We start from the raw sequence: 55360 nt of genomic DNA, 5'->3' as shown, positions 1-55360 counted from the left end.
GGGAGTCCTCCACGCCCGGCCGGATGATGCCGGGCGTCCAGTCGTCGTGACCGGCGATGGCGTGGCCGCACTTGCTCGACAGCACGAACTCGTCGCGGCGGTGGCTGATGTGGCGGCCGATGCGCTCCTCGCTGTCGCCGTAGCAGTGGGCGGTGTCGATGAGCGTGATGCCCAGGTCGAGGGCGTGGCTGAGGACGCGGCCGGCCGCGTCGTCGTCCATGCCGCCGTAGCCGATCTGGCCCGCGCCCAACCCGAGGGGGGACACCATGAGGCCGGTGGAACCGAAGGAGTGCGTCTGCATGCCTCCATCTCACCAGATCACACGAGGTGCAGGGCAGGGTCGTCCGCCGAGAGCGTACGAACCGGGCCCGGGCCTGTCTCGCGGGTCTCGAAGCGGACGGTCACCCGCCCCAGGCCGGCGCCCCACACCCAGCCGGCACCGTGCTCGTCGTGGACGACGTCGGCGCCCGGGGTGAACGACGGCACCCAGCGGGGGCGGACGGCCTCGGGCGCCGGAGCGTCCGGAAGCGGCAGATCGGCGTCGGTGTGGGTCACCACCGCGCCCTCGGCGTCCGGCTCGAAGAGTTCCTCCTGGGCGGCAGGGGTGAAGCCGGCGACGCCGACGCCGAGCAGGCGGAACCCGTCCTCGACGGCCACGTCGTCGAGCAGCCGTCGCGCGATGCGAGCGATGGTGGATGCCCGATCCGTGGCCCCGTTGAGGGTCAGCGATCGGGAGAGGATGGTGAAATCGGGACGCTTCACCTTGAGCGTGATCGTGCGGGCGAACAGGCCCTGCTGGGCCACACGCTCGGCCACGATGCGGGCATCGCGTTCGATGACGGCGTCCAGCTCGTCGCGGTCGCGGACGTCGGTCGAGAACGTGTCCTCCACCGAGATGGACTTCGCTTCCCGGTCGGGGCTCACGGGGCGATCGTCCCGGGCGAAGGCCAAGTGGTGCACCCATTCGCCGTTGGCCTTGCCGAGCTCGCGGACAACCTCGCCGTGGCTGAGCGCGCGAATGTCGGCCACGGTACGCACGCCCAGGCGGCTGAGTCGCTCCATGGTGGCGGGGCCCACACCGGGGATGGCCCTCGCCGGCAGGTCAGCGATGGTGTCCAGCTCCGTCCCGGGCTCGATCACACGCAACCCGTCCGGCTTGGCCAGCTCACTGCCGACCTTGGCGATGAATTTACTCGTGCCCACCCCCACGGACGCCGTGAGGCCGTGGGTGTCCGCCTGGACGCGGGCGCGCAGGTCCTCGGCGAGCTTGGTGACCGCCGCGGGGCTCACGTCGGGGTGCGCCCCACCCGTGAGATCGACGAACGCCTCGTCGAGGCTGAGGGGTTCGACGAGAGGGCTGAGCTCGCGCAGCAGACCCATCACGATCTGGGAACTCTCGCGGTAGGCGCGGAAACGTCCGGACAGGAACGCCGCGTGCGGGCACAGCCGGCGCGCTTCGTGCATGGGCATCGCCGAGTGGACGCCGAACACGCGCGCCTCGTAGGAGGCCGTCGACACCACTCCGCGGGAGCCCACTCCCCCGACGATCACCGGCTTCCCGCGCAGCGACGGCTTGTCGCGTTGCTCGACGGCGGCGAAGAAGGCGTCCAGGTCGAGGTGCAGGATCGAGGCGGCGAGCCTCACGCGGTGACCACCTGCCATCAGCTCCGACGGTCGGCGGACTTCCGGAACTTCGGCTTGTCGCCGTACTCGCGCCTCGACGAATCGCCCCTGCCGGAATGCCGGCCGTTGTCCCGTTCGAGCTCGATGAGCTTGCCGGAGATCCGGGTCGAGCGCAGCGCGTCCCACACCTCCTGGGGCATCTGGGCCGGCAGGTCGACCAGCGTGTGATCCGCCCGGATGTCGATGCGTCCGAAATCACCACGGCCGAGGCCGCCCTCGTTGGCCAGAGCCCCCACGATCATGCGAGGGGCCACGCGCTGGCGGCGCCCGACAGCGATGCGGTAGGTGACGAGCGGGCCGCCTGAGCCTTCCCGGGTGCGCCTTGGGCGATCTTCCCGGTCACCGGCCGCGCCGCGCCCGCGGCGTCCGCCGTCGTCGTCGGAGAAGGAGCGGACGGCGGCCGGGGGCTCGGGATCCATGAGCATGGGCTCGTCACCCTGCTGCACTGCGGCGAGGGCGGCGGCCACGTCCACCTCGGGAACATCGTGCTCGCGCACGTAGTGAGCCACGACATCGCGGAAGAAGTCGATCTTGGCGCGCTCGCCCAGCGCCGCGGTGATGGCCTCGTCGAAGCGGGACAACCGGGTGGCGTTGATGTCATCGGCGGTGGGTAGCGCCATGGCCGTGAGCTCCTGGCCGGTGGCGCGCTCGATCGCCTTGAGCAGCCGGCGTTCGCGAGGGGTGACGAACGAGATGGCGTCCCCGGAGCGCCCGGCGCGGCCGGTGCGGCCGATGCGGTGGACGTAGCTCTCGGTGTCGGTCGGGATGTCGAAATTCACCACGTGGCTCACCCGCTCGACGTCCAGGCCGCGGGCGGCGACGTCGGTGGCGACCAGGATGTCGAGCTTGCCGCTCTTCAGCTGGTTGACCGTCCGCTCCCGCTGCGCCTGGGCCAGATCGCCGTTGATGGCCGCGGCGGCGAAGCCACGGGCGCGCAGCTTCTCGGCGACCGTCTCGGTGTCGTTCTTGGTGCGGACGAACACGATCATGCCGTCGAAGTTCTCCACCTCGAGGATGCGCGTGAGGGCGTCCACCTTCTGCGGGTAGGAGACGATCAGATAGCGGTGCTTGATGTTCGGCGCGGTGCGCGTCTGGCCCTCGACCCGCACCTCGAGCGGGTCGGTGAGGTAGGTCGCGGCGAGCGTCCGGATGGCCTTCGGCATCGTCGCGGAGAAGAGCGCGACCTGCTTGTCGGTCGGGGTGTCGGCGAGAATTTGCTCGACGTCCTCGGCGAAGCCCATGTTGAGCATCTCGTCGGCCTCGTCGAGCACGAGGAAGCGCAGCTGGGTGAGGTCGAGCGTGCCGCGCTCCAGGTGGTCGATGATGCGACCCGGCGTGCCCACCACCACGTGGACGCCGCGCGCGAGCGCGCTCAGCTGGATGCCGTAACCCTGGCCGCCGTAGACGGGCAGGACGTGGACGCCCTTGTGATGGGAGGCGTAGCTCTCGAACGCCTCGCACACCTGGAGGGCCAGCTCGCGGGTGGGCGCCAGCACGAGGGCCTGCGGTGCCTTCTGCTTGAGGTCGAGGCCGTTCAGGATGGGCAGAGCGAAGGCGGCCGTCTTTCCCGTGCCCGTTTGGGCCAGGCCCATGACGTTGCGGCCGGCCAGCAACGCCGGGATCGTCTCGGCCTGGATGGGGCTGGGCCGCTCATAACCCAACTCGCGGATCGCCTTGAGCAGGCGATCGTCAATGCCGAGATCGGCAAACGTGGTGGTGGGGGCCTCAGCCTCGGTTTCGCTCACCCCACGACCGTAGTGGGTCCGGAGGCCTCCGCGCGCGTTCTGGTTGTCTGGTTCGGCCAGTTGTCCGCTGCGGCTCAGAATCCGTGCCTATAGGCGACCAGAGACGCCACCCGCCGCATTCCCAGGGCTTCATAGAGGGCACACGCCGGTGTGCGGCTCTCCTGGACCGTGAGGTTGAGATCATGCTGGGGTGCCGCGACCGCGATGCGCCGTCCCGCCGCAGCGACGAGGGCGCGTCCCAGGCCGAGCCCGCGGGCTGCGTCCGTGACGGCCACGTAGTCGAGATAGCCGGAGCCGTCGGCCTGCACGCGGCCGGCGGCGTAGCCCGCGAAGGCCCCCCGGTTCTCGGCGACGACCACGATGAAGCCACGCTCGGGGTCGAGCAACTGGCTGACGGAGTAATAGGTGTCGGGGAATTCGGCCTGGTGCAGGGATTCGATGGCTGCTGCGTCGGAGGTGCGGGCGGTGCGGACGCGGGCGCCCTCGTCCGGCCACGCGGAGGCGTCCGAGGTGACGTAGAGGTGGTTCGCCTCCGTGGCCGCCCAGCCGCGCCCCGCTGCGAGCGCGGCCATGGCGGTGTGGGCGACATCGGCGGAGATCTCGTGACGGGTGACGCCGGGCGGCAGCGCATGGAGCGCTGCGTCCAGCAGGGGGCGGGCGTCGCGAAGCCACTCACCCGCAACCCACGGACCGTGGATCCAGCTGCGGCCCAGCGACTCGTCTGAGTCGGCGATGACGACGCCGGTGAGGTGACCGTCATGATCGGACACCCAGGTGAATGCCGTCCAGTCGCCGAGATCATCCAACTCGGACGCCACCCCGTCGCGCTCGGTGCCGGCGTAGGTGCACGCTCGGGCGGGGTCGCTCTGCTGCCCGACGATCAGATCCAGGACGGCGTCCCGCTCAGAGTCCCGCATGGGGCGGACCGTGACCATGGGCACTCCGTTCTACGAGACCGACGTCGGTGCAGGCTGATGGCGTTCGCTCACCCGACGATCACGGCCTGGAGCTCACCCACCGGCAACTCCCGCGACGCCGACACCACCACCGGCACCGTACCGCTGTACCCCAACGCCGACCACGCCACCGACCAATGACTCGACGCCGTCACCGTGTAGGAGCCCTCCGGCAACGACGCCCCCTCATAGACATACCCACAATCAGGCGACGGCGTCCCCGGCTTCGTACCGGAGGGCAGCGGCGACATCGACGAACACGTGACCGACTTGCCATCACCCATCGCAAACACCACCCGCTCCCGAACCGCCGACATCGAAATCGTGATCCCGTACTGCGTGGTCGACGACTGCAACGCAGCCGGGGTCTCCGTCCACAACCACAACGGATACCCCACCACCGCCATGTCCCACTCATTCACACTCGGATCCGGACCCACCATCACCTCCGGATGCGGCAAAGTCATCGACAACACCACCTCACGCGCCAACGACCGAACCACCGCCTCCGACGGCACCACCGGACCCGGCTGACCAGCCGCCTCAGCCACAGCAGGATCAGCCACCGCAAGCTGACACTCCGCGCTATAACGCAACAACCCCTCACACTCAGGAATCCGAGAAATGAACATCTTCCACTGCTCCTGCTCCAAAGCGGGAGAGCGAGCGCTATCTGTCGCAGCGATATCCTTGCCGGCGCCGCTGGGCGAGCGCCTATTACCAGCTGACGATTCGCGTCCGACACCTTCGTGAACCGCGGCTACAGCCCTTTCCGGTGCTGTAGCAATCACCTGAATTCGACCCACCCCATCCTTTTTCACCACGGGTTTAGGTGTAGGTGCAGGCGTAGGCGTCGGGGGCGGCGGCGGAGGGGGCTGCCTGCGGCCAGCAGCTCCTGCCTCCATGGCAGACGACCCAGAGAAGATGCACGCGACGACAACGAGTCCAACCCAGAGACGCCTCAGCATTCCTCCACCTCCGCCCCCTTGATGCTGGAGAGCTTGATTCCACCGTCCGTTTTCGTAAAGAACACATCTTCAAGTACGTAGCTAGCAATTGCAGTCGTCTCGCCATTTGCAGTGAAACTCTGCGTTCCAGGCGAGCTGCAAATCTCAAGAGCGAGATCAGATCCCCGATCAGCGATATTCGTAGGTCGAACCCACTCAATCTCCATCTCTCCACTATATGCCACATCGGATCTACTGGCCTCAAGAAGCGTCTTCTCCAAGTCTTCCTGTGCCGCACCTACGGTGAGGTCTCGCAGGCCATCGCTCATGGCTTCTTTCGCGATCAAGAGGTCGTTGGCAGTCTCCATGGCGCGCCGGTACACACGCTCCGCCTCCGCGTACTGCTCATCCCGCGCCACCATGCGCTCGTGCTCAGCCTCATCGCACGCGTATGCCTCACCACCCGCCTCCGGTGTGCACTGGAACGTCGGCTCCGGAGTCGGCTCAGGCGAGGGCGTCGACCCTCCGGCGGGCGTGCACCCCACCAACAGCACGCCCCAGCACACCACGGCACCGGCAACAGTCATCGGCTTCACCACGCGAATCCCCCTACGTCAACGACGACCAACCCAGCATGACACAGCACCAAAGACCCACCCCACCCCTTCCAAGAGTTGTCCACAGCCACGGCGAACAACCGCGTCTGCGGGCACCCGGCACACTGGAGCCCATGACCGCGCGATCCGACAACACCTACGCCCGCCGTCCCGCAACCCCGCCGTGGGGGCCCGGTTGGGCGCGACTGCTCGCGGGGATGGCCACGCTGTTTCCCCTGGGTCTGGCCGGCACCGGCATCATCACCATGACCGCCGCCGTCGGGTCGGCGTCCCTGCAGTGGATCGGCATCGGCCTCGCCACCGTGCTTCTCGGCGCCGCCATCGCCGCCCCGCTGGGGGTGTTCCTCGCCAGGGGTGGCAAGCCGTGGTTCGTCGCCGGCATCACCCTGGTCCTCGTGCTCGCCGCCACGCTGCTCGTGTTCGCCTTCCTCTGAGCGCGGCGTCCCAGGCCTCCCAACCCTCACACCATCGGCGCAGCAGTTCCGCGTCGCTCGTACCCGACGAAGTCGAACCCCTCGCGTGGTTCCCGGCGAACCTCGGACCACTCAGCCGGGTCGAGCTCCGGAAACGTCACGGACCCCTCGGCCGCCACGGGCACCTCGGTCAGATCCAGTTCGGTGAGCCACGGCCACGCCTGCCGGTAGATCTCCCCGCCCCCGGCCACGTACACCACGTCATCCAGACCGGCAGCGACGGCCAACGCCTCCTCCACCGAGGTGGCCACCAACCCCACCGCGGTCGAGCCCGCGGGCGGCAACGACACGGCCGACGGCGTCCGCGTCACGACGATGGTCGTCCGCCCCGGCAGCCAGCGACCGATAGCATCGTGCGTCGCGCGGCCCATCACCATCGGGTGGCCCAGGGTCACCCGCTTGTAGCGCGCCCAGTCCTCGGCGAACGAGAACGGCTGCTTCTCCCCGTCCCCGAGCACCCCGTTGGACGCAACAATCGCGATCGCGATCACCTTCGTCGCCATCTCAGCTCCCCTCCGCCAGCCGCGCCACCTCGGCGGCCAGCACGCGATGAACACCGGGATCGACCACCGGCCGGAAATGCCCGTTGACGCCGAGGGTGATCGTACGGCTCCCCGGCGGCCCGGCTCCCCCGGCCACCGCCGGGATGAACTCGTCCCAGGCCGGCTGGATCGACGTGATCCGCGCGTCAGCCTGGGTCAGCGCGGCCAACCAGCCCAGCTCCGCCCCACCCGGCGCGAAGACCCCCAGGGCCGTCCGCCGCAGCGCCCGCCCCCGAAGGCCGCCCATCCGCGCTGATCCCACCCACGGCGTGCACACCGCCACCAACCCCGCCACCCGGTCAGCGATACCCGCCTCCAGCAGCAGCGCCTTGCCGATCAGCCCACCCTTCGAATGTCCCACCAGGACGCCGCCCCGTACGTCGGCCGCCACCACGGCGGACGCCGCCACCGCCACAGCTCGCTCGAACGCCAGCCGCTGGTACCCCAACTCCGGCACCACCACCACCGGATGCCCCCGCTCGTGCAACGCCCGCGCCCACGGCAGCAAATAGCGCCACGGCTCGTAGACGCCGGGCAGCAACACCACCGGCGCCCGCCACCCGGAAGCGAAGGCGTCCGGCGGCGTCCGATCCACCGTGATCCGAGCCCGGTGCGGCACCACGTGCACCGCCTCCCAGGCGAGCGTGCGCACCGTGGATCCCCACCCGTTCACGCCCATCGGTGCACCTCGGCGTGCACCTTCCACCACACCCGCTCGTCCATCAACGGCAGGAAGTGCCCGGACGCCGCCAGCGGCACATTGCGCGCCCCCTCCAGCGTCGACCCCTCCGGAATCATCTCGTCCCACGCCGGCACCAGCGATGACACCCGGCGCTGCGCCACGTCCAGCGCCGCGATCGTCGTGATGCCGGACGCCGTGGGTGCGAATTCGCGCAGATGACTGAGCGCCGCCAGACGCAGCCCCCGCGAGGAACCCCGGAAGGGCGACGCCACCGCCACCACCCCGGCGATGCGCGCGTCGAGACCCGGCCGGGTCATCGTCAGCAGCCCGATCAGCCCACCCTTCGAGTGCGCCACCACGACGCACCGTTCGAGCCCCCGATCCGCCACGAACGCCTCCACCACGTCCGCCGCGGCTTCCAGGGAACTCACATTCCAGCCGAGCTGGTCGACGACGTGGACGGGGTGGCCAGCGTCCCGCAGGAACTCACCCAGGGGTTTGAGGTAGCGCCACGGCTCGTAGACGCCCGGCAGCAACAGCACGGGGATGCGCCCCTCGGGGCAGGGGCGCGGCACCGCCAACAGCCGCCGCGCCGGCGTCCGATCGAGCAGCGCAGCCACCTGACGGCCCGCCACGTGCAGCCAGTCCCGCACCACGATGCCGACCTTCTCGCGCACGTTCATGAGGCGGCGCGCTCGGCCAGCTCGAGCAGCTCCCTCGCCACCACGCCCGCGTGCCCCACCACGAGCTGGTGCGAGGCGCCCGCCACCACGACCAGCCGCACGGACGCCGCCGCACCCGCGGCCGCGCCCAGCTCCTCGATCCACGACTGCGGTGTCACCGCGTCCCGTGACCCCCGCAGCAGCACGAGGTGCTGGGTCAGGGAAGGCATCCGCTCCTCGACGCGGTACTCCAGCATGGCGGGCAGCACCTCCAGCGGCCACACCAGGCCGGCCCGCAGGTACCCCTGCACCGACAGCAGCGCCTCGGAGAACCGCTCCCGGGCCGACGACTTCAGGAACGCCCACGTCTGTTTCCGCACCGAGCGTGCCCCGTGCGTCACCACGGGGGACGCCAGCGCCACGGCGCGCGCCACCCCCGGGTGGTGAGCGACGGCGTCCACGACGATCTGTGCGCCCATCGAGTGCCCGAGCCACACCGCATCCGCCACCTTCAGCCGCTCGGCCGCCTCCGCGACCACGGACGCGAACGCCTCGATTCCGAACGGGCGTTCCGGGTCGGGCGTCCCCCCGAAACCGGGCAGGTCGAACAGCACCACGCGTCCCCGTTCGGCCAGCTCCGCCGCCAGCGGGCCCAAGTAGGTCGAGGAGACCCCCAGCCCGTGCACGAGTACGAAGGCCGGCCCCTCCTGCTGCGGGGTGGTCCACACGTGCACCGTCACACCCCCGATGTCGAGGTCGCACTGCTCGAGGTGGTCGGGGGGGTCCAGACGATCGAGACGATCCAGGTGCTCGAGGTGGTCGAGGTCGTCCAGCATCAGACGGCGATCGGGGCCTTGATCACGGGGTGCGGGTCATACCCGCGCACCTCGATGTCGCGCAACTCGAACGCGTCGATGGCCGACACGGCCGGGTTCAGGTGCAGCGTCGGCAGCGTGCGTGGCGTGCGCCCGAGCTGCTCGCGCGCCTGCTCGAGGTGGTTGAGGTAGAGGTGCGCGTCGCCGAAGGTGTGGACGAAGTCACCCACCTCCAGCCCCGTGACCTGCGCCACCATGTGCGTCAGCAGGGCGTAGCTCGCGATGTTGAAGGGCACCCCCAGGAACACGTCGGCCGAGCGCTGGTACATCTGGCAGCTCAACCGCCCGTCAGCCACGTAGAACTGGAACATCATGTGGCAGGGCGGCAGCGCCATGGCGTCCACCATCGCGGGGTTCCACGCCACGACGACGTGACGCCGCGAGTCCGGTTGGGTGCGGATCTGCGCGATGACGTCGGCGAGCTGGTCGACGTGGGCGCCCTCCGGCGTCGGCCAGCTGCGCCATTGGTAGCCGTAGATCGGGCCCAGATCGCCCTGCTCGTCGGCCCACTCGTCCCAGATCGTGATGCCGTTCTCGTGCAGCCACGCGATGTTGGTGTCGCCGCGCAGGAACCACAGCAGTTCGCCGAAAATGCTGCGGGTGTGCAACTTCTTGGTCGTGAGCAGCGGAAAGCCCTGCGCCAGGTCGAACCGCAGCTGGTGGCCGAACACGCTGAGCGTGCCGGTGCCCGTCCGGTCGGTCTTCTCGGCCCCCTCGGCCAGAATCCGCCGCACCAGGCCCAGGTAGGCCGCGTCCGCGTCGTTGGTCACTGCTCCTCCTCGGCGCCCAGCAGCCGCAGGCGCTCCACCATCGCACGCACCGCTCGGCCCCGGTGGCTGAGCGCGTCCTTCTCCTCCGCCGACAGCTCCGCGTTCGTGACTGTCTGACCCTCGGCGACGAAGATCGGGTCGTACCCGAAACCCTGGTCACCCGACTCCTCGTGGGCGATCCGGCCCGGCCAGTCGGCGCGCACCACCTCCTCGGTGCCGTCGGGCAGCACCAGCGCCAGACAGCACACGAACCGGGCTCCGCGCGCGTCGTCGGGCACGTCGTCGATCTGCGCGAGCACGAGGCGGCGGTTCTCCTCATCGGACGCCTTCGCCCCCGCCCAGCGCGCCGTGCGCACCCCCGGCATGCCGTTGAGGACGTCCACCTCCAGGCCGGAGTCATCGGCCAACGCCGGCAGCCCCGTGACCGCCACCGCCGCCCGCGCCTTGATCAGCGCGTTGCCCTCGAAGGTGGGTTCCGTCTCGGCCGGTTCGGGGTAGGACGCCACGTCGTCCAGCCCCAGCACCGCGACCTCCAGGCCGGACGCCGCCACGATCCGTCGCAGCTCCGCCAACTTCTTGGGGTTGTGGGTGGCCAACACCACCGAGGACACGGGTGCGGTCGGCGACATGAGGGTCACCCTACCCGGGGCCTCGGGTGGGGCTCCTCTGGTGCCACGCGGTACCGATGGGGGGTCGACCCCTCGAGGAGACCGGACTGGTGCTCGGCGTGCGAGAGAGCCTCCCCCAGCAAACGCCGCACGTGGGCGTCCGAGGCCGAGTAGAAGACGAACGCGCCCTCCCGGCGGCTGGTCACCAACCCGGCCAGCCGCAGCTTGGACAGGTGCTGGCTCACCGCCGGTGCCGTCGACTGCACCATCTCCACCAGGGCACCCACGCTGGATTCGCCCTGCAGCAGCGCCCACAACAGCTTCACCCGGGTGGGATCGGCCAGCATCCGGAACATCGCGCTCGCCAGCCGAGCATGCTCGTCGTCGGGGACGTCCAGCAGCGGCGACTCGTGCACCCGCCCAGCCTAGCCATGGTTGCTTGTTTGAGCAGTTGCGCAAATACTTGAGCCCATGAATCCCCGTCGGGACGCCCACCCGCAGCGCCAGGCACACCAGCACCAGGAGCAGGAGCACGAGCACGAGCACGAGCACGACAAACACCAGCACGAGCACGACGAACACCAGCACCACCACCACGGCGCGCACGACCACGACCACCACCACGGCGACGACTGGTGGGCGCGCGTGCGGCACGCGATCACCCCCCACTCCCACGACCACGCCGAGGCCATGCCGACCGCGGAGGAGGCCAGCAAGGAGGGCATTCGGACGGCGTGGATCAGCTTGGCCGGCATGGCCGCCACCGCCGCGCTCCAACTGGTGATCGTCGCCGTGAGCGGCTCGATCGGGCTGCTGGCCGACACCCTGCACAACCTCGGCCACCTGGTCACGACCATCCCGCTCATCATCGCGTTCCGGCTCGGACGCCGCGCCCCGACCCGGCGCTACCCCTTCGGCCTGCGGCGCGCGGAGGATCTCGTCGGCCTCCTGATCGGCCTGGTCATCGCGATCTCGGCCGCGCTGATCATCGCCGAATCCGTTCGCGCCCTGGTGGACCCGAGGCCCATGACCAACCCCGCCTGGGTGCTGGCCGCTGCCCTGATCGGAGCCGCCGGCAACGAGATCGTGGCCATCTACCGCATCCGCACCGGCCGGCGCATCGGCTCGGCCGCGCTGATCGCCGAGGGCCAGCACGCGCGCACCGACGCCCTCACCTCGCTGGCCGTGATCGGCGGAGTCGGGGGGACGTGGGCCGGGTTCCCCCAGGTGGACGCCCTCGTGGGGCTCCTCATGGGGGCCGTCATCGTGGGCGTCCTCATCAGCACCGTGAGGGTCACCGTGCGGCGCCTCATGGACGGTGTCGAGGACGGCACGCTCGACCAGATCGAGCGCACCGCCGCCGACGTGCCCGGGGTCCGCCGCGTCGAGCGTTCCCGCGCCCGATGGAGCGGCCACCGCATGGAGGCCGATCTCGACATCGCCGTCGATCCGGGGCTCACGGTCGCGGCCGCACACACCATCGCGGTCGAGGTGCACAGCACCCTCCTGCGCGCCGTCCGCCACCTCGATCGCGTCAGCGTCCACGTCGAGCCCGACGGGGTCGCCTGCGGGCCGAGCCTCAGCCTGCCAGCGCCTCCGCCTGCAGCCGCGTGAGCTCGGCGCACCCGGCCTGGGCCAGATCCAGCAGCTGGTCGAGCAGGGCCCGGTCGAACGGCTCCCCCTCGGCGGTGCCCTGCACCTCGACGAGCCGGCCGTCGCCGGTGCAGACCACGTTCATGTCGACCTCCGCCGCGGAATCCTCCACGTACGGCAGGTCGAGCACCGGCGTCCCGTTGACCACGCCCACGCTGATGGCCGCCACCGATCCGCGCAGCGGCTCGCCCGCCAACGCGCCCCGGGCGCGGAGCCAGGCGACGGCGTCCGCGAGCGCCACGTAGGCGCCCGTGATGGCGGCCGTGCGGGTGCCGCCGTCGGCCTGCAGCACGTCGCAGTCGATGACGATGGTGTTCTCACCGAGCGCCTGGTAGTCGATCACGCCGCGCAGTGCCCGGCCGATCAGGCGGGAGATCTCGTGCGTCCGGCCACCCACCCGCCCCTTGCGCGATTCGCGGTCCGACCGCGTGTGCGTGGCGCGCGGCAACATCTCGTACTCCGCCGTCACCCAGCCGAGCCCGCTGCCCCTGCGCCAGCGGGGGACGCCCTCGGTGACGGACGCCGCCACAAGCACGCGGGTGCCGCCGAACTCGACGAGCACCGACCCCTCGGCGTGGTCGAGCCAGTTGCGGGTGAGGGAGACGGGGCGGAGCTGGTCGGCCGCGCGGCCGTCGGCACGGGTGGTGGTCATCCGCCCACCCTAACCGGCTGCTCAGACACCCAGGGACACCAGCTGCTCGACGGCGTCCAGGTCGGAGCCGATGAGGCGGCGTCCGATGCCGGAGAACCGCTCGGGATTGCCCGTCGTCTCGAACAGACGCCGGCCCACGTGGCCCGCGCGTGCCAGCCCGAGATCGGTCAGGGACGCGTAGACCTGCTTGGCGCACTCCTCGGAGCTGCTCACGAGCGTCACCGCATCACCCAGCACGTAGCTGAGCACGCCGGCCAACAGGGGGTAGTGCGTGCACCCGAGGATCAGGGTGTCCACGCCGGCCTCCTGCAGGGGCGCCAGGTACCCCCGGGCCAACGCCAGCAACTCCTCGCCGCCGGTGACGCCGCGCTCGACGTAGTCCACGAACTGCGGGCACGGAGCGGTGTGCAGCCGCACCCCCGGCACCGCGGCCAGCGCGTCGTCATAGCTCTGCGACGTGGCGGTCGCCACCGTGCAGATGACGCCGATGTGGCCGTTCTTCGTGACCTTCACCGCCCGCCGCGCCGCCGGCAGGATCACCTCGATCACCGGCACGTCGTAGCGCTCCCGGGCATCGCGCAGCACGGCCGACGAGGCCGAATTGCAGGCGATGACCAGGGCCTTCACGCCGCGCCCCACCAGGTGGTCGAGGCACTCCAGGGCGTACTCGCGCACCTGCGAGATCGGCAGTGGCCCGTAGGGCGCCCGGGCCGTGTCGCCGAGATAGATCGTGTCCTCCGCGGGCAGCTGGTCCCACACCGCGCGGGCCACGGTGAGCCCGCCGAACCCCGAGTCGAAGATGCCGACCGGCGCGTCGACGACGCTCACACCACCCCGCCTCATTCGGGCCTGGGCGAGCCCGGGCCCGGCACCGTCGCCCGCTCCGCGGCGATGGTGGTGTCCGCACCGTGACCGGTCTTGACCACCGTCTCGTCGGGCAGGGCAAACAACACGTGGTCGATCGAGCGCAGGATCACGTCCCAGCTCGAGTAGCTGCGCCCCGTCGCGCCCGGCCCGTCCTCGAAGAGGGTGTCGCCGGTGAAGACGACCCCGAGCTCGGGGGCGTACAGGCACACCGACCCCGGGGAGTGCCCCGGCGTGTGGAGCACCGTCAGCGTCGTGCCGGCCACCTCGATGACCTGGCCGTCGGCCAACTCACCGTCCGGCTCGACGTCGTGGGTGAGCCGCCACACGACGAGGTCGTCGGGGTGCAGCCACACCGGCGCGCCCATCGCGTCCCCCAGCGCGTGGGCGTGGCGGACGTGGTCGTCGTGCGCGTGGGTGCAGACGATCGCCTTCACCGCCCGCTCGCCGACCAGCTCGGTGATGGCACCGACGTCGTGCGGGGCGTCGATGACGACGCACTCGGTGTCGTCGCCCACCACCCAGACGTTGTTGTCGACGTCGAAGGTCTCCCCGTCGAGGGTGAACGTGCCGGAGGTGACGGCGTGGTCGATGCGGGCGCTCATGCCGGCGATCCTGCCATGACGACGACGCTGCGCAGCACCTCACCGCGGTGCATCTTCGCGAACGCGTCGTCGATCTCGCCGATGCCGATCTCCTCGCTGACGAACGCATCCAACGGCAGCCGACCCCGGGTGTAGAGGTCGATCAGCATCGGGAAGTCCCGACTCGGCAGGCAGTCGCCGTACCAGCTGGACTTCAGCGAGCCGCCGCGTCCGAAGACGTCCAGCAGCGGCACGGTCAGCTCCATCTCGGGCGTGGGGACGCCGACGAGCACCACGGTGCCCGCCAGGTCGCGCGCGTAGAACGCCTGTCGCCAGGTTTCCGGACGCCCCACCGCGTCGATCACCACGTCGGCCCCGAAGCCGCCGGTGAGCGCACGGATCGCCTCGACCGGGTCCGCCTCCCGTGCGTTGACCGCATCGGTCGCGCCCAGCTCACGCGCTCGGTCGAGCTTGCGGGGGTCGACGTCGACGGCGATGATCCGCGCGGCACCGGCCAGGTCCGCCCCGACCACCGCGGCCATGCCCACGCCCCCGCAGCCGATCACCGCCACGGAGTCACCGCGGCCGACGTTGCCCGTGTTGAGCGCGGCACCGATGCCCGCCATGACGCCGCAGCCGAGGAGGCCCGCGGCGGCCGGCCGGGCGGCCGGATCCACCTTCGTGCACTGGCCGGCGGCCACGAGGGTCTTCTCGGCGAACGCGCCGATGCCGAGCGCCGGGGTCAACTCCGTGCCGTCCTCGAGCGTCATGCGCTGCGTCGCGTTGTGGGTGTTGAAGCAGTACCAGGGCCGGCCCCGCCGACACGCGCGGCACTCGCCACACACCGCCCGCCAGTTCAGGATCACGAAGTCGCCGGGCGCGACCTCGCTGACGCCCTCACCCACCGCCTCGACGATGCCGGACGCCTCGTGGCCCAGCAGGTAGGGATAGTCGTCCCCGATGCCACCCTGCACGTAGTGGAGGTCGGTGTGGCAGACCCCGCACGCCTGCACGCGCACCACCGCCTCGCCGGGGCCGGGATCGGGAACGGTGATGGTGACGAGTTCAACCGGGGCGTCCTTGCTCCGCGAGACGACGGCCTGTACCTGCTGCATGACCCCAGCATGGTCAATCGCGCCGTCGATGCCAACCCGCCCGCTCCGCAGCCCGCGAACGGGCCCGGTCACCTGCGGGGGGACGGCCCGGTGACGCCGCCATGGCAACCTTGGCAACCGGCTCGATGAAGAATTGACACCCTTCGGCCTGACGGTTGAAGCTTCATGGAGCAAGGAAAGTTGAACCTTCATTTAACTTACGAGGAGCACCCATGACCGCCATCACCACCGGCCTCCGCCTCACGCCCGCCCGCACGCCGGTGCGCACCGTGATCCCGGCCGCCCCCCAGGTGGCAGTCCGCTCCGCCGGCCCGGCCGCCCAGCGCGTCGCGGCACCCGAGGTCTCCGTGACGTGGACCTCGACCCCCGATGTGGATCTGACTTCGCCCATCACCCCGTACAACGGGTGGGAGTTCCCGGAGGCCCGTCGCAACCCGCTCGGCGTCGTCGCGCTCCTCCTCGCCGTCGTCGGCGGCATCCTGGCCCTCATTCAGACCGACGCGACGCCCGGATGGCTGCTCATCCCCGGCAGCTTCGGTCTGGCCCTGCTGGCCCTGCAGCTGCGCGGCCGGGACAAGAATGTCGCCTCCATGGCCGTCATGGCGGCCATCGCCGGTTCCATCGTTGCTGTGGTGAATCTCGCCTTCGGCGCCTGAGGAAATCATTGGCCGCACCACCCGCACGGGGACGTCGGCGACCCCGGTGGCGCTCGGTGCGATCAGCGGCGGAGCGTCAGCGCGACGAGGACGGGCCCGGTCCGGGCCGAGGAGGGCGACGCCGCCCCGCAGCCCGGGGAGCCGCCCGGCCCCCCGGACGCACACCCGCCGCAGCCCCCGGCGGGGCACCCCGCCGCCAACGCCTTCGCCTCGATCCGGCCCAGCCGGACCAGGTGCTCCACACTGGCCCGCACCACGTCCGCTGCCAGCCCGGTGCGCTCCCCCACCTCGGTCAGCGACGACGCACCGGCGCCGAAGGCGTCCAGCACCCGGCTCAACGGCCCGCTCATCGAAACGACCCGCTCACCAGAACAACCGGCCGATCTGGAAGACGGCCACGGCGGCCGTCCAGGCGACGGCGAGTTGCACCGCGATGCCGAACAGCGTCCACCGCAACCCGATCTCGCGGTGCTGCGCCGCCACCGTCGCGACGCAGGGGGTGTAGGCCATCAGGAAGATGAGGAACGCCCACACGGCCGGCAGGGGGTGCCCACCCGAGGACTCCTCGAAGGCACCCATGATCGCGGCGCCGAGATCCCCCGGATCCTCCCCTTCGGCTGGCTCGGTCACGGCGTAAATCTGCGCCCAGGAGCTGATCACCGCCTCCTTGGCGACGAAGCCCACCACCAGGGCCGAGGTGGTCTGCCAGGCGTCGAACCCGGCCGGCGCGAACACCGGCGCGACGGCTCGCGCCCCGGCGGCGTACACCGAGTCCTCCACCGGCACCGAGCCGAAGGATTCGCCCTGCTGGGTGGGAATCGACTGCAGCAGCCAGACCGCGCACACCGTCACCACGATGATCCCGGACGCCGTGCGCAGGAAGCCCTGCAGCCGCGTCCACGTGACGCTGGCCGTGAGCCGTAGCGTGGGCGCCTGGTAGGGCGGCAGGTCGAGCACGAGCGGCTCGGCGCCCATCGTCCGCCACAAGGTGGCGCGCAGCGCGAGGCCCACCCCCACCACGAACAGGATCGACAACAGGTACATCACGAACACCACCGTGCCGGCCGCGCGCCCGAAGAAAATGGTGCCCACCATGACGTAGACGGTCAGGCGGGCCGTGCAGGAGGTGAACGGGACGAGCAGGGCGGTCAGGATGCGCTGCCGCGCGTCGCCGAGGATTCTGGTGGCGCTGATCGCGGGCACGTTGCAGCCGAACCCCACGATGAGCGGCAGGAACGCCTTGCCCGGCAGCCCGATGCTGCGCATCAACTTGTTGCTCACCACCGCCGCGCGCGCCAAGTAGCCCGAGTCCTCCAGCAGGGCCAGCAGCACGAACATCAGCGCCATGAGCGGCACGAACGTCAGCAACATCCCCACCCCGGCGACGAGCCCGTCGACCAGCAGACCCTCCACCCAGGTGCCCCCGAGCCCGACGAGGCCCAGGCCGGCGCGCACCGCGTCCGACACCGGCCCGGTGAAGAGCCCGTCGAGCGCATCCTGCAGGGGGGCCGCGACGGTCGTGGTGATCTGGAACACCAGCCACATGACGGCCAGGAAGAGCAGCGGCCCGGCCACCGGGTGGAGGGCCACGCGGTCGACCCGGTCGGAGAAGCTCATGCGCTGCGCCCCCGATGTCGTGGTGCCGGCGTCGACCGCGGCCTCGATCCATCCGAACCGCTCGTCCTCGCGCGCGAGGTCGTCGGACGCCAGCGCCACGACCCGGGCGGTGGGTCGCGGCCGCGCCAGGGACTCCCGCACGAAGCGGGTGAGGTTGTCCAGGCCGGTGCGGCGCCGCGGATCGACCACCACCACGGGGCAGCCGACCGCCTCCGCCAGGGCATGGCTGTCGACCTCGACCCCGGCCTGCCGAGCCACGTCGGTCATCGTGAGCGCGACGACGACGCGATGCGTCGACTCACGGAGCTGGCACACGAGGTGGAGGGAGCGGGCGAGGTGTGCCGCGTCCACCACCACCACGACCGCATCGGGTCGCTCGGCCGCCGGTGCGTCCACCAGGAGCGCCCGGGTCAGCTCCTCGTCCGGGCTGATCGGGTCGAGGCTGTAGGCACCGGGCAGGTCGACCAGCGTGAACTCGCTCGGTTGGTGGGCCGCGCAGGTTCCTTCGCAGTGCGCGCAGGCGCAGACGCGGTCCCCCGCCCGGAAGCGCCACACCCCCCGGCCCACGTCGACGGTCGTCCCGGGCCAGTTGCCCGTCGTCGCGCGGAGACCCGTGAGCGCGTTGAAGAGCGTCGACTTGCCGACGTTGGGCGCCCCCGCCAGCGCCACCACGGGTGCCCCCTCGCCCGCCCCCCGGCCCGCCGGGCCGTGGCAGGCCGCCTGGATCGTGGGCAGCGCGGGTGCGACTTTGAGGCGGCGCGTGCCGGTGGCGGTCACGCGGCGCTCGCCTCCGGGGCCACCGCCACGCCGGCCAGCACGCCCGCGTCCAGCGCCAGCCGCCCCCCACCGACGGACACGACCCGGCCCCCGGCGACCAGCTTCTGCACCACCGTCAGGCGGGCCCCCCGGCGCACCCCGAAGCGGGAGAGTCGCCGGGCGACGACGGCGTCCGGATGGGTGGACCAAATGACCAGGGGCGTCCCGAGCGGGGCGCGATCGAGGGTGATCGACGCATTCACAATGGTGAGGCTAACCTAACCAACCCTACGACCGCCAGTAGTAGTCCGTTATTTCGCAAGGTGGATGTTGGCGAACTTCTCCACCGCGGCGCTGAGCCGGTCCAGCGGCTCGGACGCGAGGCGCCACCGGTGCCAGAACAGGGGCACCTCGACCGTGCCACCCACCCGCAGCTGGCACAGGTCGGCGTCCGTCCGGGCGAGCATGCCGGCCGGCACCATCCCCCACCCCAGGCCTGCCGCCACCGCGGCCAGGAAGCCCTCCGCACTGGGCACCTGGGTCACCCGGGGCGGACGCCCCACGCCCAGCTGGGCCAGTCGCGCATCCTGCAGGTCGTCGTCCGGGCCGAAGTTGACCATGGGCAGATCGGCGGGCCCCAGTCCGGACGCCACCAGGTCGGCCCGGGCCATCGCGTGGTAGCGCATCACCCCGAGCGGAACCGAGCGGCAGCCCGGCGCCGCCCGCGGACGCGACGTGACGGCCGCCATCGCCGCGCCGCGGGAGAGATGCTCGGCGGCCACCGCCTGGTCGGCCACCGTGAGGTGCAGCGCGATGTCCGCCCAGCCCGCGGCCTCGTCGAACACGGCCGGGAACCAGGTGGCGAGGGAGTCCGCGTTCACCACGACGCGCACCACGGTCACGCGGCCCCCGGCCCCACCCTCCACACCGAGCCCGCCGTCGAGTTCGCTGCGCGCCTCGGCCTGCAGGAGCAGCACCTGGCGCGCCAGCCGCAGCACGACCTCGCCGGCGGCCGTCGGTCGCACCGGCGTGGTCCGCTCCAGCAGCACTGCGCCGGCGGACGCCTCGAGGGCGCGGAGGCGCTGGCTCATCGCCGAGGGGGTGAGCGAGAGCTCACGGGCGGCGGCGTCCAGGGTGCCGAGATCGATCGCGGTGGCGAACGCTCGCAACTGCTCCAGCTGCATGAAGCAATACTGCACCAGCTGCAGATTCTTTCGCTGTACTTCACCCCGTGCGGGCCCTAACGTCGACGACGTGATGTTCTCCAGCGCCGTCTCGGGCGCCCTCGCCAGTTGGTCCCTCATCGTCGCCGTCGGCCCGCAGAACGCCTTCGTCCTGCGCCAGGGGTTGGCCCGTCAGCATGTCGGGCTGGTCATCGCGGTGTGTGCCGTGGCGGACTGCCTGCTGATCCTCGCCGGCAACCTGGGCATCGGCGCGCTGGTGACCGCGCTGCCGTGGTTGACCGACGTCCTGCGCTGGGGCGGGGCCGCCTACCTGGTCTGGTTCGCCTGCCAGTCGTTCCGCTCGGCCTGGGCCGCCGAGGGGCTGCACGCCGGTGACGGCGCGCGCGGGGCGTCCGCCGTGCTGGCCACCACGCTGACGATCACGTTGCTGAACCCCGGGGTCTACCTGGACACGGTCGCCCTGCTGGGCACATTGGCCCACCAGGCCGAGCACGCCTGGTCCTTCTCCCTCGGGGCCATGGCGGCGTCGGTCATCTGGTTCGTCGGCCTCGGCACCGGCGCCCGCGCGCTGGCCCCCCTGGCCGCGTCCCCACGCGCCTGGCGCGTGGTCGACACCGTGATCGGGGTCGTGGTGCTGGTGCTCGCCCTCCGGCTCGCCCTGGCTCACTGAGGGGTGCCCTCACGTGCGGGGCACCCGCGGTCGTCTCAGAGCGACTCGAGCAGGGATTCCAGGACGACCGCCAGCCAGTCGTAGATCGCGACCACCTGGTAGCGCGGGTCGCGCGGCGACATGCGCTCCAGACCCCGGTGGTCGGCGTCGGACTCGATGCCCAGGCGCACCGCCAGACTCAACCGCACCCCGTTCAACGTCTTGATCCACGCCTCGGCATGCGCGAGGTCCACCACCAGCGGGTGCTCGCCCCCCTGGGTGGCGTCGAGGTCGGACAGCACGTGCTGGGCGTCGTCGACGCGCCCCCGGCGCAGCGCGTCGCGCGTGTACCGCTTGTGCTCCGCGGAGGCGACCGGATCGTCGGGGTACGGGTCGGGGAACAGCCGGGCGATGACCGGGTCGGCGTCGTCCAGCGCGACCCCGTCACCGAACTCGCCCGCCCACGCGTCGAAGGGATCCTCGCTGGGGCCGGGCGCCACCCCCACCTGGCCGCCGCCCAGCAACTCGTCCACCTGCGCGACCAGCGAGGAGACGAGGGCGACCTCGACCTCCTCGAACTCGGCGACCAGCGCGTCGCCCTCGCGCCGGAAGCCGATCACTCCGACCGCTCCACGGTCGCCCACAGCCCGTAGGCGTGGAGGGCGTTGACGTGGGTCTCCATCTCCTCCCGCGTGCCCGTCGCCACCACCGACCGGCCCTCGGTGTGCACCTGCATCATCAGCCGCGTGGCCTTGGCATGGCTGAACTTGAAGTAGGTGACGAACACGTGGGTGACGTAGCTCATCAGGTTGATCGGGTCGTCCCACACGAGGGTGTTCCAGCCGGTGAGGTCGGCGGTGACCTCCGCCGGACGCTCGGCCACGGCGGTGCCGCCCGCCGGCGTCACAGGAACCTCGGGACTCGACATGCCCCCATTCTGTCATGCCCTCTCGCTAGGCTGACCGCCATGAATGCGTCCACGGCGCTGCTGACCGACCACTACGAGCTCACGATGGTGCGGGCCGCCATGGGTTCTGGCACGGCGTTCAGGCGGTCGGTGTTCGAACTGTTCCCGCGCCGCCTGCCCGAGGGGCGCCGCTACGGCGTCGTGGCGGGCACCGGACGGGTGCTGGACGCCCTCGAGAACTTCCGTTTCGGTGACGAGGACGTCTCGTTCCTGCTCGAGACCGGCGTGGTGGACGACGACCTCGCCGCGTGGCTCGCGTCCTACCGGTTCTCCGGCGACATCTGGGGGTATCCCGACGGCGAGCTGTACTTCCCGGGCTCGCCGATCCTCAGCGTCGAGGGCACCTTCGCCGAGGCCTGCATCCTCGAGACGCTGCTGCTGAGCATCTACAACTACGACTCCGCCGTCGCCTCGGCCGCCTCGCGCATGACCGCCATGGCGGGCGAGCGGCCCTGCATCGAGATGGGCTCACGCCGCACCAACGAGTGGTCGGCCGTCGTCGCCGCCCGGGCCGCCTATGTGGCGGGGTTCGCGTCCACCTCGAACCTGGCGGCCGGCCGACGCTTCGGCGTCCCCACCGCGGGGACGGCCGCGCACAGCTTCACCCTGCTGCACGACACCGAGGAGGACGCCTTCCGCGCCCAGATCGCCGCGCTCGGGGCCGACACCACCCTGCTGGTCGACACCTACGACGTGACCGAGGCCGTCACCCGGGGCGTCGAACTCACCAACGGCCGGCTCGGCGCCGTGCGGCTCGACTCCGGTGACCTGCTGACCCAGGCGGTCGACGTCCGCAAGCTGCTGGACTCCCTGGGCGCGGTGAACACCCGCATCATCGTGACCTCCGACCTCGACGAGTTCCAGATCGCCGCCCTGCGGGCCGCGCCCGTGAACGGCTACGGCGTGGGGACGCAGCTCGTCACCGGCTCGGGCCACCCCGCCTGCGGGTTCGTCTACAAGCTCGTGTCGCGCGCGGCGTCGCAGGATCCGGACGCACCGCTCGAACCGGTGGCCAAGAAGTCGACCAACAAGGGCTCGGTGGGGGGTCGGAAGTTCGCCCTGCGCCGGCTGAACGAGCACGGGATCGCCGAGGCGGAGGTCGTGGGCATCGGCGCCCCGCCCGAGGGTGACCACAACGACCGGCCGCTGCTCGTCGAACTCGTGCGCCAAGGTGAGATCGTCGGGCGCGAGCCCCTGGACGCCGCCCGCGAGCGGCACCACCGCTCCCGGGGGGAGCTGCCCAGCTCGGCGTTCAAGATGAGCCGCGGTTACCCCGCCATCGTCACGGTGATGCTCGACGCCGAGGGCGAGGCCACCTTCAACCCCTACGCACCGGAGGCCTGACGTGCGCGCGCTCATCGTCGTCGACGTCCAGAACGACTTCTGCGAGGGCGGCTCCCTCGCCGTGGCGGGTGGGGCGGCGACCGCGACCGCGATCGCCGACCTGCTCGCCGGTGACCACGGCTACGACGTCGTGGTGGCGACGCGGGACCACCACATCGATCCCGGTGCCCACTTCTCCGACCAGCCCGACCACGTGGACTCCTGGCCGCCGCACTGCGTGGCCGGAACGCCGGGGGCCGACTTCCACCCCAACCTGGGCGCACCGGGCTTCGCCGGCATCTTCGACAAGGGCGAGTACGCCGCCGCCTATTCGGGCTTCGAGGGCCGCGACCACGCGCTCGGCGTTGGGCTGGCCGACTTCCTGCGCTCCCACGCCGTGGCGAGCGTCGACGTTTGCGGTATCGCCACCGACCACTGCGTCCGGGCCACGGCCACCGACGCCCTGGCCGCCGGCTTCGACACCACCGTGCTGCTGGGGCTCACCGCCGCGGTCACCCCGGCCGCGGTTCCCGCGCTGGTCGAGGCCTGGGCCGACGCCGGCATCTGGGTCACCCCCGGCGCCCCCACGAACGCTGCCGACACGCTCGCTTGAGTCTCAAACTCCGGTTCCGGAGACGGCGTTTGAGCCCCGAACCGGAGTGTGAGCGCACGAGCCCGCACCGGCCGGTCAGCGCCGCCCGATGGCCTGGATCCGGAAGTCGTTCATCACGGCGGCCAACCGGGCCGCCCGCTCGGAGGTGAAGACGTCCTCCAGCGTCAGCGGCAACCCGTCCGGCCCGGACAGCGGCACGCGCCAGTTGGGGTACTCGTCCACCGTGCCGGGCTGGTTCTGGGTGAGCCGGTCACCCACGGCGTCGGTGAGCGCCGCGCACAGGACGCGGGCCGGCGTGTCCACGATGAACCGGTGCATCGCAAGCATCTGCTCGGCCACGTCGGTCTCCCCCGCCGCCAGCAGGCCGCGCTCGGTGAGCACCTCGCGCCACGTGGCGAACTGCTGGTCGGCCGCGGCGAGCTCCTCGTCCAGCCCCTCCGTGAGCATGCCGAGCGAGTGCTGCAGCCGGATGTGGTCGCACGCCAGGTACCCGGCGGTGGGCGGCATGTCGTGCGTCGTCACCGACGCCATGCAGTACTCGCGGTAGTCCTCCGGCGGCAGGGGGCGTCCGTCCGCCCCGGCCTCGAACCACGCCACCGAGGTGCCGAGGATGCCGCGTCCGCGCAGGTAGTCGCGCACCCATGGCTCGACCGTGCCCAGATCCTCACCCACCACCAGCGCGCCGGCGCGGTGCGCCTCCAGGCACAGGATGCCGACCATGGCCTCGTGGTCGTAGCGCACGTACGCACCCCGGGTCGGCGGCAGGCCGTCGGGAATCCACCACAGCCGGAACAACCCCATGATGTGGTCGACCCGCACCCCCCCGGAGTGCCGCAGGATGCCCGCCACCATGGCGCGGAACGGCTGGTAGCTCAGCTCCTCCAACCGGTCCGGACGCCAGGGCGCCTGATCCCAGTCCTGCCCCAGCTGGTTGTAGTGGTCGGGCGGCGCGCCGACGCTGACGCCCTGCGCGAAGGCTTCGCCCAGGATCCACGCCTCCGCGGACTCCTTCGACACCCCCACCGCCAGGTCGTTCATGACGCCGACCCGCATGCCCGCCCCGCGCGCCGCCGACTGGGCGCTGCGCAGCTGGTTGTCGGCCTGCCACTGCAGCCACACGTAGAAGTCGATCTCGCGGGCGTGCTCGGCAGCGAAGGCCGCCACCTGCGGCGAGCTGGGCCGCCGATACTCGACGGGCCAGTCGCGCCAGTTCATGCCGAACGTGTTCACCAGCGCGCACCACGTCGCGAACTGGGCCAGCGGACGCCCCTCCGCACGCACGAAGTGCTCCTTGGCCATGTGCCGCACCTCGGAGAGCCCCTCGTCGTAGACCACGCGCAGCGCCTCGATCTTGGCCTCCCAGATCGGGTCCCGCTGGATGTGGTCGGAGCCCGCCAGCGTCCGCTCCAGCCCGAGCCGCAGCTGCCGGATCCGCTCCCGCTTGTGCTCGGCCAACCCCGCATACTCGGCGATCGCCTCGGGGCGCAGGTACAACGGGTTCACGTAGCGCCGGCTGCTCGGCAGGTACGGCGACGGCTCCAGCGGCGGCATCGGCTCGGCCGCGTGCAGCGGATTGACCAGCACGTAGCCGGCGAAGTGCTGGGTGCCCGACCAGGTCGCGAGGTCGGCCAGATCCGACAGGTCGCCCATGCCCCACGAGTTCGCCGACCGCACGCTGTACAGCTGCGTGGCGTACCCCCACACGCGACGCTCGCCCATCGACGCGGGGAACCCCAGGAACGCGGGGGTGACCACCAGCGACGCCTCGGCCGTCCAGTCGGTGGTGGTGAGGTGCAGCCGGTGGTACCCCAGCGGCAGGTTCTCGGGGACGACGAAGGTCGCCTCACCCGTCAGCCGCCCGTCCACCTCGGCGTCCGGCACCTCGTTGTCCGCCTGCGACAGCGTGACGGAGCCGCCCTCCTCCAGGCGGACGACCACGTCGGCCGGATGGCCGGCCGGCACGTGCACCGCAATGCGTTCCTGACGCCCCTGCTGCACCACCGTGCAGGGCGGCAGCGCCCGCCGCCAGTGCCGCAGGCCGTGCTCGCGCAGCGCCGCGGCAGCCGCCTCGTCGCTGCCCGCATCGACGCCCATGCCGGCCAGGATGCCGATCACGGTGGCGTCGTCGACCTCGGTGTGCCGCCCCTTCCAGTCCCAGAACTCACAGGCGATGCTGAACGCCTCGGCGAGCGCGCCGAGCGTCGGGTTGGAGAGCGGCATGCGCGGCAGCCTACCGGGGTTGCCGGTGCCGGCCTATTCGGTCTCGAAGGGTTGCACGAGGCGTCTCAACAGGGCGGCCACCGCGTCCCGCTCCGCCGGGGCGAGGGCGTCCAGGATGGCCCGTTCGCGCGCCAGCAGATCGGCCAGGGCCGCGTCCACCACCGCCTGGCCGGCGGGCAACAGCCGGACGCGGACGCCGCGCCGGTCGCTCGGGTCCGGGCGGCGCTCCACCAGCTCCCGGCCGGCCAGCCGATCGATCCGGTTCGTCATCGTGCCCGAGGTCGACAGGGTCTGGGCGATGAGCTGCCCGGGCGACAACTCATAGGGCGGGCCCTCGCGCCGCAGCGCGGCGAGGACGTCGAACTCCCACACGTCGAGGGCGTGGACGGCGAACGCGTCCCGCCGCGCCAGATCGAGGTGACGCGCCAGGCGCGTGACCCGGGAGAGGACCTGCATGGGCGTGACGTCGAGCTCGGGGGCCTCACGGGCCCAGGCGGCGACGATGCGATCGACCTCGTCCACCCACGTCCTCCTCTTCACCCAGCCGTCGGCCCGGAGTCTAGTGCGAGGACGCCGCGTGCAACGACGCGGCCCTACGCCCGCGCGGAGTGGTTCTGCACATGGCCGATGCGGCTGGCGATGAGCACGGCCAGCAGCGCCGTGGCCGTGAGCAGGCCGGCAATGCTGCCGAACGTCAACTCCGTGCTCCCGCGCGGGCCCAGCGCGGCGAACAGGGTGCCCGCCGCGCCGGCGAGCAGCGCGTTGCCCACCATCTCGCCCACCTGCAGGGAGCTCGTGTTGCGCCCGAGTTCAACCACCGGGGAGAGCTGCATGACCACCAACGAGGTGGACGCGGTGGCCAGCCCCATGCCGAGGCCCGCCACGGTGAAGCCGGTCACCGGCAGCCACGCGCCGCCGGCCGCCCCACCGGCACCGAGGGTCACCACGGCCAGCCCGGCAGCCACGCAGACGGCACCCAGCACGATGATCCGGTCGCGCGACAGGAGCAGCCACGGCCGCGACTGCAGCCAGGAGCCGGCCATCCAGCCGACCGAGGCGACGGTGATGGCCGCTCCGGCCATCAGCAGCGACGCGCCGCGCTGCACGAGCATCAGGGGCAGGAACGCCTGCATGCCCATGAACGAGCCGGCGGTCACGAGGCGGGCCAGCACGGTGCTGCTCAGGCCGGCACCGGTCAGGCTGAAACCCCGGGGCATCAGTCGCCGCGCCCACACACCGAGCGCAACGAAGCCGAGCAGCGCCCAGAGCACCGACAGCGGTTCCAGACGCTGGCCGGCCACCTGGATCAGCGCGATGCCCACCGCGACGCCCAGCGCGGCGTGGACGGGCACGTGGTCGCCGTCCCCCGTTTCACCGTGGTGCGGCAGCCGGACCAGCCCCGGCAGCAGGAACGCCGCGCCGAGCGCGAGGAACGGCAGCACCGACCAGAACACCCAGTGCCACGACAGATTTTCGCTGAGCCAGGCCGCGACGACCGGGCCGAGGAACGACGGCAGCATCCAGCACGCCGAGAACCACGTCATGACCCGCGCGCGGTCGGCCGGCGCGTAGGCCCGGCCGGTCACCACCATGAGGGAGAGGTTGATGCCGCCCGCCCCCAGCCCCTGGACGACCCGGCCCACCAGCAGGACGGCCATCGTCGGTGCCAGCGCGGCGATGACGATGCCCACGGCGAACAGCACGAGCCCGGTCGAGAACGCCGGCAGCGGGCCCCGGGTGTCGCACCAGCGCCCCGCCACCGCGATCGCGACGATCTGCGGGATCATCACCGCAGTGAACGCCCACGCGTAGAGCTGGAGGTCCCCCAGATCGTCGGCCGCCGCCGGCATGGCGGTCAACACGGCCTGGGTCTCGAAGGCCACGGCCAGCACACAGAGGAGCAGGCCGGCCGTCATCAGTCGGTTCGCAGGCACGAGGGGCATTCCACCACGCGCATGTGTCTAGGATGAAACGCATGACTCAGCTCACGCCGGCTCCCGGGTCGCAGACGATCGTCGAGGAGCGCACCGATGTCCGTCTCGACGAGGGTGACCACGAACGCTTCAGTCACTTCGTGCCCAAGAACCGACTCACCGAGGCCATGGTGATGGGCACCCCCGTCGTCGCGCTCTGCGGCAAGGTGTGGGTGCCGAGCCGCAATCCCGACAAGTTCCCCGTCTGCCCCGAGTGCAAGGAGATCTGGGCGACGCTCAACCCCGGTGAGGGTGGCGGGGGGGACCAGTGACCCGCAGCCTCGTGGTGATGCGGCACGCCAAGTCGTCGTGGAAGACCAACGACACCGACCTCGACCGGCCCCTCTCAGGGCGTGGCACCCGGGATGCCGTCGTCGCGGGTCAGCGGCTGGCGGGCACGCGGTTCGACGTGGTGCTCCTCTCCCCGGCCGCCCGGACGTCCCAGACCTGGGACTGCCTGGCCATGGCGGGCGTCCACGCCGACGACGTGCGGGTGACCGACGACCTGTACCACGCCTGGACGCCCCAGGTGATCGCGGTGCTCAACGAACTCCCGGCGTCCGCCCACAAGGTGCTGCTGATCGGGCACGAGCCGACCGCCAGCGACCTCGTGCTCACGCTGGCCGGTGAGGACGCCTCCCCCGTGCGTGCGCGCATCGCGACGAAGTTCCCCACCTGCGGCGTCGCCGTCCTCACCCACGACGCCGCGTGGGAGGCCCTCGCCCCCGGCACCGCCGACCTGGTCGCGTTCGAGGTGCCCCGGGGATGACGGGCATCGACATCGTCGGGTACCTCGCCTCGGCCCTCATCGTCGCGTCACTGGCGATGCGCTCGGTGGTGCGGTTGCGGACGGTGTCGTTGATCGGCTCGATCGTGTTCGTCATCTACGGCGTGGCCATCGGGGCCATCCCGGTCATCGTGTCGAACGCCGCCATCGCCGTCATCAACGTGTGGTACCTCCGGCGGGAACTGACGCCGGCGACGCAGATGGCGGCGGTGCCCGTGGCGCACGACGAGCCGTTCCTGCGCGACTTCCTCGACGCCAACGCCATCGAGATCACGAACAGCCAGCCGGACTACCACCCCTCCCCGCGGGACTCCTTCGTGCGCCTGCTGACGCGCGACGGCCTGCCTGCCGGAGTCTTCATGGCCGAACCCGTCGGCAACGAGTTGCTCGTGAAGCTCGACTACGTGACGCCCGCCTTCCGCGACTCCCGCGTCGCGGCCTGGCTGTTCGGCGCCGGGCGGTCCACGTTCACCGAGGACGGCTACGAACGCCTCGTCGCCCACGCGCACACGACGGTGCACCGCACCTACCTCGAGATGATGGGCTTCCACCGCGAGGGCACCGCGTACGTCCTGGACCTCTGAGGGAAACGTGCCAGCCCCGTCACGGTGCCGGCGGCGACGCCGGGGCGCCGGTCAGTAGCGGTACATCTCGCTCTTGTACGGGCCGGAGACCGGCACCCCGAGGTAGTCGGCCTGCGCCTCGGTGAGCGTGGTCAAATGCACGCCGAGGGCCGGCAGGTGCAACCGGGCGACCTCCTCGTCCAGGTGCGTGGGCAGCACGTACACGCCCGTGGGGTACTCCTGGGGGCGCGTGAAGAGCTCGATCTGGGCGAGCACCTGGTTGGTGAAGCTGTTGCTCATCACAAAGCTCGGGTGGCCCGTGGCGTTGCCGAGGTTGAGCAGGCGTCCCTCGCTGAGCACCAGGATCGCGTGCCCGTCGGCGAACACCCACTGGTCCACCTGCGGTTTCACCGGGCGCCGCTCGATGCCCGGGGTGGCCTCGAGGCCGGCCATGTCGATCTCGTTGTCGAAGTGGCCGATGTTGCCCACGATCGCGTTATGCTTCATCGCGGCCATGTGGGCCGCCGTCACGACGTCCTTGCACCCCGTGGCGGTGACCACGATGTCGGCGGTGCCGATCACGTCGTCCAGCGTCGCTACCTGGTAACCGTCCATCGCCGCCTGCAGGGCGCAGATCGGGTCGATCTCGGTGACGATCACGCGCGCCCCCTGGCCCGACAGCGACTCGGCGCAGCCCTTGCCCACGTCGCCGTAGCCGCACACCACGGCGACCTTGCCGCCGATCAGCACGTCGGTGGCGCGGTTGATGCCGTCGATGAGGCTGTGGCGGCAGCCGTAACGGTTGTCGAACTTGCTCTTGGTGACGGCGTCGTTGACGTTGATCGCCGGGAACAGCAACGTCTGCGCCCCGGCCATCTCGTAGAGGCGGTGGACACCGGTCGTCGTCTCCTCGGTGACGCCCTGGATGCTCTCGGCCAGCCCGACGAAGTCCAGCCCGGACGCCCGCAGCGTCTCCAGGATCACCCGGTACTCCGCCGAATCGGACGCCGCGGGCTCCGGCACCGCGCCGGCCTTGGTGAACTCCACGCCGGAATGGACGAACAAGGTGGCGTCGCCGCCGTCGTCCAGGATCATGTTCGGGTGGCCGTCGGGCCAGCTGAGAATCTGCTCGGTGCACCACCAGTACTCCTCGAGCGTCTCCCCCTTCCACGCGAACACCGGGACGCCGGCCGGCGCCTCGGGCGTCCCGTCGGGGCCCACCACGATGGCGGCTGCCGCGTGGTCCTGGGTGGAGAAGATGTTGCACGACGCCCACCGCACCTGCGCGCCCAGGGCCACGAGGGTCTCGATGAGCACGGCCGTCTGGATCGTCATGTGCAGGCTGCCGGCGATGCGCGCGCCGGCCAGAGGCTGTGACGCCGCGTAGCGCTCCCGCATCGCCATGAGGCCGGGCATCTCGTGCTCGGCGAGGGAGATCTCGGTCCGGCCGAACGCGGCCAGGCTCAGGTCAGCCACCTTGTAGTCCACGACGCGCCAGCCTACCGGCCCTCGAAGGTCGCTTGGCAGCGGAGGCGTCCCGGCCCGCGCCAGAGCGGATATATGCCACCTTAACGACGACGTTACGCCGCCGACACGGGGGGTGGGGCCGGCGTCCCTAACGTCAGTCACGGCCCGGGCCCCCGGTGCCCATCTGATCACTGAGAGGCACTGAGATGACCGTGACCGACGCGGCTGTCACACCGGAGTTCGACACGACCCTCACCGTGTCAGGACACCCGGCCCTGACCAACGACGACCTCCTGCCGCTCCCGCGCGAGCAGCGGCGCTGGGGATCGTTCGAGATCTTCAACGTGTGGACCAACGACGTGCAGAGTCTGGCCGGCTACACGCTGGCGGCGAGCCTGTTCATCACCGCCGGCATCAACGGGTGGTGGGTGTTCACCGCGATCATCCTCGCCGGGCTGTTCGTGAACTGGCTGGTCAACCTCACGGGCCAGCCCAGCGTGAAGTACGGCATTCCCTACGCCGTCATGGCCCGCGCCAGCATGGGAGTGCGCGGGGCCCAGTTCCCCGCCCTGATCCGCGGCGTCGTGGCCATCTTCTGGTACGGCGCGCAGACCTACTTTGCCTCCACCGCGGTTTCACTCGCCCTGAACGCCATCCTGGGTAGCCCGGCGACCGCGACGTTCTTGGGCATGACCTGGGTCGACTGGGTGTCCTACGTCGCGGTGGCAGCGCTGCAGATCGTCTTGTTCGTCCGGGGCATCACCTGGATCGAGCGGTTCCTCAACGTCGCCGGGCCGGCCGTCTACGTCGTGATGGTGGCGCTGCTGGTGATGATCTGGATCCAGGCCGGCGACCGGCTGCTGCCCGCGGTCGGCCAGATCTTCAACAACAACCAGGTGCAGGGCTGGGCCGCGGTCTCGGCCTTCGTCGGGGTCATCGGCACGATGATCGCGTACTTCTCGGCGGTGGTCATCAACTTCGGCGACTTCGCCCGGTTCTCCCGCAGCCAGGCCACCATGCGTCGGGGCAACTTCCTCGGCCTCCCGGTCAGCCTCACGTTCTTCACGTTCCTCAGCCTGTTCATCACCGCAGGGTCGTTCATCGTGCTCCAGGGCGGCCAGGGTGAGCCGCTCACCAACCCCGCCGACATCGTCGGGCTCGTCGGCAACGTCGCGCTCACCGTCGTCGCCGCCGTCACTTTCGTCATCGCCACGGTGGGCATCAACCTCGTCGCCAACTTCATCCCGCCCGCCTACGACCTGTCGAACCTCGCGCCGCAGCGCATCAGCTTCCAGGCCGGCGGCTACCTGACGGCCGCGATCGGTTTCGTCGTCGGCGCCCTGTGGGTCGCCACCATCAGCCAGATCGGGCTGCCGATGTTCGTCGACACCCTCGGCGCGATCCTCGCCCCGCTCTACGGGGTGCTCGTGGCCGACTACTACATCGTGCGCAGGCGTCACCTCGACGTCTCCGACCTGTACTCGATGGATCCGGCGGGGCGCTATCACTACGAGAAAGGCTGGAACGCCCGCGCCATCGCGACCATCGCGATCGCCGCGGTGTTCTCGGTGGCCACGGTGTGGCTGCCGGCGCTCGCCTTCCTCAGCGGCTTCGCCTGGGTCATCGGGGCCGCCATCGGCGCGGCCGTCTACGTCGTGCTCATGCGGACCGTCACCTCGGTGGCTCCGGCGGTTCCGGCGTCCTGACCTCCGCGGGGCGGGGTGGCGTCACCGTCGCTCGTCGCGCGCGAGGCCGATCTGCAGGTAGGCGGCAGCGAACAGGCCCGTGGCGAGGACGGTGGCGTAGCGCTCCAACGGCTCGCCGCTGACCTGTTCCACCCGGGAGACGCGGACGTCGACCGCCTCGGCGTTCTGCTCCAGCGCGGCGCGCTGCTCGGCGGTTTCGGCATCGCCCAGGTCGTCGTCGACCACGACAAGGGTCGGGCGCAGCGGTGCTCCGGCGTCGGCGGGATCGGCGAACGGGTCGGCGAACGGATCCCGCGGCGGCGTCGCCGCCAGCAGCGGAAGCAGCTCCCCCGCGTCCGCCGCCAGGGCCACCCGGCCGGACGCCGTGCGCACCGCCTCGGCGATGCGGCGCGAGGCCCGGGCCGCCAGCACCGAGCCGCCCCAGATGAAGGGCTCGGCGTCCGCCAGCTCCAAAGCGAGCCGCTTGGCCGGGTTTTCGGCAAGGTCGCGGCCGTGGCCGCAGGCGCGCGCAACCGCGTCGAAGGCGTCGGCGACGCCCTCGGCCGAGACGGCCGGCCCGAGCCCGAAGGCGTGCAGCGCGGCCAGCGCGGTGAGCGCGACGGGGAACGGGTCCGACGAGGCAGACACGGGGAGCAGCGTCGCCGCCCGGGACGCGGATTGGCGCGCCAGGGTGGAGCCCTCCGGCGCCACCACGAGCAGCCGGCTGCCGCGTCGCAGGGCCTCGGCGACGGCCGAGCCGGCGTGCTGACCGGTGCCACCGAGCACCACCACGAGGTCGAGGGGACCGACCCAGCCGGGCAGGCCCAGGCTCGGCCAGGCCAGGAACGGCACGGGGCACACCGGCTCCAGCAAGGCGCGGAGCAACCGGGCCTCGGGGCCGATGGCGATCACCGCGCGGGGACGCGACTCGTCGGTCAGCCCGGCCAGGGCGTCCGCGGCCAGGGACGCCTCGCGGCGGACGCGGGCGCCCGCCTCGGCGAGGGGCCGCAGCAGCCCGTCCGCCGCTGCGAGGACGTCGGCGTCGTCGAGCCGGCCGTCGTCGAACTCGGGCACGGGGGGTCAGTTCCCGTGCGGGGCCCGCGCCTCGTCGATGACGAGGATCGGGATGCCGCCACGCACCGGGTAGGCCAGGCCGCAGTCCGCGCCGGTGCACACCAGCTCGGACGCCTCGTAGGCCCACGTGAGCTGCGCGCGGCAGGCGGGGCAGACCAGCAGTTCGAGGACGCCGGGGACGAGATCGCTCATTGGGGGTTCCCTTCTCGGATGATGGCCAGTGCTTCGTCGCGCAGCGCCGCCATGTGCGCCGCGTCGCGCGCCTCCACGTTCAGGCGCAACAGCGGTTCGGTGTTGGACGGCCGCACGTTCACCCACCAGTCGTCGCCGGCCACCGTGACGCCGTCGCCGGTGTCGATGCTGCCGCGTCCCTCGAACGCCGCAACCACGCGCGCCAGCACCGGCGGCACCGACGCGACGACGGAGTTGATCTCGCCCGAGCCGACGTAACCGGCGAACTGCCCCGCGAGCTCGGACATGGTGGCGTCCGACCGGCCGAGCATGGCCAGGATGTGCAGCGCGGCGAGCATGCCCGTGTCCGCGCCCCAGAAGTCCCGGAAGTAGTAGTGGGCGGAGTGCTCGCCACCGAACACGGCGTCGTGGGCGGCCATGTGCGCCTTCACCGACGTGTGGCCGACGTGGCTGATGACCAACTCACCGCCCAGACGACCCACGACCTCCCCCACCGCCCGCGAGGTGATCGTGTTGATGACGATGGTGCCGCCCGGTTCGCGACGCAACTCCTGCGCGGCGATCAGCGCGGTGATGACGGAGGGGCTGACGACCTCACCGTGCTCGTCGATGACGAAGCAGCGGTCGGCGTCACCGTCGAACACCAGCGCCAGGTCCGCGCCATGCGCACGGACGGCGGCCTGGGCGTCCACGAGGTTCTCCTCGATCAGCGGGTTGGGCATGTGGTTCGGGAACGTGCCGTCGAGATCGAGGAAGAGCGGCACGAGCTCCAGGCCCAGCGGGCCCAGGACCGCCGGCGTGGTCAGGCCCGCCATGCCGTTGCCGGCGTCCACGACGACCTTGAGCGGCCGCAGGCCCGTCAGGTCCACCAACGAGTGCAGGTGTTCGCTGTAGCCGGTGAGGATGTCCTGCCGCGTCAGCGTGCCGCGGCTGTCGGCGTCGGGGATCGGAGCGCCCATCGCCCGCTCGCGCAGCCGGAGCAGGTCGTCGGTGGTCACCGGGGCCGCCCCCGGGAGGCAGAACTTCACACCGTTGTAGCTGGCCGGATTGTGGGAGGCGGTGAACTGCACCCCGTGCAGCCCGAGGGTGCCGGAGGCGTACCAGAGGGCATCGGTGCTGGCCAGCCCCACGTCGATGACGTTCGCGCCCTGCGCCAACGCCCCGTCGGCGAAGGCCGCAGACACCTCCGGGCCGGTGACGCGCATGTCGCGGCCCATCACGAAGGTCTGCCCCGCGAGGTCGAAGACGTGCACGTAGGCGGCACCGATCTGACGGGCACCCTCGAGATCCCACTCCGCTCCGTCGACCCCGATGACGCCCCGAATGTCGTTGGCCTTGAAGATGACGCTGTCGATCACCGCCCCAGCCTACCGGGCCGCGTCACCCGGATCCGCCACGACGCCGAGGTGCCCCTTGCGTCGCGTCAGGGCCGGCTGGGGACCCGCCGGTGCCGCGGGGGCCGTGGCGGGGGCGTCCCAGGTGAAGCCCACCTCGCGCACGGCGTCGGCCAGCGCGAGCAGGTCATCGTGGTGCGGGCCCGGGTCCGCGTCATCCAGGGGCAGGCGGATGAGCTCCCAGCCGCGCGGCGTCGAGACCGTGGCGCCGTGCTGCTCGCACAGGTCGTAGGTGCCCGGCTCGGCGCGCAGCGCCAACGGGCCGATGACGGCCACCGAATCGGCGTAGACGTAGGTCAACGTGGCCACCGAGCGTCGCTGACAGCCCGTCCGGGAGCACTGGCGCGGCTTCACCCGCTGCACGCTACCCGTCGACGTGCCGCCCCCGGGGTATTGGGGCGGGGTGTCGCTGCGCGAGCGTCTACAGTTCGGCCATGGGTTCTGCACGTGACCGGCACCAGCGCGGCCTGCGCGGACGCCTCGCGCTCCCCAACCCCTACACCGGCGCGCCCGCCCCCCTGCGTGGGCGGCAGAACAAGGCCGAGTACTTCACGATGTGCGTGCACGACGCGCTGACCCAGATCTCCGACCACTGCCCCCGCGCCCTGGCCGGCATCGACATCGGCGTCGAGGACGTGCCGGGCGTGATCCCCGCCTGGGCGCCGAACCGCGTCCCGCTGGCCGCCGCCGTGTCCGCCACACCGAACACCAACGGCACCGTGGTGGTCTACCGACGCCCGCTCGAACGGCGGGCCCGGACGCGCCGCGGGCTGCGCATCTTGGTTTTCCGCACGATCGTCGAGCAGCTCAGCGAGGCCACCGGCATCGCGGTGGACGAGATCGATCCGCTGGGGCACCGGGGCTCCGAGGACGACTGGGACGACTGACGCCACCCGGTGACCGCCGGCAGCCCTCGATCACCGGCACTTCTCGTACACCGGCGCCTCTCAAACCGCTGCCCCCGTCGCCTCCCTGCCCCGAGGACTCAATTCACCAATGGGGGCGTGGATCCGTTGGTGCGGTCCCACCCCAGCGGCTCAGACCGCCCGCCGCTTGAGCTGGCGCCGCTCGCGCTCGGAGAGGCCACCCCAGATGCCGAACCGCTCGTCGTGCTCGAGAGCGTATTCGAGGCAGTCGGCGCGCACCTCACACGTCTGGCACACCTTCTTCGCCTCGCGCGTGGAGCCACCCTTCTCGGGGAAGAACGCCTCCGGGTCGGTCTGGGCGCACAGCGCCCGCTCCTGCCAGCCGAGGACTCCTTCGTCCTCCGGCACCACGATCATCAGTTCGCGCATGGTCCGGTGTACCTCCTCGACGCGCCGCCTTCATGCTTGACACCTGAATTACACCCGTGTCATTAGCCGTTCGTCAAGCCCGGGTGGATTTCAGTATCCACAACGCCGGCGTGTCGCCGGCCCGAGCGGACGGAGCGTGCAGTCAGAGCCGGTTCGGTGGAGAATCCGTGTCGTGCGGGTCGTCGGGACGCGCCACCGGGTGCCAGCCGGCCTGGTCACCCTGCCGGCCGAAGCCACTGGCGGGGGCGCCGGCGGCAGCGTCCGAGGCCGAGGTCCACACGCTGCCGGCCGCCGCGTCCGGCGTCCACGTGGTCGGCGCTCGGGGCGGCTCCGGGGCCACCTCGACGGCGGCCACGGCGGGCGCGGGCTCCACGGCGGCAACTCCGATACGCCCCCCGCGCAGGCCGCGGTGCACCAGCCACAGGGTCACGGCGCCGACGCCCTTGAGGATGATGTCCAGCAGTCCCCCGACCAGTTCGAGCACCACCCCCAGCGCCCCGCCGACGGCGCTGACGACCGCCGCCACGGCCCCCGCCAGGGTCAGCAGGGTGCCGAGCGTGACGATCACCGCGCTGAGCAGCACGACCCGCCGGGCACGAGGGGTGGGGGGCGCCACGAACACGCAGGCCCAGGCGAGCCCCACGACCACCACCACGAGGGTCAGGTTCATCGCGTCGAGCGCCACGGTCTGCGCCGCTGGGGTGAACGGCTCCCCCAGGCTCACCGCCACGCCGAACCGCACCAGTGCCAGCACGATGCTGGCCGCGGTCACCGCGAGGACGACCCACGCTGCCGGCTCCCGCAGACGCCTCAGGTTGTCAACCACCACACACTCCATCCCCGGTGACCGGCCGCGCCGGCACCGCTCGGGTCAGTTCGCTCCCGCGATCGATCAGACGAATTCGGGCCCAGCGGTCTCGGCGACGCGCGCCACCAGACCCTTGACCTGCTCGGCGTGCTCCAGCGTGGTCACCAACGTGGCGTCGGGCGTGTGCACCACGACCAGACCGGTCACGCCGAGGACGGCCACGACGTGTCCCTCGTCGGTGTTCATCACGAGGCTGTCCGTGGTGTCGACGGCCAGCCCCCGTCCATCGACCGTGTTGCCGTCGTCGTCGTGCTCGAGCACCTCGGCGAGGCTCGCATAGCCGCCCACGTCCTTCCACGAGATCGGCAACGGGACGGCCAGCACCCGCGCCGAGCCCTGCCCGCGACTCACCGGCTCGAACACGGCGTAGTCGACCGAGATCCTCTTCAAGGTCCCGAAGACCTCACCCAGCCTCTCCGGCGCCTCGGCCAGGCCGAGGACGCCGGCGTGCACCGCGGGCTCCAGCAGCCGCACCTGCTCCAGGAAGGTGGCGGCCCGGAAGACGAACATGCCGGCGTTCCACCAGAAGTCACCGGACGCGACATAGGCGGCCGCGGTCTGCGCGTCCGGCTTCTCGCGGAACTCGCGCACGACGCAGGCCCCCGCGAACCCCGCCACCGCGTCGCCCCGCTGCAGGTAGCCGTACCCCGTGTGGGCCGAGGTGGGCACCACACCCAGCGTGACGAGGGCGTCCGGCTTGGCCTCGGCCAGCCGGAACGCCGCATCGACTGCCGTGACGAATGCGTCGAGCGGCTCGATCAGCTGATCGGCGGTCAGCTGTGCGATCACCGCGTCGGGGTCGCGCCGGGCGAGCACGGCCGCGGGCCACGCCATCGCGTTGAGGGAGTCGCGTCCGACGGGCTCGCCGAGCAGGTTGGCCTCCGCCACCTCCGGCAGGTCGGCCCGCACGGCGTCGAGGTGGGCTGCGCCGGTGACCACGAGCACCCGCTCGGCGGGGACCAGCTCAACGGCCCGCTCATAGGCCAGCCGGAGCAGACTCCGCCCCCCGATGAGCGGCAGCAGCTGCTTCGGGGTCCCCTGCCGCGAGAGGGGCCACAGGCGTGTGCCGGACCCGCCCGCCATGATCACGACGTAACGCATGGCGGTCATGCTACCGGCGCCTAAGCTGGCGCCGTGCCCCACGCAACGCCCGTCAGCAGCCAGTTGCACCACCGTGCGGCCCGCGACGGCGGCGCCGTCCTGCTCACCCACTACGGCCCCGGGGGCGCGCGGACCGAACTCTCCGTCGCCAGCTTCGCGAACTGGGTCGACAAGACAGCGAACCTGCTGGGTGAGCTGGATCTCGAGCCGGACGCCGATGTCGCCCTGCCCGTCCTGGGTGAGGCCCCCGCCCACTGGATGGCCTGGGTGTGGCCGTTCGCCTGCTGGCGGGCGGGCCTGAGCGTCCGCGTCGCGTCCCGCGCGGACGCCGCCGGTGCCGATCTGGCCGTCATCGGGCCGCGCGAGCCCGCGCCCGTCGGCGACGTGACCTACGCCTGCTCGCTCGACCCGTGGGGACGCCCCCTGGGCGATCTGCCCGCCGGGGTGGCCGACTTCGCCGGGGAGGCCCTCGCCCAGCCCGACTTCTTCCCCGGCGTGCCCACCGACCCCGACGCCCCGGCCTGGTTCGACCACGCCGGCGTCCGCACCCACGCCGACGTCGCTGCGCTCGCGTCCGTCACCGAACGCGTCTGCGCCGCCGCACCGGACGCCGCGACCGCGCTGACCCTCCTCGCCGGCGCGGTGCTCGGCGGCGGTTCGGTGGTGCTGGTGGACGACCCGGAGGTGGATGCCGGGCGCGTGGCGGCCTCGGAGCACGCACGGCTGCTGCCATGATGGACGCCATGACCCCACCCCTCACCCGCCGCACCCTCCTGCTCGGCCTGGCGGGCGCGGGGTTGGCCGGGCTGGGCCTGGGCGGGTGTGCCAACCCCGCCACACAGCTCGTGCTGCCGACACCCGTGCCGGACGCCGGCGGCACCGTCCGCGAACAGCTCGAAGCGATGATGACGACTGCCTCGGCCAACACCGACCTGCTCGGTCTGTCGGTGCGCGACCTGCGCAGCGGCGCGACCTACGCCTACCGCGGCGACTACGCCACCCAGAGCGCCTCGATCGCCAAGGTCATGATCGTGCTCCTGGCGCTGCGCCGGGCGCGGGCCGCCGGTGAGCAGCTGACCTTCGAGCAGTACGGCCTGGCCTCCCAGGCGATCATCAACTCCGACAACGACGCCGCGGACGCGCTGTGGGCATGGGTCGGCGGCAAGCAGCCCTACACCGAGCTGGCCGCCGAGCTCGGCCTGCCCGACACCCACGGCGACGACCGCAGCGAGTTCTGGTCCTGGACCAACACGACCCCCGACGACCAGCGCGCCCTCGTCGACGCTCTCGTCGACGGGACGCCCGCGGTGGCCACCGAGGACCGGATGTACCTGCTCGACCTGATGAGCAAGACCAATGCCGAGCAGACCTGGGGCGTGGGCCACGACCGCGGCAGCCACGTCCACGTGCAGATGAAGAACGGCTGGGTGCAGTTCCAGTCCCTCGACCAGCTCTGGGCGGTCAACTCAATCGGCCACGTCGTCGGCGAAGGGCGCGACTACACCGCCGCCATCATGTGCCGCATGCCCACCTTCGACGAGGGTCGCACGCTCGTGGACGCCGTCGGCGCCCATCTGTTCGCGATCATGGGTGAGGGCACCCTCACCTGAGGCCGCCCCGGTTCAGTCGACGCTGCAGATCGCGGTGAGGTCGTCGGTCTGCCGCTCCTCGCTGAACCCGCCCGTGCCCGAGGGACCCGCGTCCGCGACCACCACCTCCGTCGGTTCCGTGGCCGCAGCCGGCTCGCCCTGGGGTGCCGCCTCCGTCGGAGCGGCCTGGGCCGGAGCACCTTCCGCCGGTGCGGCCTGGGCCGGCGCCGCGCCGGCCTGGGCGGTGTCGGCCTGCTCGTCGCCCGCCTGCTCGGCCGCCGCCGCCTGGGCCGCGGCGCGCGCGGCGTCCTCGTCGGCCGCGACGGAGGCCCGGATCTGCTCGTCGACCGTGTCCGTGATGACGGCGAAGTCGGGCTTCACGGGCTCGATCAGGGGAGGGGCGAAGCTCACCGAGGCGATGGGGAGGCGCCGCCCGGCGTCCGCGAGCTCGACGAGGCGGCCGATCTCCGATGTGGGCACGTCGGTGGTCAGCACGGACGCCCCCGCCGCGGCCAGCTCGTTGAAGCGCGTGATGAGCGTCGTCGGTGTCGCCTGCTTGGCCACCGCATTGACGATGCACTTCTGCCGGGCCATGCGTTCGTAGTCGGACGCCCCGTGCCGGCTGCGGGCGAACCACAGCGCCTCGAACCCGCCGAGCCGCACGTTCTCACCGGGTTGGATGTAGCCCTCCACCGGCGCGCTGCCCCCTCCGATGGGCACCGCCTTGGCGATGTCGAGCGTCACCCCGCCCATGGCGTCGATGAGCTGCTCGAAACCCGTCATGTCGATCATGGCGTGGTAGTTGATGCGCAGCCCCAGAATCTCGGAGACGACCTCGCGGAGCGCCACCAGGCCCGGGCGCTCCGCCCCCGGGTAGAGGTCGGGGTGTTGCTCGGCGAGGTTGTAGACGGCATTCAGCAGGCACGACTGGTCCTCACACCAGTAGCCCTTCGGGTACAGCTCGCGCAACGGCGAGTCCGCCGGGAAGGGCGCCCACTGCAGGTTGCGGGGCAGGCTGAACAGCACGGTGCGCCCGGTGGTGGCGCTGACCGAGGCCACCATCATGGTGTCGGTGCGGATGCCGGGGCGGTCGGGCTCAGCGTCGGCCCCGATGAGCAGCACGTTGATGCGCCCGTCGGTCGGCGCGGTGAACCCGCCGCCGGCGAACACGCTGCCGAACAGGGTGGCCTGCGAGCGCCCGAGCGCCGAGACCTGCGTGGCCCCGGCCGCCAGGCCGAGCGCCAGCACCCCGGCGAGGGCGGCCATCCAGTACGTGCGGGGCCGGCCCATGAGGCCCGGCCGGGAGAGCCGCCAGGCGTCCAGGAGCAGCAGCGCCCAGCCGATGCCGAGCACCAGCACGACGCTGGAGCCGAGCCACTGCGTGAAGGGGTGGGCGTAGACGGCGATCGCGGCGTTGCGGTGGAGTGCGAACAGCAGGGCGAACAATCCGAGGACGCCGAGCACTCCCAGCCACAGCCGCATCGCGAACCGCCCCAGCCCCTTGCCGCCCGCGATCACCTGGGCCGAGCCCGGCACCAGCAGGGTCAACACCAGCAGCGACACGCCGCGGCGGAACGCCAGCCGTTCGCTGCGCTCCTGGGGGGTCTGCTCCCGTTCCGCGTCGTCGGGTGAGGAGACTCCGTCGGCCCGAGCCGGGTCGCCGGGCGCGAGGTCCGGCTCGGCGAGGGCGCTGGGGTGGACGGTCGACACGTGCATCTCCTCGGGGAAGGGGGGGAGCTTGGCCCCAGTATTTCCTCCCTCGCCACCGTCACCCCGGAGGGAAGGCGGCGTGTCCCCGGGCCGGGTCAGCGGTTGCGGATGCGCTCACCTTTCGCGGCGGCCGCGGCCCGCAGGTCGTCCTGGAACGCCACCATCTGCTCCACCAGGTCGGATTCGGCGAGCCCCAGCATGCGCACGGCGAGCAGTCCGGCGTTGCGCGCATTGCCGACGGCGACGGTGGCGACGGGCACCCCCGCCGGCATCTGGACGATCGAGAGCAGCGAGTCGAGGCCGTCCAGGTGCTTCAGCGGCACGGGGACGCCGATCACCGGCAGCGGCGTCAGGGCCGCCAGCATGCCGGGCAGATGGGCCGCTCCCCCGGCCCCGGCGATGAGGACGCCCAGCCCGCGGCCGTGGGCCTCGCGGCCGTAACGCACCATCTCCTCCGGCATCCGGTGGGCCGAGACCACGTCGGCCTCGTACGCCACCCCGAATTCATCAAGGGCGAGCGCCGCCGCCTCCATGGTGGGCCAGTCCGAGTCCGAGCCCATGACGATGCCCACGCGGGGTTGTTCAGCCATCCGATGCTCCTTCCAGCAGGGCGGACGCCGCGCGTGCGGCGTCCCGGGTGGTGGCGACGTCGTCGCCGCAGACCGTGACGTGGCCCACCTTGCGGCCCGGTTTGACCGCCTTGCCGTAGAGGTGGACGCGGGTGCCCGGGTCGGCGAGCACGGCCGGCAACGTGCCGAGGAGGTCGTCGTTCGTGCCGCCGAGCACGTTGCTCATGACGACCACCGGCGCCACGGGGGCCGGGGAACCCAGCGGCAGGTCGGCAACGGCGCGCAGGTGGTTCTCGAACTGGGAGGTCACCGCGCCCTCGATGCTCCAGTGGCCGGTGTTGTGCGGGCGCATGGCCAATTCGTTGACCACCACGGTGCCGTCGCGACGCTCCATGAGCTCGACGGCGAGGATGCCCACGACGCCGAGCGCCTCGGCGATGCGCAGCGCCAGCCGCTGGAGCTCGGCGGCCCGCTGCGGGGGCAGGCCGGGCGCGGGGGTGGTCGTCTCGTGGCAGATTCCGTCGCGCTGCACCGTCTCGCTCACCGGGTAGACCACGGCCTCGCCACCGGGCCGGCGCGCCACCAGCACGCTGAGCTCGCGGGCGAAGTCGATGAACTCCTCGGCGAGGATGACGACGCCGGCGTCGGCCTCGCGCTGGGCCTCGGTGGGGCCCTGCGGGCCGGCGAGCGCGGCGAACGGCGTCGCGGCGGCGTCCGGCCCGTCGATGCGCCACACGCCCTTGCCGTCATACCCGCCGCGCGAGGTCTTGGCGATGACCGGCCAGCCCGTCTCCTCGCCGAACGCGACCAGCGCGTCGGCGTCCGCCACCACGCGCCACCGCGGGTTGGGGGCGTCCAGCTCGGCCATGGCCCGGCGCATCACCGCCTTGTCCTGGGCGTGCACGAGGGCGTCCGGGCCGGGCCGGACGGCCACGCCGGCGTCCTGCAACGCGTGCAGCAGGCCCGTGGGCACGTGCTCGTGGTCGAAGGTGAGGACGTCCACGTCGCGCGCGAAGGCGGTCACCGCGTCGGCGTCGGCGAAGTCGCCCACCGCGGCGTGGGGCACGGCCAGCGCCGCGGAGGTCTGGGGGCCCTCGGCCAAGAGGCGCAGCTGCAGGCCGAGCGGCAGGGCCGCCTCCTGCATCATGCGCGCGAGCTGGCCGCCGCCGATGACACCGATTCTCAGGTCCGCCACGAGGCGGCAGTCTAGTGGGAGCATGGCTGGTGTGACCCAGACCGACCGCCGCGCCCCGGTGCCCCTGGCGACGCAGCTCACCCGCTTCGTGCTCGTCGGGGTGGTGGCGGCGGTCGTCGACTACGGGTTGCTCGTGGCCGGGATGAACCTGGCCGGCTGGGCGCACACCCCGGCCAAGGCCGTCAGCTGGGTGTTCGGCACGATGACGGCCTACGCGCTCAACAGCCGCTGGACCTTCGGAGCCGCCGGCTCGCGCCTGAAGTTCGCCGCGGTCGCCGTGCTGTACGGCACCACCTTCGCCGTCCAGGTCGGCACGTTCGCCCTCATCTACCCGCCCCTGGAGATGGCGCTCGGCACGGCCGCGGCCCAGGTGGTGGGGTTCGTCATCGCGCAGGGGTTGGCGACGACCATCAACTTCGTCATCCAGCGCACGCTCATCTTCCGCAGCTGAACCCGCCCCGCCCCGGCGGGCCCGACTAGGGTCGACCCTATGAGCCTCATCGTGTTCCTCCACGGCGTGGGCGAGACCCCGCAGGTCTGGCAGGACCAGGTCGTCGCCCTGCCTCCCGGCGCCAAGGCCGTCGCGCCGTGGCTGCGCGGCCTGCGGCCCGGGCGCGACGACGCCTTCGGCGTGAGCGCCGCCGGCGATGACGTGCTCTCCCTGCTGAACACGCACGGGGTCGAGCAGCTGACGCTGATCGGCTCGGGCGTCGGCGGCATGGTGGCGCTCGACATCGCCGTGCGCGCCCCCGAGACGGTCGCCCAACTCGTGCTCAGCGCGGCCCAGCTGGCGCCCCCGAAGAGCGATCTGCGCGCGCAGCGGCTGGCGCTGCGGCTCACCCCCGCCAAGCGTCTGGCGCGGCTCGGCATCGACAAGGAGCGGCTCCGCGCGGCGCTGGACGCCCTCGAGGGCGTCGACCCCACCGACCGGCTCGGCGACGTCACTGCGCGCACCCTGGTCGTCGTCGGCGCCCAGGACGACGCCGGCCACCCCGCGGCGGCCAAGCTCGCCGCCGCGATTCCCGACGCCACCCTCGAGATCGTCCCCGGCGCCCGGCAGAGCCCGCACACCGAGGCGCCCGCGGCGTTCAACGCCACCGTGTTCGGCTTCCTCGACGCCTGAGGCGTCCTGGGGCCACCCAGACCTGCGGCGATCACCCCGCCGCCCCCACCCAAGGAGAAACCCATGCGGTTCGGCATCATCGGCACCAACGTCATCTCCGACGCCTTCGTCCGCGCCTGCCGGGCCACCGGGGGCCGGGCCGAGCCGGTCGCCGTCCACTCCCGGGGGCGCGCCCGGGCCGAGGAGTTCGCCGCACGCCACGGGCTGGGGGTGGCCGTCGACACCCTCGACGCCCTGTTCGACGCCGTGGACGCGGTCTATGTCGCCAGCCCGATCGGGGCCCACCGCGAGCAGGCCCTCGCCGCCATCGCCGCCGGCCGCCACGTCCTGGTCGAGAAGACGATGGGCACGAATGCCGGTGAGGTCGTCGAGATCCTTGAGGCCGCCGAGGCCGCCGGCGTGGTGGCGCTCGAGGCCGTCCGCAACGTGCACGCCCCGACCCACGGATTGATCCGCGATGTCCTGGGCGAGCTGGGCGAGCTGCGGTACGCGCGGCTGGAGAAGCTCCAGTACTCCTCCCGCTACGACGCCTTCCGCGCCGGGGAGGTGCTCAACGCCTTCGACCCCGGCCTGGGCAACTCGGCGCTGGCCGACATCGGCATCTACTGTCTGCAGCCCGCCCTCGACCTGTTCGGCGCCCCGCGCAACCTGGGCGGGGCCAGCGTCTTCCTCGACAACGGCTTCGAGGCGGGCGGCAGCCTGTACCTCGACCACGGCTCGCTGGTGGTCGACCTCGCCTGGTCGAAGATCGCGCGCGGTCTCGGCCCGAGCGTCATCACCGGCGAGGACGCCTCGCTGACCTTCGACGACCCCGCCGACCTGACGCGCATCGTCCTCCACCCCCGCACCGGCTCCGAGCGGGTGCTGTGGGAGGGGGCCACGACCTCCCCGGCCGACACCATGCACCATGAGATCGCCGACTTCTGCGACCTCGTGGCCGCCGGCGCCATGGACCCGCGGTGGTCGGCGCTCAGCGTCAACGCCCGCGCGATCATGGACGCCCACCTGGCCGCGGCGGCGGCGTCCTGGCGCGAGGGCCGCTGACGCCGGCGCCGCCCGGCCGCAGGGGGGCCCGACGTGGGGCGCGTCAGGCGAGGCCGTTGGCCCGGGCGATCCCCCCGAGGTGGGCGGCGCTCGGCTTCGGCGTCCGGGCGAAGGTGGTGCGATCCACCGCCGCGAGCCCGAACTTCGGGCCGTAGCCGAAGATCCACTCGAAGTTGTCGAGCAGCGTCCAGGCAACATAGCCCCGCACGTCGATCCCGTCGGCCAGGCAGCGCGCCACGCAGCCGATCGCCTCGTCGAAGAACGCGACGCGCTGGGTGTCGTCGTCGGTGCTCAGGCCGTTCTCGGTGACGTACACGGGCACGCCGGCGATGTCGGCTGCCTCGCGGATGACCGACTCCAGCGCCCACGGGTAGATCTCCTCGCCGGTCGAGTTGAGCAGCGCTCCCTCCGGCACGGGGGCGGGCCGGCCGTCGGGGCCGAGCAGCGTCCGGTTGTAGGTCTGGACGCCCACGAAGTCGTCGTCGCGGGACTCCACGAGGTAGCGGCCGTTGATGCGGGCCCGGATGTCGGCGACGACGTCCTCGGCCCCCTCGGTGGCGTGGTAGTCGGTGTTCGCCAGCGTCCAGCCCACCGGCAGGTCGCCCCGCACCGCCGTGATGGCGTCCCGTCCGGCCCGGTGCGCGGCGAGCTTCACGGCGAACGCCTCGTCGGAGGACGTGAGCTGGAAGGGCGCGATGGTGCTCGGGTCCACCCCCAGGGCCGCCGCGGCGTGGGCGAACATCGGGAAGTGCGCCCGTGCCCCCCGCGGCCCGCCCGCCACGCCGAGCACGGCCAGCAGGTCGGGGAGGTTGGGCTCGTTCATGGTGCAGGCGAGCCCGATGAGATCCCCCAGGTGCTCGGTGGCGCGGCCGCAGAACGCGGCGAACCGCTCGGCCGTCTCCGGCGCCTCCCAGCCACCGGCGCCGAGCAGCCAGCGCGGCGAGACGAAGTGGTGGAACGTGACGATCGGCGTCAGACCCCGGGCGTGGCAGCCCTCGAGCACGCGTCGGTAGTGGTCGAGCGCCGCGAGGGAGAACTCCCCCGGCTCGGGCTCGATGCGGGCCCACTCGAGGGAGAAGCGGTAACTGTTCAGCCCCAACCCGGCGACGAGATCGAGATCGTCTGGCCAGCGGTGGTAGCTGTCGCAGGCGTCGCCGGACTTCTCGGCGAAGATCGAGCCCTCGACGTGCTCGAGCAGCCAGACGTCGCTGCTCGTGTTCTGGCCCTCCACCTGGTGGCCGGCGGACGCCGCACCCCAGAGAAAGTCGGCGGGGAAAGGTGTGGTGGTCATGGTTTCCTCCTCGGCTGCAAGGGCTGCGTCAGGACGCCGACGGCGCGAGCGAGGCGTCCACGACGGCCTGAACCTCGGCGGCGGGGCCGAACATGCCGCCCATCGTGAGCGCCATGCCAAGCTGGTCCACGGGGACGTCCAGGAAGGCACCAAGGCCCTGGGCGATCTGGCGGGCGTCGTCCAGGGGAAGCACCTCCAGCAGGGCCGCCGACGCGCGCGGCCAGGCGTCCGAGCTGACGTAGTCGCGAACGGTCGCGGGGGCGTCCGGGGCGGGCGGCGCGGCCACCTCGAACCGGTGCGTGCCGGGGCCGACCTCGTGGCGTTCCCCGCCGGGGGTGACCACGGTGCCGCGCAGGCCGACGGGAATCGTCGCCTCGACGATGAGCTCGCCACCCTCGCGCCGCCAGCTACCGCTGGCCTCGCCCCAGGGCGTCAGCCGGCGCGAGGAGGCGTGCTCGAGCAGGTGGGTGGGTGCCGGGGCAAGCTCGACGTGGCGGGCCACGGCGTCCACGGTGAGACCCGCGACCACCTGGTGGAGGAACTCCGCCACCGCGCCCAGCGCGTAGTGGTTGAACGACGTCATCTCGCCGGGGTTGATCGTGCCGTCGGGCAGCATCGAGTCCCAGCGCTCCCAGATGGTGGTGGCCCCCATCGTCACGGGGTAGAGCCAGCTGGGGCAGCCCTCCTCCAGCAACAACCGGTAGGCGACGTCGGTGTGCCCGGTGTCGTGCAGGGCCTGGCAGATCAGCGGCGTGCCGACGAAGCCGGTGCTGACGCGGAAGCTGTTGAGCCGCGCGAGGTCGGCCAGCCGAGCGCCGGCGAACACGCGCTGCGCGTCGTCCAGCAGATCCCAGCAGATCGCCATGGCGTAGCCGGTCGGCGAATCGCTGTGCACGAGCCCGTCGGCGGTGATCCAGCGGTTGCGCAGGGCGGTGCGGACGGCGTCCGCCAGCCCGGCGTAGTGGGCGCGGCCCTCCTCGTCGCCCACGGCGGCGCACGCATCGGCGGTGAGCCGCGCGCTGCGGACGAGGCAGGCGGTGGCCACGAGATCCTTGTCGACCTTCGAGTCACCCGGCTTCTCGGGCGGGGCGTCCGGGTCGAGCCAGTCGCCGAACTGGAAGTCGCCGGTCCAGAGATGGTCCTCTCCCGCGGCCGCCGCGACGCAGTCGACCCACGCCTTCATGCTGGGCAGCTGGCGGCGGAGCACCTCAGCGTCACCGGTGGCCGCGTAGACGTTCCACGGCACCACGGACGCCGCGTCACCCCAGGCGGCCGCCGGGCGCCCGCCCAGACCGCCGCGCAGCACGTGGGGCACGACGATGGGCACGGCGCCGCTGTCGTCCTGCTCGGCCGCCAGATCCTCCAGCCAGCTGCCGAGGAAGCCCGCCGCGTCGTGCAGGATCAGGGCGGTCGGGCTGAACACCTGGATGTCACCGGTCCAGCCCAGTCGCTCGTCGCGCTGGGGGCAGTCGGTCGGCACATCGAGGAAGTTGCCGCGCATGCCCCACACGACGTTCTCGTGCAGCTGGTTGAGCAGGTCGTGGGAGCTGGTGAACCAGCCCGTCCGCGTCATCGCGGAGTGCAGCACCAGCGCGCTGATGTCCTCGGCGGCCAGCTCGTCGACACCGGTGACCTCGGCGTAGCGGAACCCGAAGAACGTGAAGTGGGGCGCCAGCACCGTCTCCTGGGGCCCGGCGACGGTGTAGCTCGCCGTGGCCCGCGCGTTGCGCAGCGGCCGGGTGCCCAGCTCGTCGTGCTCGAGCACCTCCGCGTGGCGAATCGTCACCGCGTCGCCGGACGCCAGCCCGCGCACCGTGAGGCGCGTGACGCCGACCAGGTTCTGACCGAAGTCGACCAGCAGCTTGCCCGCGGGGCTGCGCCACACGCGCTGGGCGTCCACCACCTCGGTGACCCGCACCGCCGGGCCGCGCGCCGCCACCAGGGTGTCGAGGTCGAGGTCCACGACCTCCACCGGGTGGTCGGCGTCGGCGATGAGCGGACGCCGCAGGTCCTGGGTCTCGCCGCCGTACAGGTCGTTGGCGGTGATGTGCGTCGTGCGGGCGGCCCAGGTTCCGTCGGTGACGAGCGCGTGCGTGGCGCCGTCGCCGGTGACCACCTCGAGCCGGGCCAGCGCCGCGAGGCGGTCGCCGTACATGCGCTCCATGTTCCAGGTGAGCGGGCTGCGCCACCAGCCGTTGCCGAGCAGGATCTGCACGGTGTTCTCACCCGCCGTCAGCAGGTCGGTGACGTCGTGGGTGTAGTACCGCAGCCGATCCTCATACGCCGTCCAGCCGGGGCCGAACCAGTCCTCCCCGACGCGGCGTCCGTTGATCAGCACCTCGTACCACCCGTGCGCGGTGAGGTGCAGCCGCGCGGCGCGCACGCCGGCCGGCAGCTCCCAGGTGGCGACCAGCGCGGGGGCCGGCTCGTCCAGGCCGCCCACGCCGGCCGGGCTGATGAGCCGGGCGTCCCCCCAGTCGGAGGTGGCCAACAGGCCGGCCTCCACGACCGCCGGCTCGGACCACTCACTGTCCGCACCATCCGTCGCGTGGACGCGGACGCGCACCTCGGCCCGCTCGCGGGAGGCCAGCGGCGCGAAGGGCCAGTCGACGAGCACCTGGGCATCGGAGTCGAGGGTGGCGGTTTCGGTGGACGCCTCCCCGCCCCACGGCGACCGCGTCACCTCGACCGTCGCCGAGGCCTGCCGTACGTCGTCGGGCGCGTCGGCCACCGCCCACGTCAGCCGCGGCGTGGGCGTCCCGACGCCGAGGGCGGGCTCGCCCGGGCTGCGCTGTTCGAACGTGAGGGCCGTGCAGATCATCGGTGCTCCTGGCGGGATCGGGTGTCGGGTGTCGGGTGGCGCGGCCGCGGGTCAGGCGTCGGTGAGCCGGTTGGCCAGCCGGTCCAGGGAGGCGTGGGTGAGCGGGGAGCCGATCGCGTTGAGGTGCCCGTGCGGCACCCCCGCGGCCGTGACGACCGTGACGTCCACGCCGGCCTCGGCGAGCTGGCGGCCGAACCGTTCACCGGAGGCCCGGAGGTCGTCGAACTCGCAGTTCTCGATGTAGGTGCGCGGGTAGCCCGCCAGGTCGTCGGCGTGCCCGGGGAAGGCGAGCGGCACCGCGTGCGTCGCCGAAGGCCCGCCCAGGTAGTTCTCGTTGATGGCGTCGGTCTCGTTGGTGAACGTCAACACCGGCGGCATCTGGGCGATACAGGCGGCGAGCTCGGCGCTGGGCTGCGGCAGCGGCGCGTGCGCGACCGGATAGACCAGCAGCGCCTGCGCGGGCCGGGGATCCTCGGTGATCGACCGCAGCGCCACGCCGGCGGCCAGGTTGCCGCCCGCCGAGGTGCCGCCGACGGCCAGGCGGGTCGGGTCGATGCCGAGGTCGTCGGCGTGGGCGTGCGTCCAGCTCCACGCGGCCCAGCAGTCGTCGTGCGGCACGGGGTGATGAACGCCGCCCTGACACAGGCGGTAGTCGACCGAGACGACGACGCCGCCCGTCCGGGTGACGAGGCCGCGCGAGGCCAGGTCGGCCTCCGGCATGTCGAGGTCGCCGCCGAGGAACGCCCCGCCGTGGAACCACACCAGCCCCACGCCGGACGCCTCGCCCGAGGCGGGTCGGTAGATGCGGAGGGGCACCGGCCCGTGCGGGCCCTCGACCGTCCGGTCCTCGGCTACAGCGTCGGTCGGTTCCGCCTCGCCGAACGGCGCGTTCCACGCCACGAGACCCGCCGGCGGGTTGGCCCAGTCGAAGGGCTGCGCGAGGCCCTCGATGTGGTGCAGTCGCTCGGCATAGATCGGGGCCCAGGCGCCGGTCGGGGTCGTCGTTGCGGTCGAGCCGCCGTGTGCGTCCATCGCTGTCTCCTTGGTCAGACCGCTGCGTCTGTGGCCCGCTCCACGAGGCTTCGGGCGGGCGGTGAACGGATCAGGGCAGATTGTACCGATTCACCGACGTCCTCGGGAGGGCTCGTTCCGCAAAGGCGTCAGCACGTGGCGCACCCCCTCGTCTCGTGGCGCACCCCCTCGTCACGTGGGCTCCACTGCGCCACGTGGGCTCCACTGCGCCACGTGGGGTTTGCGTGCGCCACGTGGGGTTTGCGTGCGCCAGGTGGGGGTTGCGTGCGCCACGTCGGCATGCCTGCGCCACGACAGGAGCGTCCGGCTCGGCTAAGGGCGTGCCGGCATGGTCCACCCGGCGTCAGGCCGGACGCAGGTGCGTGACGTCGCCGGCGACGAAGGTGCGTTCCCCGGCGGCGGTCGCGACCACCAGGGCGCCGTCGGGAGCGACGCCGGTCGCCGTCCCGACCACGCGCTCCTCGCCCAGCTGCACCGACACCTCTTCCCCGATCGTCGTGCAGCGCTGCCGGTAGGACGCGCCGAGATCCGCCCCGGCGTCCCACCGCGTGTACCAGGTCTCCAGGCTCTGCAGCACGGCGGCGACCACGCCGTTCACGGCGGCGTCCGACCCCTCCAGCCGCAGCGAGGTGGCGGTCGGCACGGGCAGCTCGTCGGCGCGCAGCTCGGTGTTGAGGCCGAAGCCCAGCACGGCGCGCGGGCCGGCGTCCGTCAGCACCGACTCGCACAGGATGCCGCACAGCTTGCGGCCGTGGATGCCCACGTCGTTGGGCCACTTCACCCCCACCTGGACGCCGGTGGCGGCCCGGACGCCGTCCACCACCGCCATGCCCACGAGCAGCGACAGCCAGCCCCACTCCTCGACGCCACGCGCCGGCGCGACGAGCGCCGAACACGCCACGGATGCCCCCGGCGGCGCCTCCCACGTGCGGGCCAACCGGCCCCGCCCGGCGCTCTGGTGCTCGGCCAACCGCACCAGGCCCGGCTCGGCGCCGGCGCGGGCGGCGTCCGCCAGGTCGGCGTTGGTGGAACCGGTGGACGCGACGACCTCGATGTCACGCCACAGCCCCCCGCGGCAGGCGAGGGCGAGGGCGTCGGCGTCCAGGTGTGCGTTCACGGCCCCGATCCTACGAGGCGCCCGGCCCACGATCCGCCGATCCCACGCGGCGCTGCCGGCGGGGCTATCGTCGGTCCATGACGCCCGACCTCCCCACGGAGCCCGACCGTCACACCACGGCCGGCAAGCTGGGCGACCTGGATGCGCGCATCGAGGCCGCGCTCAACGCCGCCGGGCCCGACGCCGCCGAGAAGCAGCACGCGCGCGGCAAGATGACGGCCCGCGAACGGATCGCCGCGCTCCTCGACGAGGGCACGTTCGCCGAGTTCGACGAGTTCGCCCGGCACCGCTCCCAGTCCTTCGGCATGGGCGAGAAGCGGCCCTACACCGACGGTGTGATCACCGGCGTCGGCGCGATCCACGGCCGCCCGGTCTGCGTCTATTCCCAGGACGTCGCCGTCTTCGGCGGGGCGCTCGGGCAGGTGTACGGGGAGAAGATCGTCAAGATCATCGACTTCGCGACCAAGACCGGCTGCCCCCTCATCGGGCTCATCGAGGGCGGCGGTGCGCGCATCCAGGAGGGCGCCGTGAGCCTCGGTCTCTACGGCGACATCTTCCGACGCAACACGCTCGCCTCCGGCGTGATCCCGCAGATCTCCGTGATCATGGGCGCCGCCGCCGGCGGTCACGTCTACTCCCCCGCCCTCACCGACTTCGTCGTCATGGTCGACCAGACCTCGCAGATGTTCATCACCGGCCCCGCGGTCATCAAGACCGTCACGGGCGAGGACGTCACCCTCGAAGAGCTCGGCGGCGGGCGTACCCACAACACCCGCTCGGGCAACGCCCACCACCTCGCGGCCGATGAGGCGGACGCCCTCGCCTGGGTCCGTGACCTGCTCACCTACCTCCCCCAGAACAACCTCGACGAGCCCCCAGTCCATGAGACCGCCGAGGCCGACCTGGCGGTCACCGCCCGCGATCGCGAGCTCGACACCCTCATTCCGGACGCCGCCAACCAGCCCTACGACATCCACCGCGTGATCGCGGGGGTGCTCGACGACGTCGACTTCCTCGAGGTGGCCGCCCTGTTCGCCCCCAACATCGTCTGCGGGTTCGGGCGCATCGAGGGCCGCGTCGTCGGCGTCGTCGCCAACCAGCCTCTCGTCCTGGGCGGCTGCCTCGACATCGACGCCTCGGAGAAGGCCGCCCGCTTCGTCCGCACGTGTGACTGCTTCAACATCCCCGTGCTGACGTTCGTGGACGTCCCGGGCTTCCTGCCCGGCGTCACCCAGGAGCACCGCGGCATCATCCGCCGCGGCGCCAAGCTGATCTACGCCTACGCCGAGGCCACGGTGCCGCTCGTCACCGTCATCACCCGCAAGGCCTACGGCGGCGCCTACGACGTTATGGCGTCCAAGCACCTCGGCGCCGATGTGAACCTCGCCTGGCCCACCGCCCAGATCGCGGTGATGGGCGCCGAGGGCGCCGTCGAGATCCTCCACCGCCGCGAGCTCGCCGAGGCCGACGACCCCGCCCGCCGCCGCGCCGAACTCATCGACGCCTACAACGCCGAGCTCGCCAACCCCTACGTCGCGGCCGAGCGCGGCTACATCGACCAGGTCATCCACCCCCACGCCACCCGCGAGACCATCACCCGCGTCATGCGCCTCCTGCGCACGAAGCGCGAGTCCCTGCCGCCCAAGAAGCACGGGAACATCCCGCTGTGACCGGCACCGAGCCCGAGCCGGACGCCGCCGCGTTCGAGGTCGTCTCCGGTCACCCCACCCCCGACGAGATCGCGGCGCTCGCGGTGGTGCTCCACCTGCTCGGACGCGAGCAGGGGCGTCCGCCCGCGCCGACGAACAGCCACCCCGCCGCCGGGTGGGCCTCGCGCTGGCACCAGCTCAACCACGGGCTGCTCCCCGGCGTCACCGCGTGGCGCACCACGTTTCGGCGCTGAGCCTGACACCGACGGGCGCGGCGCCCCGGTAGAGTCGCGCCATCGACCCGCCCCCGGCGGGAACTTCGCGAAGGAGCGCACCATGGCAGCCGTCGACGACATCAAGGCCAACCTCGACCTCGACCAGGTCGCCCAGTACCTCGGCACGGACCGCGCCGAGGCCGACCGCGTGGTCGACCAGGCGCTCGCCTCGCTGGTCGGTCAGCTCGACCACAACGTGGCGGACGCCGACGGGGCCGTCGGCCTCACCCGGGCGTTGGACCGGCACGCCGACTCCCCGGCGTTCTCCGACCGGATCGACCTGGCCGGCATCGACACCGGCGACGGCGCCAAGATCGTCGACCACGTCTACGCGCCCGACCAGATCCAGGCACTCGGGGGCGGCCAGGGCGGGTCGTTGGTGCAGCGCCTCCTGCCCATCCTCGCGCCCATCGTGCTGAGCTACCTCGCCAAGCGGCTCGGCGGCGCCGTCGGTGGCGGCGGCGGGCTGGGCGGCGCGCTCGGCGGCGGAACCGGCACCTCGCGCGGCGGCCTGGGCGGCATCCTGGAGGACCTCCTCGGCGGTGCAGCGGCGCAGCAGTCGGGCCGCGCGGAGGCCCCCGCGAACGGCGGCGGCATCGGCGACATCCTCGGCGACCTCCTCGGCGGCGGCCGGCAGCAGGGCACCCCGGGCGCGACGCCGCAGGCAAGCGGCGGGGCGGGCGGTGGCGGGGTGGGCACCGGGCCCTTCACCAGCCAGACGCCCCCGCCCACCGACCTCACGCTGGAGCCGGGCACGGCATCGTCCCCGGCCGGATCGGTTGCCCCGGAGGGCACCGCGGTCAACCGGACCGACAACCCGCTCGGCGGCATCCTGTCCGACCTCCTCTTCGGACGCCGGTAGCCGGTGCGCCTCGTCCTGGCGTCGGCGTCCCCGGCCCGCCTCGCCACCCTGCGGGCCGCCGGCGTCGAGCCGCTGGTGCGGGTCTCGGGGGTCGACGAGTCGACCGTCCCGCACGCCGACCCCACGAAACTCGCGCTCGCGCTGGCCGATCTCAAGGCGGAGGCGGTGCTGGCCGCGCTGGCCTCGGGAAGCGCCGAGGGCGTCGGGGAGGACGCGTTTGTCCTCGTCGGCTGCGACTCGGTGCTGGAGCTGGACGGCCGCGCCCACGGCAAGCCGGGCACCGATGACGCCGTCCGCGCGCGCTGGCGCGCCCTGCGGGGCCGCTCCGGACGCCTCGTGACCGGCCACCACGTGGCCGTCGTCCGGGGCGACGCGGTGGCGCACCGCAGCCGTGCGGCGTCCACCACCGTTCACTTCGCCGACGTCACGGACGCCGAGATCGAGGCCTACGTGGCCACCGGCGAGCCCCAGCACGTCGCGGGCGCCTTCACCATCGACGGGTACGGCGCCGCCTTCGTGAGCGGGGTGGCAGGCGACCACCACAACGTCGTGGGCATCAGCGTGCCCCTGCTGCGCGTCCTGCTGGCCGAGCTGGGTGTCGCGTGGACCGATCTGTGGCGCGCCCAGCGATAAACTGCCACCGCCATGACCGACATCGCCCCGCTCCCCCGGCGCTCGCGCGTCCCCGCCCCCCTCCGCGCGATGCGGCCCCGCCAATGGGTCAAGAACGTCCTCGTGCTGGCCGCCCCCGTCGCGGCCGGGCAACTGTTCGTGCCCGCCGTCGCGCTGGCCACCGCCGGGGCCTTCGTCGCGTTCTGCCTCATCAGCGCGTCCATCTACCTCATCAACGACGTCCGCGACGTCGAGGCCGACCGCCAGCACCCCAAGAAGCGGTTCCGGCCGATCGCCGCCGGTGAGCTCCGCCCGGGCACCGCCCTGGTGCTCGCCGGCGTCACCGCGGTGGCGAGCCTGGCACTGGGCTGGTTCATCGCGCCCCTGCTGGCGGTCACCCTGGCCGTCTATTGGCTGCTGCAGGTCGGCTACTCGGTGTTCTGGAAGAACCAGCCGATCATCGACCTCGCGATGGTGGCGGCCGGCTTCCTGCTGCGCGCGGTGGCCGGTGGCGTGGCGTCCGGCATCCCGCTGTCGCAGTGGTTCCTGCTCGTCGCCTCGTTCGGCTCGCTGTTCATGGTGGCCGGCAAACGCTACTCCGAGATGATCGAGCTCGGCCCCCACGCCGGCACGCGCGCGTCGCTGGCCCGCTACACCGC

General features: G+C 72.1%; 62 protein-coding genes (2 of these 62 only partly in view). 21 read left to right on the top strand and 41 right to left on the bottom strand.

What is annotated here, in order from left to right; genetic code table 11:
* From IFY26_RS13260 to IFY26_RS13235, 6 genes are all read right to left on the bottom strand, one after another.
* Positions 1-301 carry the beginning of an aldo/keto reductase gene (locus IFY26_RS13260; RefSeq protein ID WP_232549487.1) on the bottom strand. It extends 578 nt beyond the left edge of the window, so 301 of the gene's 879 nt are visible here — the first part of the coding sequence; its start codon is at positions 299-301; its stop codon lies beyond the left edge, outside the window.
* A gap of 17 nt (positions 302-318) precedes the next feature.
* A complete protein-coding gene (locus IFY26_RS13255; protein ID WP_232549486.1) occupies positions 319-1644 on the bottom strand; it encodes a DNA polymerase IV in 1326 nt (441 codons plus the stop codon).
* A gap of 17 nt (positions 1645-1661) precedes the next feature.
* On the bottom strand, positions 1662-3428 hold the full coding sequence (locus IFY26_RS13250; RefSeq protein ID WP_232549485.1) for a DEAD/DEAH box helicase: 1767 nt from the start codon (positions 3426-3428) through the stop codon (positions 1662-1664).
* Positions 3429-3502: 74 nt separating this feature from the next.
* A complete protein-coding gene (locus IFY26_RS13245) occupies positions 3503-4345 on the bottom strand; it encodes a GNAT family N-acetyltransferase (protein ID WP_232549484.1) in 843 nt (280 codons plus the stop codon).
* A 68-nt stretch (positions 4346-4413) separates the two neighbouring features.
* A complete protein-coding gene (locus IFY26_RS13240; protein ID WP_232549483.1) occupies positions 4414-5208 on the bottom strand; it encodes a hypothetical protein in 795 nt (264 codons plus the stop codon).
* A 137-nt stretch (positions 5209-5345) separates the two neighbouring features.
* On the bottom strand, positions 5346-5930 hold the full coding sequence (locus tag IFY26_RS13235; protein ID WP_232549482.1) for a hypothetical protein: 585 nt from the start codon (positions 5928-5930) through the stop codon (positions 5346-5348).
* A gap of 131 nt (positions 5931-6061) precedes the next feature.
* On the opposite strand from IFY26_RS13235, the gene IFY26_RS13230 reads away from it, so the two are divergent.
* Positions 6062-6382 (top strand): hypothetical protein, encoded by a 321-nt coding sequence (locus IFY26_RS13230; protein WP_232549481.1) that lies wholly within the window; start codon positions 6062-6064, stop codon positions 6380-6382.
* Between the two features lie 26 nt (positions 6383-6408).
* Here IFY26_RS13230 and IFY26_RS13225 read toward each other — a convergent pair whose 3' ends face one another.
* The 7 genes from IFY26_RS13225 to IFY26_RS13195 are packed head-to-tail and all read right to left on the bottom strand — an operon-like array spanning position 6409 to position 10976.
* Positions 6409-6924 carry a dihydrofolate reductase gene (locus IFY26_RS13225; RefSeq protein ID WP_232549480.1) on the bottom strand — a complete coding sequence of 172 codons (516 nt, stop codon included), beginning with the start codon at positions 6922-6924 and terminating at the stop codon, positions 6409-6411.
* Between the two features lies 1 nt (position 6925).
* Complete coding sequence (locus IFY26_RS13220) at positions 6926-7642, bottom strand: esterase/lipase family protein (protein ID WP_232549479.1); 717 nt, start codon at positions 7640-7642, stop codon at positions 6926-6928.
* Positions 7633-8328 (bottom strand): esterase/lipase family protein, encoded by a 696-nt coding sequence (locus IFY26_RS13215; protein ID WP_232549478.1) that lies wholly within the window; start codon positions 8326-8328, stop codon positions 7633-7635. Before IFY26_RS13215 ends, IFY26_RS13220 begins: the two co-directional genes overlap by 10 nt.
* Positions 8325-9143 (bottom strand): alpha/beta fold hydrolase, encoded by an 819-nt coding sequence (locus IFY26_RS13210; RefSeq protein WP_232549477.1) that lies wholly within the window; start codon positions 9141-9143, stop codon positions 8325-8327. Before IFY26_RS13210 ends, IFY26_RS13215 begins: the two co-directional genes overlap by 4 nt.
* Positions 9143-9952, bottom strand: a complete 810-nt coding sequence (locus IFY26_RS13205) for a thymidylate synthase (protein WP_232549476.1) — start codon at positions 9950-9952, stop codon at positions 9143-9145. Before IFY26_RS13205 ends, IFY26_RS13210 begins: the two co-directional genes overlap by 1 nt.
* Positions 9949-10563, bottom strand: coding sequence for an RdgB/HAM1 family non-canonical purine NTP pyrophosphatase (gene rdgB / locus IFY26_RS13200; RefSeq protein ID WP_232549534.1), 615 nt, complete (start codon positions 10561-10563; stop codon positions 9949-9951). Before rdgB ends, IFY26_RS13205 begins: the two co-directional genes overlap by 4 nt.
* A 23-nt stretch (positions 10564-10586) precedes the next feature.
* Positions 10587-10976 (bottom strand): ArsR/SmtB family transcription factor, encoded by a 390-nt coding sequence (locus IFY26_RS13195; RefSeq protein ID WP_232549475.1) that lies wholly within the window; start codon positions 10974-10976, stop codon positions 10587-10589.
* 55 nt (positions 10977-11031) lie between these two features.
* Between IFY26_RS13195 and IFY26_RS13190 the strand changes: the two genes are divergently transcribed.
* Positions 11032-12174 (top strand): cation diffusion facilitator family transporter, encoded by a 1143-nt coding sequence (locus IFY26_RS13190; RefSeq protein WP_232549474.1) that lies wholly within the window; start codon positions 11032-11034, stop codon positions 12172-12174.
* Here IFY26_RS13190 and rph read toward each other — a convergent pair.
* The 4 genes from rph to IFY26_RS13170 are packed head-to-tail and all read right to left on the bottom strand — an operon-like array spanning position 12140 to position 15428.
* Positions 12140-12865 carry a ribonuclease PH gene (rph, locus tag IFY26_RS13185; protein WP_232549473.1) on the bottom strand — a complete coding sequence of 242 codons (726 nt, stop codon included), beginning with the start codon at positions 12863-12865 and terminating at the stop codon, positions 12140-12142. The two genes, IFY26_RS13190 and rph, sit on opposite strands and share 35 nt — an antisense overlap.
* Positions 12866-12886: 21 nt before the next feature.
* Positions 12887-13693, bottom strand: a complete 807-nt coding sequence (murI, locus tag IFY26_RS13180) for a glutamate racemase (protein WP_416046578.1) — start codon at positions 13691-13693, stop codon at positions 12887-12889.
* An 11-nt stretch (positions 13694-13704) separates the two neighbouring features.
* The gene (locus IFY26_RS13175) at positions 13705-14334 is read right to left on the bottom strand and encodes an MBL fold metallo-hydrolase (RefSeq protein WP_232549471.1); all 630 of its coding nucleotides are present in this window, start codon (positions 14332-14334) and stop codon (positions 13705-13707) included.
* Positions 14331-15428, bottom strand: a complete 1098-nt coding sequence (locus tag IFY26_RS13170) for an S-(hydroxymethyl)mycothiol dehydrogenase (RefSeq protein WP_232549470.1) — start codon at positions 15426-15428, stop codon at positions 14331-14333. Before IFY26_RS13170 ends, IFY26_RS13175 begins: the two co-directional genes overlap by 4 nt.
* Positions 15429-15640: 212 nt before the next feature.
* On the opposite strand from IFY26_RS13170, the gene IFY26_RS13165 reads away from it, so the two are divergent.
* Positions 15641-16084 carry a hypothetical protein gene (locus IFY26_RS13165; protein ID WP_232549469.1) on the top strand — a complete coding sequence of 148 codons (444 nt, stop codon included), beginning with the start codon at positions 15641-15643 and terminating at the stop codon, positions 16082-16084.
* 62 nt (positions 16085-16146) lie between these two features.
* Here the strand turns inward: IFY26_RS13165 and IFY26_RS13160 are convergent, their stop codons facing one another.
* The 4 genes from IFY26_RS13160 to IFY26_RS13145 are packed head-to-tail and all read right to left on the bottom strand — an operon-like array spanning position 16147 to position 19641.
* On the bottom strand, positions 16147-16434 hold the full coding sequence (locus IFY26_RS13160; RefSeq protein ID WP_232549468.1) for a FeoC-like transcriptional regulator: 288 nt from the start codon (positions 16432-16434) through the stop codon (positions 16147-16149).
* 13 nt (positions 16435-16447) lie between these two features.
* The gene (feoB, locus tag IFY26_RS13155) at positions 16448-18478 is read right to left on the bottom strand and encodes a ferrous iron transport protein B (protein ID WP_232549467.1); all 2031 of its coding nucleotides are present in this window, start codon (positions 18476-18478) and stop codon (positions 16448-16450) included.
* The gene (locus tag IFY26_RS13150) at positions 18475-18720 is read right to left on the bottom strand and encodes a FeoA domain-containing protein (RefSeq protein WP_232549466.1); all 246 of its coding nucleotides are present in this window, start codon (positions 18718-18720) and stop codon (positions 18475-18477) included. Before IFY26_RS13150 ends, feoB begins: the two co-directional genes overlap by 4 nt.
* Before the next feature lie 48 nt (positions 18721-18768).
* A complete protein-coding gene (locus IFY26_RS13145; RefSeq protein ID WP_232549465.1) occupies positions 18769-19641 on the bottom strand; it encodes an ArgP/LysG family DNA-binding transcriptional regulator in 873 nt (290 codons plus the stop codon).
* Positions 19642-19714: 73 nt separating this feature from the next.
* Between IFY26_RS13145 and IFY26_RS13140 the strand changes: the two genes are divergently transcribed.
* Entirely contained in the window at positions 19715-20311 is a 597-nt protein-coding gene (locus IFY26_RS13140) for a LysE/ArgO family amino acid transporter (RefSeq protein ID WP_232549533.1), read from the top strand.
* A 35-nt stretch (positions 20312-20346) separates the two neighbouring features.
* Here the strand turns inward: IFY26_RS13140 and IFY26_RS13135 are convergent, their stop codons facing one another.
* Positions 20347-20910 carry a DUF2017 domain-containing protein gene (locus IFY26_RS13135; protein ID WP_232549464.1) on the bottom strand — a complete coding sequence of 188 codons (564 nt, stop codon included), beginning with the start codon at positions 20908-20910 and terminating at the stop codon, positions 20347-20349.
* Positions 20907-21218 (bottom strand): ATP-dependent Clp protease adapter ClpS, encoded by a 312-nt coding sequence (clpS, locus tag IFY26_RS13130; RefSeq protein ID WP_232549463.1) that lies wholly within the window; start codon positions 21216-21218, stop codon positions 20907-20909. Before clpS ends, IFY26_RS13135 begins: the two co-directional genes overlap by 4 nt.
* A 39-nt stretch (positions 21219-21257) precedes the next feature.
* Between clpS and IFY26_RS13125 the strand changes: the two genes are divergently transcribed.
* Both IFY26_RS13125 and IFY26_RS13120 read left to right on the top strand, forming a co-directional pair.
* Positions 21258-22601 carry a nicotinate phosphoribosyltransferase gene (locus IFY26_RS13125; RefSeq protein ID WP_232549462.1) on the top strand — a complete coding sequence of 448 codons (1344 nt, stop codon included), beginning with the start codon at positions 21258-21260 and terminating at the stop codon, positions 22599-22601.
* Between the two features lies 1 nt (position 22602).
* Positions 22603-23193: an isochorismatase family protein gene (locus tag IFY26_RS13120; protein WP_232549461.1), complete on the top strand. Its 591-nt coding sequence runs from the start codon at positions 22603-22605 to the stop codon at positions 23191-23193.
* Positions 23194-23268: 75 nt separating this feature from the next.
* Here the strand turns inward: IFY26_RS13120 and malQ are convergent, their stop codons facing one another.
* The 3 genes from malQ to IFY26_RS13105 all read right to left on the bottom strand — a co-directional run bounded on the left by malQ (position 23269) and on the right by IFY26_RS13105 (position 27347).
* Positions 23269-25413: a 4-alpha-glucanotransferase gene (malQ, locus tag IFY26_RS13115; protein WP_232549460.1), complete on the bottom strand. Its 2145-nt coding sequence runs from the start codon at positions 25411-25413 to the stop codon at positions 23269-23271.
* A 33-nt stretch (positions 25414-25446) separates the two neighbouring features.
* On the bottom strand, positions 25447-25935 hold the full coding sequence (locus IFY26_RS13110; protein ID WP_232549459.1) for a MarR family winged helix-turn-helix transcriptional regulator: 489 nt from the start codon (positions 25933-25935) through the stop codon (positions 25447-25449).
* 71 nt (positions 25936-26006) lie between these two features.
* Complete coding sequence (locus tag IFY26_RS13105) at positions 26007-27347, bottom strand: MFS transporter (RefSeq protein WP_232549458.1); 1341 nt, start codon at positions 27345-27347, stop codon at positions 26007-26009.
* A 41-nt stretch (positions 27348-27388) separates the two neighbouring features.
* Here IFY26_RS13105 and IFY26_RS13100 point away from each other — a divergent pair, with 41 nt between their 5' ends.
* The 3 genes from IFY26_RS13100 to IFY26_RS13090 are packed head-to-tail and all read left to right on the top strand — an operon-like array spanning position 27389 to position 28757.
* Positions 27389-27658 carry a DUF3039 domain-containing protein gene (locus IFY26_RS13100; protein WP_232549457.1) on the top strand — a complete coding sequence of 90 codons (270 nt, stop codon included), beginning with the start codon at positions 27389-27391 and terminating at the stop codon, positions 27656-27658.
* Positions 27659-27675: 17 nt separating this feature from the next.
* Entirely contained in the window at positions 27676-28155 is a 480-nt protein-coding gene (locus IFY26_RS13095; protein ID WP_232549456.1) for a SixA phosphatase family protein, read from the top strand.
* Entirely contained in the window at positions 28152-28757 is a 606-nt protein-coding gene (locus IFY26_RS13090) for a hypothetical protein (protein ID WP_232549455.1), read from the top strand. Before IFY26_RS13095 ends, IFY26_RS13090 begins: the two co-directional genes overlap by 4 nt.
* A 51-nt stretch (positions 28758-28808) precedes the next feature.
* Here the strand turns inward: IFY26_RS13090 and ahcY are convergent, their stop codons facing one another.
* Complete coding sequence (gene ahcY / locus IFY26_RS13085) at positions 28809-30224, bottom strand: adenosylhomocysteinase (protein ID WP_232549454.1); 1416 nt, start codon at positions 30222-30224, stop codon at positions 28809-28811.
* Between the two features lie 185 nt (positions 30225-30409).
* Here ahcY and IFY26_RS13080 point away from each other — a divergent pair, with 185 nt between their 5' ends.
* Positions 30410-31909 carry an NCS1 family nucleobase:cation symporter-1 gene (locus IFY26_RS13080; protein ID WP_232549453.1) on the top strand — a complete coding sequence of 500 codons (1500 nt, stop codon included), beginning with the start codon at positions 30410-30412 and terminating at the stop codon, positions 31907-31909.
* A 21-nt stretch (positions 31910-31930) separates the two neighbouring features.
* Here the strand turns inward: IFY26_RS13080 and IFY26_RS13075 are convergent, their stop codons facing one another.
* Genes IFY26_RS13075 through IFY26_RS13060 form a run of 4 tightly spaced genes read right to left on the bottom strand, consistent with a single transcriptional unit; the run spans position 31931 to position 34902 of the window.
* The gene (locus IFY26_RS13075; RefSeq protein WP_232549452.1) at positions 31931-32962 is read right to left on the bottom strand and encodes an SIS domain-containing protein; all 1032 of its coding nucleotides are present in this window, start codon (positions 32960-32962) and stop codon (positions 31931-31933) included.
* Positions 32963-32968: 6 nt separating this feature from the next.
* Positions 32969-33154 (bottom strand): Trm112 family protein, encoded by a 186-nt coding sequence (locus IFY26_RS13070; RefSeq protein WP_232549451.1) that lies wholly within the window; start codon positions 33152-33154, stop codon positions 32969-32971.
* Entirely contained in the window at positions 33151-34512 is a 1362-nt protein-coding gene (locus tag IFY26_RS13065; RefSeq protein ID WP_232549450.1) for a phosphohexomutase domain-containing protein, read from the bottom strand. The genes IFY26_RS13070 and IFY26_RS13065 overlap by 4 nt, the downstream gene beginning before the upstream one ends.
* A 9-nt stretch (positions 34513-34521) precedes the next feature.
* On the bottom strand, positions 34522-34902 hold the full coding sequence (locus IFY26_RS13060; protein ID WP_332836194.1) for a DUF3499 domain-containing protein: 381 nt from the start codon (positions 34900-34902) through the stop codon (positions 34522-34524).
* Between the two features lie 80 nt (positions 34903-34982).
* Here IFY26_RS13060 and IFY26_RS13055 point away from each other — a divergent pair, with 80 nt between their 5' ends.
* Positions 34983-35435, top strand: a complete 453-nt coding sequence (locus tag IFY26_RS13055) for a metallopeptidase family protein (protein ID WP_232549448.1) — start codon at positions 34983-34985, stop codon at positions 35433-35435.
* 150 nt (positions 35436-35585) lie between these two features.
* Here the strand turns inward: IFY26_RS13055 and IFY26_RS13050 are convergent, their stop codons facing one another.
* The 3 genes from IFY26_RS13050 to IFY26_RS13040 all read right to left on the bottom strand — a co-directional run bounded on the left by IFY26_RS13050 (position 35586) and on the right by IFY26_RS13040 (position 37812).
* A complete protein-coding gene (locus IFY26_RS13050) occupies positions 35586-35843 on the bottom strand; it encodes a WhiB family transcriptional regulator (RefSeq protein WP_232549447.1) in 258 nt (85 codons plus the stop codon).
* 142 nt (positions 35844-35985) lie between these two features.
* A complete protein-coding gene (locus IFY26_RS13045; RefSeq protein ID WP_232549446.1) occupies positions 35986-36669 on the bottom strand; it encodes a hypothetical protein in 684 nt (227 codons plus the stop codon).
* Positions 36670-36735: 66 nt separating this feature from the next.
* Positions 36736-37812, bottom strand: coding sequence for a mannose-1-phosphate guanylyltransferase (locus IFY26_RS13040; protein ID WP_232549445.1), 1077 nt, complete (start codon positions 37810-37812; stop codon positions 36736-36738).
* A 33-nt stretch (positions 37813-37845) separates the two neighbouring features.
* Between IFY26_RS13040 and IFY26_RS13035 the strand changes: the two genes are divergently transcribed.
* Entirely contained in the window at positions 37846-38547 is a 702-nt protein-coding gene (locus IFY26_RS13035) for a TIGR03089 family protein (RefSeq protein WP_232549444.1), read from the top strand.
* Between the two features lie 8 nt (positions 38548-38555).
* The gene (locus IFY26_RS13030) at positions 38556-39422 is read left to right on the top strand and encodes a serine hydrolase (protein WP_232549443.1); all 867 of its coding nucleotides are present in this window, start codon (positions 38556-38558) and stop codon (positions 39420-39422) included.
* A 12-nt stretch (positions 39423-39434) separates the two neighbouring features.
* Here the strand turns inward: IFY26_RS13030 and IFY26_RS18260 are convergent, their stop codons facing one another.
* From IFY26_RS18260 to IFY26_RS13015, 3 genes are all read right to left on the bottom strand, one after another.
* A complete protein-coding gene (locus IFY26_RS18260; protein ID WP_232549442.1) occupies positions 39435-41111 on the bottom strand; it encodes an LCP family protein in 1677 nt (558 codons plus the stop codon).
* 95 nt (positions 41112-41206) lie between these two features.
* Positions 41207-41701 carry a 5-(carboxyamino)imidazole ribonucleotide mutase gene (purE, locus tag IFY26_RS13020; protein ID WP_232549441.1) on the bottom strand — a complete coding sequence of 165 codons (495 nt, stop codon included), beginning with the start codon at positions 41699-41701 and terminating at the stop codon, positions 41207-41209.
* Positions 41694-42899: a 5-(carboxyamino)imidazole ribonucleotide synthase gene (locus IFY26_RS13015; RefSeq protein WP_232549440.1), complete on the bottom strand. Its 1206-nt coding sequence runs from the start codon at positions 42897-42899 to the stop codon at positions 41694-41696. The genes purE and IFY26_RS13015 overlap by 8 nt, the downstream gene beginning before the upstream one ends.
* Positions 42900-42906: 7 nt before the next feature.
* Between IFY26_RS13015 and IFY26_RS13010 the strand changes: the two genes are divergently transcribed.
* The 3 genes from IFY26_RS13010 (at position 42907) to IFY26_RS13000 (ending at position 45042) form a co-directional block, all read left to right on the top strand.
* Positions 42907-43326, top strand: a complete 420-nt coding sequence (locus IFY26_RS13010) for a GtrA family protein (protein ID WP_232549439.1) — start codon at positions 42907-42909, stop codon at positions 43324-43326.
* Positions 43327-43365: 39 nt separating this feature from the next.
* Positions 43366-43998 carry an alpha/beta fold hydrolase gene (locus IFY26_RS13005; RefSeq protein ID WP_269779500.1) on the top strand — a complete coding sequence of 211 codons (633 nt, stop codon included), beginning with the start codon at positions 43366-43368 and terminating at the stop codon, positions 43996-43998.
* A 63-nt stretch (positions 43999-44061) separates the two neighbouring features.
* A complete protein-coding gene (locus IFY26_RS13000; protein WP_232549438.1) occupies positions 44062-45042 on the top strand; it encodes a Gfo/Idh/MocA family protein in 981 nt (326 codons plus the stop codon).
* 43 nt (positions 45043-45085) lie between these two features.
* On the opposite strand, the gene IFY26_RS12995 is transcribed toward IFY26_RS13000, so the two are convergent.
* The 4 genes from IFY26_RS12995 to IFY26_RS12980 all read right to left on the bottom strand — a co-directional run bounded on the left by IFY26_RS12995 (position 45086) and on the right by IFY26_RS12980 (position 51303).
* On the bottom strand, positions 45086-46333 hold the full coding sequence (locus IFY26_RS12995; RefSeq protein WP_232549437.1) for a glycoside hydrolase family 1 protein: 1248 nt from the start codon (positions 46331-46333) through the stop codon (positions 45086-45088).
* Between the two features lie 28 nt (positions 46334-46361).
* On the bottom strand, positions 46362-49154 hold the full coding sequence (locus IFY26_RS12990; protein WP_232549436.1) for an alpha-L-rhamnosidase: 2793 nt from the start codon (positions 49152-49154) through the stop codon (positions 46362-46364).
* Positions 49155-49205: 51 nt separating this feature from the next.
* Positions 49206-50186, bottom strand: a complete 981-nt coding sequence (locus IFY26_RS12985; RefSeq protein ID WP_232549435.1) for an alpha/beta hydrolase — start codon at positions 50184-50186, stop codon at positions 49206-49208.
* 343 nt (positions 50187-50529) lie between these two features.
* Complete coding sequence (locus IFY26_RS12980; protein ID WP_232549434.1) at positions 50530-51303, bottom strand: biotin--[acetyl-CoA-carboxylase] ligase; 774 nt, start codon at positions 51301-51303, stop codon at positions 50530-50532.
* Between the two features lie 77 nt (positions 51304-51380).
* Between IFY26_RS12980 and IFY26_RS12975 the strand changes: the two genes are divergently transcribed.
* The 5 genes from IFY26_RS12975 to IFY26_RS12955 form a co-directional block, all read left to right on the top strand.
* Positions 51381-52973 carry an acyl-CoA carboxylase subunit beta gene (locus tag IFY26_RS12975; RefSeq protein ID WP_232549433.1) on the top strand — a complete coding sequence of 531 codons (1593 nt, stop codon included), beginning with the start codon at positions 51381-51383 and terminating at the stop codon, positions 52971-52973.
* Positions 52970-53206 (top strand): acyl-CoA carboxylase subunit epsilon, encoded by a 237-nt coding sequence (locus tag IFY26_RS12970; RefSeq protein ID WP_232549432.1) that lies wholly within the window; start codon positions 52970-52972, stop codon positions 53204-53206. Before IFY26_RS12975 ends, IFY26_RS12970 begins: the two co-directional genes overlap by 4 nt.
* A gap of 82 nt (positions 53207-53288) precedes the next feature.
* Complete coding sequence (locus IFY26_RS12965) at positions 53289-54089, top strand: DUF937 domain-containing protein (RefSeq protein ID WP_232549431.1); 801 nt, start codon at positions 53289-53291, stop codon at positions 54087-54089.
* Between the two features lie 3 nt (positions 54090-54092).
* Positions 54093-54722, top strand: coding sequence for a Maf family protein (locus IFY26_RS12960; RefSeq protein ID WP_232549430.1), 630 nt, complete (start codon positions 54093-54095; stop codon positions 54720-54722).
* A gap of 12 nt (positions 54723-54734) precedes the next feature.
* Positions 54735-55360, top strand: partial view of a decaprenyl-phosphate phosphoribosyltransferase gene (locus IFY26_RS12955; protein WP_232549429.1) — the 5' portion only. 268 nt of this gene lie beyond the right edge of the window; the window shows 626 of its 894 coding nt (coding positions 1-626); its start codon is at positions 54735-54737; its stop codon lies off the right edge, out of view.

The organism is Propioniciclava soli, assembly GCF_014858005.1.
Taxonomy (GTDB): Bacteria; Actinomycetota; Actinomycetes; order Propionibacteriales; family Propionibacteriaceae; genus Propioniciclava; species Propioniciclava soli.
This window is presented reverse-complemented; position numbering and strand designations above follow the sequence as displayed.

Bases quoted from the DNA above. Each gene is read 5' to 3' on its own strand.
- IFY26_RS13245 (WP_232549484.1), bottom strand. From the start codon at position 4,345: ATGCGGGACTCTGAGCGGGACGCCGTCCTGGATCTGATCGTCGGGCAG.
- IFY26_RS13230 (WP_232549481.1), top strand. From the start codon at position 6,062: ATGACCGCGCGATCCGACAACACCTACGCCCGCCGTCCCGCAACCCCG.
- IFY26_RS13225 (WP_232549480.1), bottom strand. From the start codon at position 6,924: ATGGCGACGAAGGTGATCGCGATCGCGATTGTTGCGTCCAACGGGGTG.
- IFY26_RS13220 (WP_232549479.1), bottom strand. From the start codon at position 7,642: ATGGGCGTGAACGGGTGGGGATCCACGGTGCGCACGCTCGCCTGGGAG.
- IFY26_RS13215 (WP_232549478.1), bottom strand. From the start codon at position 8,328: ATGAACGTGCGCGAGAAGGTCGGCATCGTGGTGCGGGACTGGCTGCAC.
- IFY26_RS13210 (WP_232549477.1), bottom strand. From the start codon at position 9,143: ATGCTGGACGACCTCGACCACCTCGAGCACCTGGATCGTCTCGATCGT.
- IFY26_RS13190 (WP_232549474.1), top strand. From the start codon at position 11,032: ATGAATCCCCGTCGGGACGCCCACCCGCAGCGCCAGGCACACCAGCAC.
- rph (WP_232549473.1), bottom strand. From the start codon at position 12,865: ATGACCACCACCCGTGCCGACGGCCGCGCGGCCGACCAGCTCCGCCCC.
- IFY26_RS13175 (WP_232549471.1), bottom strand. From the start codon at position 14,334: ATGAGCGCCCGCATCGACCACGCCGTCACCTCCGGCACGTTCACCCTC.
- IFY26_RS13170 (WP_232549470.1), bottom strand. From the start codon at position 15,428: ATGCAGCAGGTACAGGCCGTCGTCTCGCGGAGCAAGGACGCCCCGGTT.
- IFY26_RS13165 (WP_232549469.1), top strand. From the start codon at position 15,641: ATGACCGCCATCACCACCGGCCTCCGCCTCACGCCCGCCCGCACGCCG.
- IFY26_RS13160 (WP_232549468.1), bottom strand. From the start codon at position 16,434: ATGAGCGGGCCGTTGAGCCGGGTGCTGGACGCCTTCGGCGCCGGTGCG.
- IFY26_RS13145 (WP_232549465.1), bottom strand. From the start codon at position 19,641: ATGCAGCTGGAGCAGTTGCGAGCGTTCGCCACCGCGATCGATCTCGGC.
- IFY26_RS13140 (WP_232549533.1), top strand. From the start codon at position 19,715: ATGTTCTCCAGCGCCGTCTCGGGCGCCCTCGCCAGTTGGTCCCTCATC.
- clpS (WP_232549463.1), bottom strand. From the start codon at position 21,218: ATGTCGAGTCCCGAGGTTCCTGTGACGCCGGCGGGCGGCACCGCCGTG.
- IFY26_RS13125 (WP_232549462.1), top strand. From the start codon at position 21,258: ATGAATGCGTCCACGGCGCTGCTGACCGACCACTACGAGCTCACGATG.
- malQ (WP_232549460.1), bottom strand. From the start codon at position 25,413: ATGCCGCTCTCCAACCCGACGCTCGGCGCGCTCGCCGAGGCGTTCAGC.
- IFY26_RS13100 (WP_232549457.1), top strand. From the start codon at position 27,389: ATGACTCAGCTCACGCCGGCTCCCGGGTCGCAGACGATCGTCGAGGAG.
- IFY26_RS13095 (WP_232549456.1), top strand. From the start codon at position 27,676: ATGCGGCACGCCAAGTCGTCGTGGAAGACCAACGACACCGACCTCGAC.
- IFY26_RS13090 (WP_232549455.1), top strand. From the start codon at position 28,152: ATGACGGGCATCGACATCGTCGGGTACCTCGCCTCGGCCCTCATCGTC.
- IFY26_RS13080 (WP_232549453.1), top strand. From the start codon at position 30,410: ATGACCGTGACCGACGCGGCTGTCACACCGGAGTTCGACACGACCCTC.
- IFY26_RS13070 (WP_232549451.1), bottom strand. From the start codon at position 33,154: ATGAGCGATCTCGTCCCCGGCGTCCTCGAACTGCTGGTCTGCCCCGCC.
- IFY26_RS13055 (WP_232549448.1), top strand. From the start codon at position 34,983: ATGGGTTCTGCACGTGACCGGCACCAGCGCGGCCTGCGCGGACGCCTC.
- IFY26_RS13050 (WP_232549447.1), bottom strand. From the start codon at position 35,843: ATGCGCGAACTGATGATCGTGGTGCCGGAGGACGAAGGAGTCCTCGGC.
- IFY26_RS13040 (WP_232549445.1), bottom strand. From the start codon at position 37,812: ATGCGTTACGTCGTGATCATGGCGGGCGGGTCCGGCACACGCCTGTGG.
- IFY26_RS13030 (WP_232549443.1), top strand. From the start codon at position 38,556: ATGACCCCACCCCTCACCCGCCGCACCCTCCTGCTCGGCCTGGCGGGC.
- purE (WP_232549441.1), bottom strand. From the start codon at position 41,701: ATGGCTGAACAACCCCGCGTGGGCATCGTCATGGGCTCGGACTCGGAC.
- IFY26_RS13015 (WP_232549440.1), bottom strand. From the start codon at position 42,899: ATGCTCCCACTAGACTGCCGCCTCGTGGCGGACCTGAGAATCGGTGTC.
- IFY26_RS13005 (WP_269779500.1), top strand. From the start codon at position 43,366: ATGAGCCTCATCGTGTTCCTCCACGGCGTGGGCGAGACCCCGCAGGTC.
- IFY26_RS13000 (WP_232549438.1), top strand. From the start codon at position 44,062: ATGCGGTTCGGCATCATCGGCACCAACGTCATCTCCGACGCCTTCGTC.
- IFY26_RS12995 (WP_232549437.1), bottom strand. From the start codon at position 46,333: ATGACCACCACACCTTTCCCCGCCGACTTTCTCTGGGGTGCGGCGTCC.
- IFY26_RS12990 (WP_232549436.1), bottom strand. From the start codon at position 49,154: ATGATCTGCACGGCCCTCACGTTCGAACAGCGCAGCCCGGGCGAGCCC.
- IFY26_RS12985 (WP_232549435.1), bottom strand. From the start codon at position 50,186: ATGGACGCACACGGCGGCTCGACCGCAACGACGACCCCGACCGGCGCC.
- IFY26_RS12975 (WP_232549433.1), top strand. From the start codon at position 51,381: ATGACGCCCGACCTCCCCACGGAGCCCGACCGTCACACCACGGCCGGC.
- IFY26_RS12965 (WP_232549431.1), top strand. From the start codon at position 53,289: ATGGCAGCCGTCGACGACATCAAGGCCAACCTCGACCTCGACCAGGTC.